This is a genomic window from Bacteroides sp. RTP21281st1_H5_RTP21281_210402 (assembly GCF_040918965.1).
Classification (GTDB): Bacteria; Bacteroidota; Bacteroidia; order Bacteroidales; family Bacteroidaceae; genus Bacteroides; species Bacteroides congonensis.
Map to the genome: position 1 here is coordinate 356948 of NZ_JBCOWR010000002.1, position 57671 is coordinate 414618.

Sequence of the window (57671 nt, forward strand, 5' to 3'; positions counted from 1 at the left end):
AGGCATTGGACTGCGGAACGAACCCACCGGCAGTAGCGGCTATTATCGAGATGATTAAGGATTATACATTAGGATACAAACTCCCCGGAGCAGGTGGTGGCGGTTATTTATACATGGTGGCCAAAGACCCGCAGGCGGCAGGACAAATCCGCCGGATACTGACGGAGCATGCTCCCAATCCTCGTGCCCGCTTTGTTGACATGACGCTTTCCGACAAAGGACTTCAAGTATCAAGAAGCTAAAAACTTCAAAGAAACAAGCTTGGGCATAGAATCCGATTACCGTCTATGTCCAAGCTTTCATTTTCAAGCCTCATAATGATTTCTTTTACATGTTAATACTTGAATTTAGTTGCATAATACGAAAAACTTCACCATTCATCTATTTTATTATCAAACTAAATATCAACAATAAAAACAGATTTATTTAGCTGATTACTGTTGACATATTATGTAAAAGTAGTACATTTGTGAGTCCGATAAATAAATCAGACTTAAATACAAAACTAAGAAAAAAATATAAAACCTATAAAATACAAATATGAAACTATTTAGATTATTACTCGTCGCTCTGCTATTCTCTTGCAGTGATGATTCAACAGAAACGCCGGAAACTGGAGATCCAAAACCGATTTTTGTAGAAATGGTAGCTAATGATGAGACGGATGTCACTGGTACTTATATTCTTGAAAAGAACAAAGAATACGGTGTTCGGGAAGATGGCAAGTATAAGATATTACTAACCAAAAGCAAATACAAAGATAAAGACAAAAAAGAAAAGGAAATTCTGACTTATAGCATTTTTGATGTTGCAAACAATAAATCTCTCTACTTTACAAAAGAAATAGATGTAGCTAAAAGACTTGAAAGGGATTGGGATTATTATAATACATATGATCCGGAAAGCACTGACAAGAAGTTAGTTTGCAAATCACGTATAAAAGCAACAGCAGCAGAAGAAAAATAAAAAGATTTTAAAACACAAGATATCATGACTAAAAAAGATGCTATAAAAATATTCGAGAACAAAAAGATTCGTGCCATATGGGACGATACGAAGGAAGAGTGGTATTTTTCCATCGTAGATGTTGTAGCTGTTTTAACTGAAAGTAACAACCCTCAAACATATTGGCGTGTACTAAAAAAGAGATTATTAGACGAGGGAAACCAAACCGTTACAAATTGTAACGCTTTGAAAATGCCTGCTACCGATGGTAAAATGCGCCTGACCGATGTAGCAACTACCGAACAACTCTTCCGTCTCATTCAGTCCATACCTTCCCCTAAAGCTGAACCTTTCAAACTTTGGATGGCACAAATTGCCAAAGAACGCCTGGACGAAATGCAAGACCCGGAATTGACTATCGACCGCGCAATGATGGAATATAAAGCACTTGGCTACTCTGAAAGCTGGATAAATCAGCGATTAAAAAGCATCGAGATTCGGAAAGAGCTCACCGATGAATGGAAAGCACGTGGTTTAGAGGAAGGTGTTCAATTTGCCACCCTCACGGATATTATCACAAAATCCTGGTCAGGAAATACGACAAAAGAGTATAAGCAATTAAAAGGTTTGAAAAAGGAGAACCTGCGGGATAATATGACGAATAAAGAGCTTGTATTAAACATGCTTGCCGAACTCTCTACTAAAGAAATATCCGAGGTAAGCCAACCCGAAACGTTTGACGATCACAAAGACATCGCACGACGTGGTGGTGGCGTTGCCCTTGAAGCCAGACTAAAACTGGAAGCTGAAACCGGACAAAAAGTAGTATCTTCGCTTAATGCCAAACGGATTTTGCAGATAGACAATAATCAGAAAGAAGAAGAAAATATAAATAGCGACAAGTAAGTCAAAAGCAAATAGGAAAGATTCTTCTTCAATTTGGAAGATTTATGGATGATATAAAAAAGCCGTACTCTCTCAAAGTACGACTTTAAAGTACACCCGAAGGGAATCGAACCCTTATCTGAGGTACCGGAAACCTCCATTCTATCCATTGAACTACAGGTGCTTATGCAATCCGCCCACATCAGAAAAGCGCTCTATTCATTCAATAACAAAGCCATTCTTTCCGAATGCGATGGCAAAAGTATAAAAAAAGTTCTCATCTTCCTAATGATTCTTCTTTTTTTATAGTTGTTAAGGTAACTGCCCTCACAAAGGCTCTATTATTTTGAAACGCTTTAGAGCATTTACTTTATCAATTTGACAATCTTTTAGAGAATATCCGTTACATATATCAATTTTATTCCTATCTTTGCCGACAATTAACATTCAACAAACCTATGAGTTACTTGATAAAACCTAAGAACTATAACCCGCTACTCGACCTCAAACAGACCGAGCTGGGAATCAAACAAATAAAAGAGTTCTTCCAGTTAAACTTATCATCCGAATTGCGTCTCCGACGTGTGACTGCCCCCCTGTTTGTGTTGAAAGGAATGGGTATCAATGATGACTTGAATGGAATAGAACGCCCTGTTTCTTTCCCTATCAAAGACTTGGGCGACGCACAAGCAGAAGTGGTTCATTCATTAGCCAAATGGAAAAGACTGACATTAGCTGATTATTGTATCGAACCCGGATATGGCATTTATACGGATATGAACGCCATCCGCTCGGACGAAGAACTGGGTAATCTCCACTCCCTCTACGTAGACCAATGGGACTGGGAACGTGTCATCACCAATGAAGACAGAAACGTAAACTTCCTGAAGGAAATCGTAAACCGCATCTATGCGGCCATGATCCGCACGGAATATATGGTATATGAAATGTACCCCCAAATCAAGCCATGCTTGCCACAAAAGCTACATTTCATTCATTCGGAAGAGCTACGCCAACTTTACCCCGATCTGGAGCCCAAATGCCGCGAACATGCTATCTGTGAGAAATACGGAGCAGTATTTATCATTGGTATAGGTTGCAAACTAAGCGACGGCAAGAAGCATGACGGACGTGCACCGGACTACGATGACTATACAACCAAAGGCCTGAACGACCTGCCCGGACTGAACGGTGACCTCTTACTATGGGACGATGTACTGCAACGCTCCATCGAACTGTCATCTATGGGTATCCGTGTAGACAAAGAAGCCCTGCAACGCCAGTTAAAAGAAGAGAATGAAGAGAAACGACTGGAACTTTATTTCCACAAGCGACTGATGAACGACACCCTTCCCTTATCCATCGGTGGTGGTATCGGACAATCCCGCTTGTGTATGTTCTACCTTCGTAAAGCCCATATCGGAGAAATACAAGCCAGCATCTGGCCCGAAGATATGCGCAAGGAATGTGAGGAACTTGAAATACATCTTATATAATTACTATGAACGTACAGATTGAAAAAAGCTGGAAAGCACATTTAGAACCCGAATTTGACAAAGACTACTTTCGCACACTGACCGATTTCGTCAAAAGCGAATATAGCCAGTATCAGATATTTCCTCCGGGAAAACTGATATTCAATGCTTTCAATCTTTGCCCTTTCGACAAAGTGAAAGTTGTAATCATCGGACAAGATCCTTACCACGGACCGGGACAAGCACACGGTCTCTGTTTTTCTGTGAACGACGGAGTCCCCTTCCCCCCTTCATTGGTGAACATCTTCAAAGAGATTAAAGCAGATATAGGCATTGATGCCCCCATAACAGGAAACCTGACACGCTGGGCAGAACAAGGAGTATTATTACTTAACGCCACCTTGACCGTACGTGCTCACCAGGCAGGCTCACACCAAAACCGTGGTTGGGAAACATTCACCGACGCAGCCATCCGCACATTGGCAGAAGAAAAAGAAAATCTGGTATTTATCCTGTGGGGATCATACGCTCAAAAGAAAGGAGCATTTATCGACCGCAACAAACATCTGGTACTTACTTCCGCCCATCCTTCTCCCCTTTCTGCCTACAACGGCTTCTTTGGAAACAAACATTTCAGCCGGGCAAATGATTATCTGAAAGCACACGGAGAAACGGAAATTGTTTGGTAATCTTGAAATAATATATATAAAAAAAGCGGCTGCATTATCATAAAAGGTAATGCAGCCACTTTTTTATATCCGACATTGATTTTAGTACCACTGAATATTACTTTGCGTCTGACTTCTCTGCTCATACTTCAAGTCTTGCAGGATACTTGCATTCGCACGGATAGTTACATTGTAATATTTCCAACGTCCAAAAGGCGAAAGACTGGCAGACAAGTTGAAACAGTGCAAATCACGGGTGATAGTACAAGAAGTCTGCGTAATCTCTTTTGCCTGGAAGTCATAACCGGAGTTGAAGGACAACGACCAGTTATTGGAAATCTTCACATTTCCGTTCGCATTGATATTATGAGTATACGTATAAGGGTATCTCATAGAATGACGGTTGATAGGTTTCGTCCTGTCCTCGCGAATATTGAACGAATAACTAAGACTCAATGACCAAGGCATTTTAAACACTTGATAACCATCCGGGTCTGCTTGCGCCTTTTCCACTTTCTTGGTTACAGTTCCATCTTCTCCGTCGGTTCCTTCCGCATCATCATCTTCACCATCCCCTTTCTTTTTATCCTTGCCTTGTTCATCCTCTTTCGGACCGAACCATTTCTTCCATGTGTCATTATTGAAGGTATAATTAAAAGAAGAGCCATAGCCCTGGAACCGTCCGAAACGTCCATACGACCATTCCGTACGATTACCGGTCACCACATTACCATTCTTATCGAACGTATAAGCATACGTAGCAAAAGACGCGTTCATGTTGAAAGTATAGTTTTTAGTCAGTTTCAGACGCAGGTTCATGCTCAAATCACTCCACGGCCGTTCCTTGGCAGCCATATTGTAAGACATACTTGCGCCCAATTCATCAATCAGGCTCACTTTCTTAAGCGTATCCTTCTTTGCATCATAATACTTCATCTCCAAATTATTGGAAATAGAGAAACTGACTGTTCCCGACCCCTCACGCGAAGGTACGCCATAAGGCTGACCGGTGAAAGGAGAATAATATTGTGTATTGCCGTTATAATCAGTATATTCTTCCCAGTACTTACTGAACCCGGGTGCACCGCTTAAACTAACCTGCGGGGTGAATACGTGACGAATCTGTATCTCCTTCTTCTTTGCAAAAAGAGGTTTGTACATACCATACAGCTTCGTACTCAAGCTCAAACTTGCCGAATAATTGGATACCCGGTAAAAGCCATTCAGCGTATCACCCGGCAATGCTTCCAATTTATGCTCTACCTCATTGTATTGCTGATTAATCTTACGAGTGTACCAGCGTTCTGTATAATTGACCGAAGGTGAAACCTGTAAATATTTGAACAGTGTGAAAGTAGCGCTGATAGGAATATTATGATTCATTGCATTCTCCCATTCGCTCAGTCCGGCTTTGAACAGGCGGTCATCTTTCGTACGGATACTATTCGTCAGACGTCCGGTATAGCTAAGAGAAATCTTCTCATACCAACGTTCGGCACCTGCCGCTTTCTTACGTTTGAACGGGAACAGACGGCTTAATGTAATATTAAGGTCGGGTAATGTCACCGCAATCGAAGAGTCACGCATTGTCTGGGCGATATTGGTCGTTCCGGACAGCGTCAGACCGATATCTGGGAAACTTCGCGAGTAACTAATACTTGATGTTTTGGTATTCTGAGTCAACAACTGGGAATTATAGAGGTTGTTGATATTAGAACGTTCGTAACTACTGGTTGAGAAGTTCACACTGGCAGAGAAAGTGCTGTTCGGGCTGGCCTTGGCATCCTGACGGTGATTCCAAACCACCTTGAAGTCCTTGGCAACCGTATAGTCCGGCATTCCTTTATCACCCGTCTTGGTGACCTGATAGTCCGCTTGCAGTGTACCGGAGTATTTATAGCGCTTATTATAGTTTGTCAGACCGGAGAGTCTCCACGAACCTTTCGTAAAAATATCCCCCGTCATCTTCAAGTCCATGATGTCACTGATGGCAAAGTAATATCCCCCTTCGGCCAAACCGAAACCACGACTGGAGTCGTCCATATAAGTCGGCATGATAAAACCGGAAGAATAACTACTGGAGAACGGGAAGAAGAAGAACGGAACGGCCAACGGCAAAGGAACATCTTCCACCACCAGATAGGCGGGTCCCGTTACCACATTCTTTTTGGGACGTACTTTCGCACGTGTCAATTGCATATAGAAGTGGGGATGATCATGATGGTCGCAAGTCGTATAACGTCCGTGCTCCATAAAGATTTCATCATTCGCACCTTTCTTTGCCTTACTACCGGTCACGTATCCTTCTCCCTGCTGGGTGACGATGTCCGTGATTCCCGCTTTCTTGGTTTTGAAGTTATAACGGATAGTTTCCGTATCATAAGAAGTATCCCCTTCCTTAAATACCGGTTTGCCTTTTTCCACTCCGGTGGAGTCCTTGATGCCATAGGCGTGAACAGTACTGCTGTCCAGATTCATCGAAATCACTTCGGCAGCGAGTTCGATATTCTGATAATTGACCTTTCCGCTACCGTAAAGCGTAGCAGACCCGCCCAAAGTAAATACGGTGGAGTCGTTAGATTCGTATACAACCGGTGCATCGAGCGGCTGCTTCTTCTGAACGGGTGCGACGGAATCAATGCGTACCGTAACCGTATCCGCCTTCAAAGAATCTTTCCCTTGCAGGGAGTCCTTTTGTGCAGTATTGGAGGCAATCATTCCTCTTCTTCGACGCTGAGACGTAGCCTCATCGGGAAGCATCAGCAAGACAATCAGCAGTATTAATGATATAAGTATTTTTGCTTTCAATGGCGCCATTAACTAATAGTTTACGCTTGAAGTGGCAAAAGTACACAAACTTCACCAATTATGAGCCGGAAACTTCGTTATTTAATTATTTTTTAGTGCTATAAAAACAAAGAACACCATCTGTCAAAGCGGCTTAAACCTTCTTCACCATATTTGGCAATACTTTGCCGTGCCTTTTCCACCGTCTTCTCTTCGTCCAGACGGGTTTTAGAAAAGAACTTGTCGGCAAAACAAATCAATTGTTCTTCCATAGTGACAGGCAACATCTCACGGTGAGGGATGGGAAGTTGCCGGTCGATAATCTCCTGTAGGGAAAGTCCTGCTCCCGTATGACGTTCGCAAACCAACGCGTGTTGCGGAAACCCTTCAGCCCGCAAGATTTCAGCCCCCAAATATCCGTGGGCAATATAAGGATTCTCTCCAAAGCACTGAATGCCCGGAGCATCTGTCTGAAAAATACCAATATCATGCAGGAGAGCAGCTTCTTTCACAAAGCTCCTGTTTAAACGCAATTCGTGATGCGCATCCAGTATTTTCATAGCTTTTCCCGCCACTGCAAGGCTGTGTATTACTAAAATCTGCCGCTGCTCTGTATTTTCCGGATAATACTTATCAATGATTTCGTAGGGATTCATGTGCTTGTTTTTTTGCTCTCTTGACGAGAAATTAATATTTTTGTGCAATATTACAAAAAATTACCGACATGAGAAATAGAACTTCCCTCATTCTTTTATTTCTGTCCGCCATGCTCTTTCCCGAGTGCGTCAGCGGCAAAGTTATCACAGGTGCCGGACGCTTTGAACAATACCTGCCGCTTATCCGAGGAAAACGTGTCGGAATGGTTGTAAACCACACTTCCGTCGTTGGGACGGAACAGACTCACCTACTCGATACTCTGCTGAAACAAGACATCCACATAGTCAAGGTATTTGCCCCCGAACATGGTTTCCGGGGAAATGCAGACGCGGGGGAGACTGTGAAGGATGGAAAAGATTCGCGTACCGGAGTCCCCATCGTGTCCCTGTATGGCAACAATAAAAAGCCGACTGCCGCCCAACTAAAAGATATCGACGTTATCTTATTTGATATTCAGGATGTGGGAGCACGCTTTTATACTTATATCAGCACCATGTACTATGTAATGGAAGCCTGCACAGAAAACAATAAAGAGATGATTGTACTGGACCGTCCCAATCCATGTGATTATGTAGAGGGACCGGTACTTAAACCGGCTTATCGAAGTTTTGTCGGTATGCTCCCTATTCCGGTACTTCACGGATGCACCATCGGCGAACTGGCTCAAATGATAAACGGGGAAGGATGGATTGCCAACAAGAAAAGCCCTTGTCCATTAAAGGTAATCCCAATGACCGGATGGAAACACGAAGAACCTTACTCACTCCCCATCAAGCCCTCCCCCAACCTGCCGAACGACCAGTCCATCCGTCTGTACGCTTCACTTTGCCCTTTCGAAGCAACCCGCGTCAGCGTGGGACGGGGAACTACATTTCCCTTCCAAGTGCTAGGAGCACCCAACAAGAAATATGGAGATTTTACTTTTACTCCCCGCTCTCTCCCCGGCTTTGACAAAAATCCGATGCACAAGAATGTAGCCTGCTACGGAGAAGACCTTCGGAACGTGGACGACGTAAACGGATTTACGCTCCGATACTTTCTGCATTTCTACCGATTGTCCGGCGAAGGCACAGCTTTCTTCTCCCGCCCCCGATGGTTCGATTTACTTATGGGCACGGATAGTGTACGCAAAGCTATCCTCAGAGGGGACTCGGAAGAAAAAATAAGAAATAGCTGGCAAAAGGAATTACAGGCTTACAAGGAGATGAGAACAAAATATCTTCTCTATGAGTAAAAAATAACTATCATGCTCTCATTCATTTTCATAAATCACTAATAACCAAAAGAATAAGTATGATAGATAATTTTTATTTCCGGTATCTATCATACTTAGACCATTAAAAATGGGGTATCTATCATGGTTGATTATTCCACTTCCTCTCCCGAGCTCTCATTTTTTTTCGATTCACCCTCAACTTGCAATGTACTTTTCGCATTAAGCGGAGATATAACAGGGCGTTTCAGCTGACTTTCCAATTGCTTGCGGGCAACTTTTGCCACATTCCCTCCATCTCTTGCCACTTCGGCATTTTCAGCAAAACCGGATGGGTTTCTCTCCTTGGACAAATCCGTAGTAGCCGTTTCGGCAAGCATATTAAGGATCAGTTCAGTGTTTGTCATATTGTCACGGAGATTTTCTTTCTTCAATCCTTTAAACTGCTTATATTCTTTTGCCGACTTTTCAGCCCACGTTTGATAAATTATATCCGTTAATGCAGCAAACTGGACGCCCTCTTGCATCCCGTTCCTTTTCCATTCGTCAGTAAGCTCCTTCCGTACTTCAATTGATTTCAATCGTTGATTAATCCAATTGTCCGAGTAACCTAAAGATTTATATTCCATCATCGCCCGGTTTATAGTCAGTTCGGGGTCTTGTATTTCATCCAAACGCTCTTTGGCAATTTGAGCCATCCACATCTTAAAGGGCTCCGCCTTGGGCGAAGGAATAGACTGAATGAGTCGGAAAAGTTGTTGGGTTGTAGCTACATCAGTCTTATACAGTTTGCCGTCGGAAGAGGGTAATTTCAGTTGTCCGATTTCTTCGGACAACTGACTTCCCTCTGTTTTCAACTTCTTTTTTAAATCCCCCCAATACTTGCGAGGGCGGTCACTATCCGTTAATACTTCAATCACATCAACGATGGAAAAATACCATTCCTCTTTTTGGTCATCCCAAACAGCACGAATCTTTTTATCTTCAAATACTTTTATAGCATCTTTTTTAGTCATAGCATTATATATATGAGTAAATCATTAATAGCAAATCCTATTCCACTTCCAAAGGAACAACATGATAATACGTCCCATACGTCTTCCGTTTGGATTTCACCCCAAGCCGCTGCAAGATACGCCCGAAATAAGAAGCCTGTCTGGCAGAGAATGTCATTTTACTCGCTTTCTGAATCCGTCGCAGGATGTCGATAGCCAGCATCCATTCGCCTTCCTCCTTATCTTCCGCCCCGCGATAATAAACCATAAACAGTTGTTCGACGGCAGGTGATTGTTCAAATTCACGATTATTTTCCGTCATGATAGCCTCTTCTTCGGAGTCAAACCAATAACGTTCGTTATGATAAAGCAACTCCAGCGCCTGTGCATACAGTTGTTCATAATTGATAGGACGCGACACATCTATAGCCCCCGTCAGATAAATACCGATGAAACGACGGCTACCGGAAGTATCCGTCAACAAATCCCGATGATTGCTCGTAGCGATAAATGATGCATACCGGCGAAGTTCTTCCACTGCCGAAGCGTTCGGACGACGCGTGTTCACTACCGGTTTCTGCAGAATATGTTTCAGAAAAGCCTGTTGGGTAGGACTAATCTGGTCGAATTCATCCATATTGATAAGCAGAAAGCGATTCAGATACAACTCCGCATCCCGCTTCCGGCTGAAATCAATGCTGTCCGTATAATACGCCTGTAAAGCGGGCGGAAGAAGCATTCTGCAAAAAGTAGATTTCCGGTATGCCTGCGGGCCGATCAGCAAAGGTGAAGTACTGTTCGCATGCTTACTATTCATCCCCCTCCAATGGGCAATCATGCTCAAAAACCATCGCCTGAACAACGGTGCCCAATGCGGATTATCACAAGGGACACGATTCGCCAGTTCCAAAATCCGGTCTTTACCGTCCCAACGGGGCAAGTGATACAAGAAATCCTCCACCGGCTGAAAAACAGGTACATGGTCTGAATCCAAATAGCGGATTACGTCCCTGTCCCACATTTTCAACCCTTCATACATGGCGTTCATCGTAATACTTGCCAATACCCGCTTGTCTACCGGACGAAAATAGAAATTGAAACTATTCCGTTCGCGATATTCCACTTCCGTAGTCAACGTATTGTATCGGAATTCATAGCGACGCTTCATAAATTCGTCCATCTGCATGGCGAAAAGCTGTTCGGCCGTCAGGCTGCTCTTCTTGCCGAACCCTTTGGCGGTACGGTACACGCTTTTCACAGTCTCGCGAATCAGCAAGTCGTCCGAAGGAAGCCTGTAATGCGCCTTCGTCCACCGCACGGTATCTTCTTCGGGGATACCCGCCCGGAAACAATGCCCTGCCAGACACACCAGCAACGGTTGCATATCCTCTTCTCCCCGATACCCATCCAATTCATCGAGTGCCCGATTGAATGCGGCGGAGAAAAGTACCGACAACGCTTCATAATTCTCATATCCGGGCGCCATCCGCTGCAAAGGAGAGTCGGTTTCCCGCGTCCGTTTGATAAAAGTCGTTTCGGACGGAAAACCGGCAGGCTGCTTCATGTAAACGGGCATCGCTTCCGGATTGAAATAAAGTTCGGGATCATACGTCAGCCGACAATATTGTTCGAGCGACGGTTCTTTCAGTTCAATATCAAAAGGCAGTTGCGGCTGATAATATTTCACAACCGTCTGATAGGCATGCGCATGAAAAAACTCCGCCTGTTCGCGTGAATCCGGCAGGCGGTCGTCAGGATAAGTGAACCGCACCCATATCTTTACTGATTTGCCGGAAGAACCGGTGAAGGCAAGGTATGTTTGCGGAAGTTCTTTTGCCCGCTCTTTCACCTCGTCGGCTTCCGCCCTTCCGGAAAGGTTGTTGACTTCCATCATCACTATGCCGTTATATTCGCACAAGGTCATCACCCCTTCTTTACGGGCAAAAGCTGCGGCAGGCATCATTTTGGGAACTTTACGCACCTCTTCAATCGAATTTCCCGGAAGGGTATACCTCAACGCTTCCCTCATCCTGGAGACGGGCTGTGCCTTGACTTCCGTTTTCATCTGCTCCAGAAGGAGCTCTATTTTCAACGTCCGTAAGGTATTTACCTTGCCATCGTCTCTGACTAATGTTATTTTCATCTTTTTTTATTATTCTTTCTACCGATAAGGAAAGCTTCACTACGGTCGGACAAAGGTACGACAAGTACGCCGCCCGAACAAATTTTCCCGTCTTTATTTGCTATGTCACATGCCTTTATTTTATAGAAATAATGCTTACTAAATTTGCGAATAAAGGCAGGATGATGTATCTTTGCAGGCAGTAAGACTTCAGCCCGCAGATGTGTGCCGTATAGCCCACATTTGCGGGCTGTACAGTTTACAGGTGCGGGCTCTACAGCCCACAATTGTGTGCCCAAGAAAAGATGCCGTTCCAAGCAGATTATCCAAGCTTCAAATGCAGGTTATCTTACTACCAAGTAATAATTAAAGTGCCTTATAAAAGGCATTTTAGCCCTATTAATCCATAAAAGAAAAGGCATGTACGCAAAGTATGATTTCCGCAAAAAACCGTCTTCAAAAGAGGACGAAAACGAACAGCCGCTGTATCCCCGCATCGTATCGAGCGGAACCATCGACTTCCAACAAATTGTCAAAGAGATCTCCCAAGCTTCCAGTTTCACACCGGCAGATATCAAAGGGGTCCAACTGGCTATTGAGAATAAAATATCCGAATATCTAGTCAGCGGTTATCACGTTCAGCTGGGCGACCTCGGCTATTTTTCAGCCAAGCTGAAAGCACGTCCGGTAATGGATGCCAAAGAGATACATGCACAGTCTATTTATTTCGACAATGTAAATTTTCGTCCATCATCTTCTTTCCGTAAGAAGGTTCGCGGATTTGTGGAAAAAGCAAAGTCGGGATTTGCACATTCCGCCGAAGTTCCGGTGGAAGAACGCCGCCGCAGGCTGGAGAAGTTTCTGGATGAAAGACCGATGATAAGGCGTAAAGAGTATACGCAACTGACGGGACTACTGAAGAACAAAGCACTGAATGAATTGAACGGATGGGTGAAAGAAGGAGTGCTAGACACCATTGGAAGCGGTAGTCACAAAATTTATGTGCGAGCCAATACGATGAAAGAGTAAGCAGCAAAAACAGTGAAATAAGAATGATAGATACTCATTTTTCATGAAGAAAGCATGATAGATACCGGATTCTGAAAGTATCTATCATACTTATTTATCTAAATATTAGCACATTAACAAAAAACATGAGAGTTATGATAGTTCTTTTCTACTCTAAAGAAGAAAATCCTGCGATTCTTATCAAACTGCAACTTTACAATTCTTGCCTGATAAACTTGCAACCTTTTTAGATAAAAGAGATTAATATATATCAAACTTTAGTGTAGCTTAGGAATGTATTTACCGAGATAGCTATTCGTTGTTTCAAATTAATCACTACTTTTGTAGCAATACAAATAAAAAAACTTATCATGTGATGAATCGGAGAACACACAATTGGATTATGTAAACAATCAATCATACTGAATTATGAAGAAAGTAAAACGTATATTGATTTATGTGTTGGCTATAGGTACAATCATTTATTTAGAATTCTACTTTGCGCCTATCAAGATTTACTTAATGCCGATAAATGCATGGGAACGTCAAATCTGGTCGGGGCCTACTTCCACACAAAAAGAAGAAAACTTTGTAGTCTATAATCATTTGTGCAAAAGCGAGCAGACACTTATCGACAGCATCATTGCTTTCCATGACCGGACAATCCGATTGGATTCGATTAAAAAATATCCTGATGGCTATCGCCGCAGCTTTTTCAGAAGGAGCACCGTTCTTAATAAAGACTACCGGGAAGAATCGAATGGTGCGGATATCATATTCGATCATATGGACAAACTGATTTTGGCAGTTGAATGGAGAATTACAGGAGATACGGTCTGCGCGAATTCCTTTAGTGAAAATTATGAAGTTCTTCTTACAGATACTGCAACAACATCAATATACAGCCTATCCAAATTAGTCAGAGAAAAACAAAAATAAAAAACATGACGATGAAAAAACTAAATTTCTTAAGCTTGTTGTTCATAGCAATCACTATTGTGAGTTGCCGTAATACAACAACAAAAAACACAACAACAAATGTTGTTCCTTCAAACGAAGAAATACAAAAAGCTGGAGAAACAAACAATGAAATGTTGAGACTTACTACAATGGAATTGACGGATAAAAAGTGGCTGGAGATAAAGTCCGGTTATGACAAATTAATGAAGGCTCAGAATGAAATCATGGATGGAGAATACTACGAAGGTAGTCTGTATATAAACTTATCCGGAATAGCAACGCCTGATGATGTTTCTTTGGGAGGAATGATCGTATATTATAAATTGAAAGAGCAAGACTATCGGTTTTTACCGGACAATGAATATGCGGAACGTATTAAATATGTTTTCGGGATTGACTTGAATGCTCCTGATGCTTTAGACAAGAATAAATTAAAAAATCATGAAGACTACATTGTAGCTCTAAATCCAAGTCCTGATATGGACAGTAAAGGCAACATACAAGACAAAGAGTTCTATCCATACAGGAATCATCTGTATTTTTTCAAAAAATTCAATATCTGTGTTGTGCAAATGCCTTCTGCCCTATTACTGAAAATAGATAAAAACACGGACAAGGATCATATTAATGTTTATAAAAACCCTTTTGATTATCATTGGAATAATTATGTACTAAATGACAATAAGGCTAGTCTAACCTGGTTATTAAGCAATGGAAAAGAAATGGAAGTGAAAGATTTGCTATTTTGCTTTGGCTATGATAAGGACGCCAAGTTGAATAAACTAATATTGGACAGCATCTCTAATAATGCAAATGACGGGTATTCCGTTGAAAGTCTGGAGCAGGCCTTTGCAGGGAGAGATTTAAACGGCAAATTACAGATTCATGAAAATCTACTAAAGTTTATACAAGAAAATCCAACTAATGATTATGTCAAAATGCTTGATATATATGGGAATTATTGTTTAGGAGAAAGAACGGATCGCAAATTTACAAAGGATGAAAGTTTTAAGATTGCCGCATATATTACTTATTATCTGAAACTGATAGATTTAGAAAACCACAAGCGTTCAGGTAGCGACAAGTATCTTATAATAAATGATATGTTGTTTCGAATAATCGGAGCACTAGAAGATGAAGAAGGGAACCAAAGAGATGATGAAGGTGGGGACTCCAAGTTTCTGAAAGAGATAATAAAGAATGATTACTATAATCTGCCGAATTTCAAAGAAATGGTACATGGTTTAGTAAACGATTACAGAAATATCGGCTATTCATCTGAAGAAGCCGACTAACCAAGTAAATGATATGTAAGCCTAATAAAAAAGAAATGAATATCGAAGAATTTAGAGAATACTGTCTTTCTTTTAAAGGAGTTCACGAGAAGATGCCTTTTCCTAATGTACCCGACCAATATAGCCGTGACGTTCTATGTTTTTATGTAGCGGACAAATGGTTCTGTTTCGTCAATATTGAAATTTTCGATTTTTGTTGCATCAAATGCAACCCCGATGAATCAGGGGAGTTACAAACCGAATATACCGGTATAAGACCGGGCTGGCATATGAACAAGAAATATTGGATCAGCGTTTATTTCAATGAAGATGTATCTGATGACAAGATTAAAGAACTTGTAAGCAAGTCCTACGATATAGTAGTCAAAAGTTTGACAAAGAAAGAGCGGGAAATGCTATAAATAAAGGAAATTTTAAACTATCACTGCACAATAATACAGCCGATACTATTATATAAGAATAAAATACCTGCAATTCTTAATATTGCACTTCTTCTGCCTGCGTTTTATGCAGTGCGTTATGTCGTATTTTATAGTCTAAATCTTTCAATACTCTATCCAGCCTCTTTCTATATACCAAAGTGGTATATCCATTCTTAAATGAATCACGCAACACGGTAGAACCGTTTAAACCTATATGTTCAACATTTGTGAAACAGTCGATATCCCCTATGATAATAATACTATTTTTTAATTTATCTTTATCCGAATATGGTTTGATTTCTGTTTCATGCCCGCATCTATAATACCAAATTCCCTTTATAGTATCTATCGGTAGCTTTTCCTGCTCAAAATGAGTTTTACTAATAATACCTTCATCCGAAAATATAACATTGGTAAATGCCGGTTTATAATATTTGCAGGTAAACCATATCACACTTATAACCGATACCAGCAAAATAAGCATAGGGATAACATCAAGTGCATCAGCGAAAAGAAACATAAGAAATAGAACAAGTAAGGCAATAGCCGAGATTACCATAATTACTTCAAGGATTTTACCGCCTACCATGTGGCTGAATTTTTGTGTATGCATATTGTTTAATTTTAAGTTTTTATTCTTCGTAATAAGTAAAGATACGCTCGACATAAGGTTTTAATATACGACCGAGCCCCGTGCCAAAATCAACATAATTTTTGAAATTCTTTGTTTCAATCCAATTACCATTCGCATCACAGCCGTAGTCCTGGAAGTCTTTGTAGAGTATTTCAAATCCCGGTCGCTCGTCAACCGGCCGCCCTTGTTCATCATATTTTTCTTGCACGATACTATTACGAACAACGGTTTTCAGTTTACCGTTCGGATAGTATTCACGTTTACACCAGGACTCTAACTCTTTATTGCCTTCACCGTCAATCCTATATTTTTCCACAACGCGGTTACTATCACTGTATTCATAGATGAAATGCATTTCCGGCATATCACGGCTCAGCAAATCATACACTTGAGTCTGAGCCAACAAGCCATTTGTATCATACTCATAAACTGTTTTTCCCGATAATTCCCCTATATTATAATATTCCCTCTTCTCTACCAACAAATCACGTTCGTTATAATCATATTCGGTCATAGCCGGTTTGTAAATCGTGCCGTCAATCTGTTTGGTTCGGATAAGATTTCCCCTGTCGTCATAAGTATTTATCTCCCCATGGGAATCACTATACACGATTTTCAGCAGTTTCCCGTCAGTATTATACTTACTGACAATCGTACTGTTAGTTTTCGGAAAGCTAAGTGTAGATGTATGTCCCCAAGTCTCATAGGTATAATCGGTCTTTCGGATAATATTTTCTTGTTTGTCGTACTCGTTGCATTGAACAAGATTGCCGTCGATATTGAAATGAAAATGGTAGTGATGTATTCCGTCCTCTTCCCATTTCTCGCCTTTTTTGAATTTCACCGAGAAGAAAGACGATGTGTTTTCCGGACGATAATAATAGATATCCAACGTGTTGACTTTTCCGTTCAGTCCCATCCTGCTTTTGTCACTGTTGATAGAATCTACTCTCGGGGGAATGTATTTCAAAGGAGATTGCCAGCAACCTGTAAACATCGCTATAATCAAACTTCCCAAAACAACAACGACTACAACAGCTTTATTTTTCATGTTTTGTTTTCTTGTGTGTTACAATATTTCGGTGCAAAGATAACAAAACAAAACCAATTCTAAAATATAACTGACACAAAAGATTACTTCCATGTTATTATAATATCATCAAAGCATAATAACTCTATAATATCTTTCATGATTTCCACTCAGCCAGTATTGAATTAAAATCTTCAAGCATCAAGTCAAAGTCATAATCCAGTTTTTTCTTTTTTAGCTTGTCGGTAACATGGTTCAGAGCAAGCAGAATATATTCGCTTAGTTTCGATTTCTGTTTGGCATGACTTAATTCACTGAATTCTTTCTCAAGGCATAGCCCGATTCTAATTTTCCCGGTATCTGTCCTGAATGGTCCAAATTCAAAACGATTGCGAAGATAATATCCATTCTTCTCTATTTCTTGCCTGGTAAACATAGTGAGCAATGTCCGATAGAAATCTTTTTGTTTCAAATTCAACTTTTCATCAGCAATGATATAGTTTGTTTTACAGTGATCGTGGTCATAATAGCTATACGAACAATTAATTATAATTCGATTAATAGCACGTCCGTACATCTCTGGGCGCATCCTTCTATCCAACTCCGGTTTCAGTTCTTTGTCAACGTTCTCGATTACTGCTTTAGAGTTTTCATAACAGTTACCAATTGTCCTCCTTATCCAAACCGGATTTTTAGGAATCCAGTTTCTCTGGCTTTCAAGCCTTATATCCTGTATATCTTCCTTTATCTCATATTCCCAAAATACGGATTGCTTTTGATTCGGGTCGTCAGGACTGAAACAATAACTTGTCCTTCCCTGCTCCATAGTAAAACCGTTGACTCTTTTCGACCAAATGGCATCAACAAAACGAGTTTCTCCAAATTTATTTTGAAAACAAGTCGCGGGATTTCCATTAAAGAATTGTCCTCTCAATGCTTCGACAGGTTCGTGATTTCCCCAGCCGATAATAGCCAGGCTCTCGCAAAGACGAACGGCCTTATTCCACTCTTCCACATTTTTATAATCCGCATATTTCAGAAACCCGGCAAACAAGCGTTCGCGCAACAGTTCTATCTCTGATTGGGACTGCAAAAATTCTTCCAATTCTTTTAAGTCTTCTATTTCAAATATTTCCTCCATTGCTTTTTCATAATACGTATTTATAGTAAACTGTTATCTATTGTTGTTTACCTCATCATCAAACCATTTGTAGTCTATAACCGGATATGTATTATAAACACTATCTATATAGAGACAATTCGATAAAATTCTTTCATCTCCATAATATATTGTCCACTTGGCAATATGTTTTTCCTTATCCGATCATTCAAATTTATAATGATTCCCGACTAGATTGCATAGAACAAGATATTATGCACACTGCAATTAATAATTGCTTTACCATATTTTTCATTTCTTTTTCTATTAAGATACTTTTATTAGTTCTACTCTACATCATCTAACCAATGATTAATTGTATCCACAGCAAATCCTGATTTATATAAATCCAAGCTATCCACCACGAGATATTTATACAGTTCCCCATTAATAAGCATCTGCCAACTGCATGAATGTCCATTTCTTTTCAATATCAATCTTTTTGTGGCATTTGGCGCTACATTTGTATATTGCATAATATTGCCCATTTCATATTGCAGCATATCAATTTCCTTATCAAAACTTATATCAATTATCGAATCTCCTTGCCGATTTATACTTGATATGTAATAACCATATGGTTCCATATCTAAGTAATTCAATGCAATTTGATTATCTACGATATAGAATTTCTGGTAAGTATAGATAGTACTATCAACTACTCCATAAAATATGATTCTTTCTTTTCTTGGTACCGTCTTGTAGCTACAATAGACTAAAAGCAGACTTACAGATATAACAAATAACAACATTCTCATAAAACATCTTCATTTTTTTTATTTGACTTCTGCAAAAAACATAATTATTTCTCTTAATCAACTCTTTCATATACTCTTTTAGGTATTTGCACTAAATCCTTATTGTATTTTTTCATCAAATTCAAATAAACATTATAGGATTTTCTTGCATCTTCTTCATCACCATTACCCCATTGGGCGTCTCCTAAAGCAAGCCATCCTTCTTCTTTTTCAGGGTACTTTTTAGTAATCTCTAATAATATAATTCTGGCTTCATTGTACATTTCATTTTTGCAGAAAAAGATAGCGGCATCATTATATATAGATATATTGTTTACATCTAATGGAGATTGTTTAAATATTTCAGGAATATCAAACCATTGTATCTGTTTCAAGGTTTCTTCATTTTTCAAGTTATCTAATAAATGATTATCCAATAAACTATTATTACTAACCCAGTTCTCATTATCAATCAAATCAGATGTGTGATCCGTCTCAAATAATACAGAATCCTCTTTCAAGCTATTTGAAAGTTTTTTTGCATATCCATTCTTACCTCCATTGCAAGAGAGTAAGACTACAGCAAATAAAAAAGTAATATTAAGTAATTTCATAATTCAATATTGAGAAAAGTATCAGCCTATTCTCCCTTTTATCATCTATTTTAAAAGAATGCTATGTTTATCCAACAACTTTAGATTTTGTTGTGCTTGAATTACATAATCATCATCGGCTCGTCCTTGTAAAATCACAGTCATAAAGTCTTTATATGCTTCTTTCTCTTTACCGGCTTTCCAATAGACATAAGCACGCCAAAAGTAACTAGATACTATTTCATACTCCTGATCAATGCAATAATTCAAATCACTATACGCTTTATTAATGCTATCCACATACCAATAAGCAATACCTCTTTGTAGGCAAATTTCTTCCAACGCAACATCTTTAGGATCTATTTTATCATAAAATATCACTTGGGCGCATCCATACACTTCCTGTTTTATTCTTTCTGCTGCATTAAAGTCGTCAATTGCACTTTGGTAATTGTTCAATTCTAAGTTGGCATTTCCTCTATTAAGCCAAGCCGTTATATATGTAGAATCTTGGCTTATAACATGACAATAGTCTTTTATAGCCTCAGAATATTGCTTTAACTCAAATTTATCGGCTCCTCTATTTATATAGGCAGGTAGATACGTCGGATTATTCTGGATTAATTTATTCCAGACTATAATAGCTTCATGATACTTCTTCTGATTATCAAGACCTACTGCTTCATCAAATAATTTGTTTGTTCTGGAGCAAGATAGAAATATCAATACTATTACAATAATTATGCACTTATATCTTTTCATAATCCGATGTCTTTGTTTTGTCTTGGATATGCGTCCATATAACCCGGTGAATGACATTTAACCGTAAATTCAGTTACAAAGATATGCATTATTTCCCTATTTCTCCGGTTGGTCTTATTGTTTTTCATATCGGAAACGGGGTAGTAACAAAACTCTATCGTTGTTTAGTGATTCTTTTTCCATTAATTACTTTTTTTCAAATCCTTACGGTTGATATTTTGAGCTATGTAATATATCCGTGTTTTGAAAATAGTCATGCAGTTATTTGTTCGTAGATTGATATATTCTTTCATATTCATTGTTCATAATAATTTGCTAACAGCGAAATTCCGCTGTTATTTTTATAGTATCTCCGACTAACGTATCTTTGCCTAACAGATTGAAAGAAAGTCAGACCAGTTAAATTCGGCAGCCAGTGGCTGGCGAATTTCTATGAGAAGCAATTTTTCATCCAACTCCAAATCATCAGCCATTGGCTGATGATTTAATATCGGAGCCCATTCCTCATAAGAATACGCATATTTCTTATGTTTGTTGCTGAAAATCCCCTTAGCCCCGGCAACTCTTTTTGCAACAGGGAAGATATCTGTTCTATTGCACCTTTTCCCCAAAAGCCCGTACGGGAATTTTCCGACACGTAACGTCCGATACCGTAATAAAGAGATAACTGTTCCTTGTTCACCGATGCAACTGCACGGTACTGACTGCGTAGGATAGCTTCTTTTATATTCTTTACCGCTTCTCTATAATTCTGATTTATATCCATTGCGATTCCTTACTTAACGCCTTACACTTGATTTTTCAATTCATTCCTTCTCTTCTTCCACAACTGCCACGAATTAATGATATTCTGCCACAACACATATGAGCCCGGCGCAACAGCAGACAACGGATTGAGATAGGTGTGAGCCATCCAAATAGCCAGAATCGTATTCTTTTGCCCCAACGCCTGACCGCCACTGATGCGGTCGTTATAGACGGAGCCGATAGTTTTTCCCAGGAAGAACTGCAAACAACAAGCTACCAAAGCTCCGACGGCAATCATGATTTCAGTAAAACCGTCAGCAGGGTCATTGAGCAATGAATATAATGTCTGAGCCGTAACGATGGCTAACGAAACAGCCCACAAATAGAAAGCAAGTTCGTGATAACCTAATAGTTTCTGATGAACTTTCGGCAGGCATTTACTCAACAGCCATGCAAGCAGGAACGGGCAAATCAGCAACGGGAATACTTTACTCAAAATAACGAAGAACGCTTGCCAGAATCCGACATCGGGATGTACCTCCACCAAAGGAAAAAGAATAGGTACGGCAATGGCCGCTCCGATATTGGCGAGCAACGTATAAGTAGTCAGACTCGCCGCACTGCCCCCCAACTTGGAAGTAATCACCGCGGCAGCCGTAGCCGTCGGGCAAATAATGCAAACCATCACACCTTCCGCTACAATCTTATCGAACCGGTAAAGCAGCAGGTAAGCCGCCAACGCACCGCCAATCTGAATCAGCAACAGCCATGCATGGAGAGGTTTCGGCTTCAAGTCACGTGGAGACACTTTACAGAAAGTCAGCAGCAACATCGTAAAAATAAGATAGGGAGTCAGGAAAGAAAGGCCGATGAACAGCGGATAACCCACGGCACCTACCAACATGGCAATAGGTAATGTCCAATTCTTCAAAAACTTAAGCATCGTCGTACATTTTAACTTCGAAGCGCAAAGTAACGGAGATTTCAGGAAAAAAGCTATCATTAAACCGAAAAAAACACAAAACTTAATGGCAAATAATGAGTTTTCTACAAATTTCTACTACATTTGCACCGTATTACAAATATGAAACTGAATAGACCATACATAGTATATATATGCATTTGCCTCTGGCTACTTTTTCTACCCTCATGTACCAGCCATTTATGGGGGAAGGACTTTGTAGTAGTTATTGACGCCGGACACGGCGGACATGACCCCGGTGCCATAGGCAAAACAGCCAAAGAGAAGAACATTAATCTGAACGTTGCCCTGAAAGTAGGGAATCTGATAAAAAGAAACTGCGATGACGTCAAAGTGATTTACACCCGCAGCAAAGATGTCTTCATCCCCTTAGACCGACGTGCCGAAATCGCGAATAACGCGAAGGCTGACCTCTTTATCTCCATCCATACCAACGCACTGGCAAACAACCGCACAGCCAAAGGGGCATCTACCTGGACACTAGGTCTTGCCAAATCGGACGCCAATCTGGAAGTCGCGAAACGGGAGAACTCCGTAATCCTCTACGAAAGCGATTATCAGACACGATATGCCGGCTTCAATCCGAACTCCGCAGAATCTTATATCATATTTGAATTTATGCAGGACAAGTATATGGAGCAGAGCGTGCGTCTTGCGTCACTGATGCAAAAACAATTCCGCCACACCTGCAAACGGGCAGACCGCGGAGTGCATCAAGCGGGATTCCTTGTCCTAAAAGCAAGTGCGATGCCGAGCATCCTGATAGAATTGGGATTCATCTCTACCCCTGAGGAAGAACGGTATCTAAGTTCCGAGGCAGGAGCCTCAACCATGGCAAAAGGTATTTATCATGCTTTCCTGAATTATAAAAGAGAGCATGAAATACGTCTTACGGGAGTCAGCAAAACGATTATTCCGACTGAGCAGGAAGAAAACAACGCTCCGGCACTTGCACAAAAAGACACGGAAAGCGTGACAGCCCCTCAACAGAAGGAATTACTGGCAGAAGCCAGGACAAAACCTGCTTCGGCAACAAAAACGACAACAAACCGCCCGATTGCATCGGAAAGCGCAACCAATGACAGTGAAATTACGTTTAAGATACAGATACTCACCTCTTCCAAACCTCTTGCCAAAAACGACAAGCGGTTGAAAGGGCTGAAAAATGTGGATTATTATAAGGAAAAGGGCATATACAAATATACGTATGGCGCTTCCGGTGATTATAACAAAGTGCTGCGTACGAAACGCACCATTACGCCACAATTCAAGGATGCTTTCATCATCGCCTTCCGAAACGGGGAGAAAATGAACGTCAACGAAGCGATTGCCGAATTTAAAAAGAGAAGAAATAAATAAAAAGATAAAATGAAGTACATTACAAAAGAAGTCAGAATAGGTATTGCAGGTATCATTGCACTATGCGTGCTTGTTTATGGGATTAACTGGCTGAAGGGAATACATATGTTTCAACCTTCCAGCTATTTCTATGCCAAATTTCAGAACGTGAACGGACTGACCAAGTCGAGCCCGGTGTTTGCGGACGGTGTACGCGTGGGTATTGTACGTGACATCTATTATGATTACACGAATCCCGGAAATGTAGTGGTGGAAGTGGAACTGGATACGGAACTGCGTATCCCGAAAGGAAGTACTGCCGAACTGGTAGCCGAACTGATGGGCGGTGTACGCATGAACATACTCCTGGCAAACAACCCGCGCGAAAAATATGCCGTAGGTGATACCATCCCCGGCACGATGAACAACGGAATGATGGAAAGCGCGGCGAAACTCATCCCCAAGGTAGAGGAAATGCTCCCGAAACTGGACTCCATCCTTATCTCACTGAACAATATCTTAGGAGACAAGAGCATCCCCGCCACGTTACATTCAATAGAAACAACCACAGCCAACCTGGCAGTAGTCAGCTCGCAAGTGAAAGGACTTATGAGCAACGATATCCCGCAGCTCACCAGCAAGCTGAATACAATCGGGGATAACTTCGTAGCTATCAGCGGCAACCTGAAGGAAGTGGACTATGCATCCACTTTCAAAAAAATAGACGAAACGCTGGCTAACGTAAAAATACTTACAGAGAAATTGAACAGCAAAGATAACACCCTCGGACTGCTCTTCAACGACCCGACTTTATACAATAATTTGAACGCTACAACCGAAAACGCAGCGAGCTTGTTGGAAGACCTGAAAGAGCATCCGAAACGCTATGTTCACTTCTCATTATTCGGTAAGAAAGATAAGTAGCATTTTATCGTTATATAGATTTTATCTAAATAACGAAGCGTTTCGAAAAGCGTGTCATTGCTTCTCAAATGTCTATCTACAAACCGAAATAATATTCCCGTACAAACGTACAAATGGAAGAAAAATGAACAGCATTTCATATATAACAAACTAGAATACAGATACTTATAATTTTGCAAGAGTGGATTAACATATAGTGTTCCGTCAGATGTATATAAGTCATTGAAAGTAAACACATTATTATTCTCACGAAAAAAACAAGAAAAAGCTGATTTGTTTTTTCGGAATAAGATTCCCAATTTTGCAAACGTAGAAGTTTTGCTTAATTAATAAATGTATTAAAAGTCACTATGATTGAATCAAATCATGTCGTACTTTGGAACCGCTGTCTCGACATTATAAAAGACAATGTTCCCGAGACGACATATAATACTTGGTTTGCCCCTATTGTCCCATTGAAATATGAGGACAAAACATTGATTTTACAAATCCCCAGCCAGTTTTTCTATGAAATACTGGAAGAGAGATTCGTAGATCTTATCCGCAAGACATTGTATAAGGTCATTGGCGAAGGCACCAAGTTGATGTACAACGTCATGGTAGACAAGACTTCGATTCCGAATCAAACCGTGAATCTCGAAGCAAGCAATCGCTCTACGGCTATTACTCCCAAAAGCATATTTGACGGTAACAAAGCGCCTAACTTCTTGAAGGCTCCTGCTGTTCAGGACTTAGACCCGCATTTGAACCCCAATTATAACTTCGAAAACTTCATTGAAGGATACAGCAACAAGTTGTCGAGAAGTGTAGCCGAAGCCGTAGCACAAAAACCCGGGGGTACTGCTTTCAACCCGTTGTTCCTTTATGGAGCATCCGGAGTGGGAAAAACGCATCTTGCAAACGCAATAGGCACGAAAATCAAAGAAATTTATCCGGAGAAAAGAGTATTATATGTTTCGGCACATTTGTTCCAGGTACAATATACGGACTCTGTACGTAATAATACGACGAACGATTTCATAAACTTCTATCAGACAATTGATGTATTGATTATCGATGATATCCAGGAATTTGCCGGTGTCACCAAGACGCAGAACAATTTCTTCCATATCTTCAATCATCTACACCAAAACGGCAGACAGCTCATATTGACTTCCGACCGCGCTCCCGTGTTGTTGCAAGGTATTGAAGAACGACTGCTCACCCGTTTCAAATGGGGCATGGTGGCAGAGCTCGAAAAGCCGACCGTAGAACTTCGTAAAAACATTCTGCGCAATAAGATACACCGCGACGGATTACAGTTCCCGGAAGAAGTTATCGACTATATTGCCGAGAACGTAAACGAAAGTGTACGCGACCTGGAAGGTATCGTTATCGCAATCATGGCACGCTCTACTATTTTCAACAAGGAAATAGATATGGATTTGGCGCAACACATCGTACATGGAGTGGTTCATAATGAGACAAAGGCTGTTACCATTGATGATATTCTCAAAGTGGTATGCAAGCATTTCGACTTGGAACCTGCTGCCATACACACAAAATCCAGAAAGAGGGAAGTAGTTCAAGCAAGGCAGATCGCCATGTATCTCGCCAAAAATCACACAGACTTTTCAACATCCAAGATAGGAAAGTTCATCGGTAACAAGGATCATGCAACCGTACTTCACGCCTGCAAAACCGTAAAAGGACAATTAGAGGTGGACAAGAGCTTTAGTGCAGAGGTACAGGAGATTGAGTCGTTGCTGAAGAAAAGAAACTAAGAATAGCGGTTAACGTTTAGTGATTAGTGATTAACAGGCTGCGCATTTACGCTTTAAGTCATTAACCACTAATCACTAAACGTTAGTCATTATTTCAAGAATCCCTGCTGACGAAGTACTTCCAACAGATTCTCAGACATAAATTCGTTATCTTTCTTTGTGTAACGTACATCTGTAAATACCTGGGCAAGAGTTTCTTTCTTATTTTCTTCGATAAACTGTTTGTTTTCCGGCAATGATTCTTTGTATGCGTAGAGCTTATCTATCTCTTCCGGTGTATAATCGTGGTACTTTTCATCATGCACGGCAGCTTCCAAAGGCAGACGGTCTACTTGCGCGGGAATACCATCGGGATAACCTACCGTTATCGTTGTGAGAGGGAATACCAGTTCGGGGAGTTGAAGGGTATCAATAATCATTTGGGGATTATAAGTAGTAGTGCCCAAATAGCAAATACCGAGTCCTACTTCTTCGGCCAGCGTGCAGAAAGTCTGCGCAACCAACAAAGTATCCATGGACGCATTCATAAAAGACATTAAATTATCATAGCCCGGTACCGCTTTCCGCTGTTCACACCACTTACTGAATCGACGGAAATCAGCACAAAAAGTAAGTACCACAGGTGCATTTTTTACCATCGGCTGGTTAAAATGGGCAGGGGAAAGTTTCTCTTTCATTTTCGCGTCGCGAGTGACAATTACACTATAAAGTTGCATCCCACCCATCGTAGAAGCACGAAAAGAGGTTTCAAGCAAATCATTTAACAAATCAGGAGCAATGTCCTTCGACTGGTATTTCCTGATTGTTCTTCTGTTCTTTACGGTTTCAAACATATCTTTTTTTTGCAAAGATATAAAAAGAAAAAACTATTCCACCATACTGATAGAAAAGAATAGTTTTCTTTTTGGAAAACTTTAACCTTTGAACAAAATTCAATTTCATCTGTTTATCAAATACTTAGCGCACACAAATGGAAAACTTGCAACCTGTTAATAAATTGTTTCATTTTTATTTTGATAGATGAAAAAACATTCTTAGCTTTGCGCCTGCATTTGTTAACGATAAGTAAACTTCTACACATTACTTATTAAAAATCAGATTTAACACAAATTGAATCGTGGAAAAACAAATTTATTCTTATGACGAAGCCTACGAAGAATCTTTACGATATTTTCAAGGCGACGAGCTTGCTGCAAGGGTTTGGGTAAACAAATACGCAGTAAAGGATTCTTTCGGAAATATCTATGAAAAGTCTCCGGAAGACATGCATTGGAGAATCGCAAATGAAGTGGCACGTATCGAATCCAAGTATCCGAACGCGCTGACAGCTAAAGAGCTGTACGATTTACTGGATCACTTCAGATACATCGTTCCCCAAGGTAGCCCGATGACAGGAATCGGTAACGACTACCAGGTCGCTTCACTATCCAATTGTTTCGTTATCGGAGTAGATGGCGCTGCCGACTCATACGGGGCGATCATCAAAATCGACGAAGAACAGGTACAACTAATGAAAAGACGTGGTGGCGTGGGGCATGACTTGTCACACATCCGTCCGAAAGGTTCTCCGGTTAAAAACTCCGCACTGACTTCTACCGGTCTTGTTCCGTTCATGGAACGTTATTCGAATTCAACTCGTGAGGTAGCTCAGGACGGACGCCGCGGCGCGTTGATGTTGAGCGTATCCATCAAGCATCCGGATTCCGAAGCCTTCATCGACGCCAAGATGACAGAAGGGAAGGTGACAGGCGCAAACGTTTCGGTCAAACTGGACGATGATTTCATGCAGGCTGCCGTAGACGGAAAGCCTTATGTACAGCAGTATCCTATCGACTCGGCGAATCCGTCATTTACGAAAGAAATCGACGCTTCTACCTTATGGAAGAAGATTGTTCATAACGCATGGAAATCAGCAGAACCGGGTGTCCTGTTCTGGGATACGATTATCCGCGAGTCTGTGCCCGATTGCTATGCAGACCTGGGTTACAAAACCGTATCTACCAATCCATGTGGTGAAATCCCTTTGTGTCCTTATGACTCTTGCCGCCTGTTGGCTATCAATCTATATTCTTATGTGGTGAATCCGTTCAAGCCGGATGCTTATTTTGATTTTGATCTATTCCATAAGCATGTAGCTTTGGCACAACGCATCATGGACGACATCATCGACCTCGAACTGGAAAAGATCGAGCGTATCATGAAGAAAATTGATGAAGACCCGGAAAACGAAGAAGTAAAACGTGCGGAACGTGTACTTTGGGACAAGATATACAAGAAGAGCGGACAAGGTCGCCGTACCGGTGTAGGTATCACTGCCGAAGGTGATATGCTCGCTGCTTTGGGACTGCGCTACGGTACGGAAGAAGCTACGGAATTCTCTGAAAAAGTACATAAGGCGGTAGCTCTCGGCGCATACCGTTCGTCAGTGGAGATGGCGAAAGAACGTGGCGCTTTCGAGGTATATGACAGCAAACGTGAACAGAACAATCCGTTCATCCAACGTTTGGCGGAAGCTGATCCGGCATTGTACGAAGACATGAAGAAGTACGGACGCCGTAACATCGCTTGTCTGACTATCGCTCCTACCGGAACAACCAGTCTGATGACACAGACGACTTCGGGTATCGAGCCTGTGTTCCTGCCGGTTTACAAGCGCAGAAGAAAAGTGAATCCGAACGATACGAACGTCCATGTAGACTTTGTTGACGAGACAGGGGATGCATTTGAAGAATACATCGTATTCCACCATAAGTTCGTTACTTGGATGGAAGCTAATGGATATGATCCGTCAAAACGCTATTCACAGGAAGAAATCGACGAGTTGGTAGCTAAGTCTCCTTATTACAAGGCTACTTCCAACGATGTAGATTGGTTGATGAAAGTGAAGATGCAGGGAAGAATCCAAAAATGGGTGGATCACTCCATCAGCGTGACTATCAATCTGCCGAACGATGTAGACGAGGATTTGGTAAACCGCTTGTATGTAGAGGCTTGGAAATCCGGCTGTAAAGGATGTACCGTATATCGTGACGGTTCACGGTCGGGTGTATTGATTTCTACGAAGTCGGAAAAGAAAGAAGATTTACCGCCTTGCAAACCGCCTACGGTTGTAGAGGTACGTCCGAGAGTTCTGGAAGCTGACGTAGTGCGTTTCCAGAATAACAAGGAGAAATGGGTGGCTTTCGTCGGCTTGCTGGACGGACATCCTTACGAAATCTTCACCGGTTTGCAGGATGATGACGAAGGTATCCTGCTGCCAAAGAGCGTAACTTGCGGACGTATCATCAAGAACGTCGATGAGGACGGCACAAAACGTTACGACTTCCAATTTGAGAACAAACGTGGATATAAGACGACCATTGAAGGATTGTCAGAGAAGTTTAACAAGGAATATTGGAACTATGCGAAATTGATTTCGGGAGTACTTCGCTACCGGATGCCGATTGAGCAGGTTATCAAGCTGGTAGGCTCCCTGCAATTGAACAGTGAAAGTATCAACACCTGGAAAAATGGTGTGGAACGTGCTTTGAAGAAGTATATTCAGGATGGAACCGAAGCCAAAGGAAAGAAATGTCCGAACTGCGGCAATGAAACATTGATTTACCAGGAAGGTTGCCTGATATGTACCAGCTGCGGCGCTTCCAGATGTGGATAAACATCTTACGTATGTTAATTAATATATAAACAAAAGGTTAAAAGGAGTTCGTGAGGACTCCTTTTATTTTTTATTCAAAAAAATGTCTTATACTTGCAGCGTCTTAAATATTCAATCAAAATCTAATATATATGATTTTATCATTTAATATCGAATATCGCACCAACTGGGGGGAAGAAGTCAGGCTTGCCGGCTTGTCCACGGAGTCTGTCCCCATGCACACAACAGATGGCATATACTGGACAGCAGAACTGGAAGTGGAAGTTCCCCAGGAAGGGTTGACTATCAATTATAACTATCAGATAGAACAAAACGGGAGCGTTATCCGCAAGGAATGGGACAATTTTCCACGATGTATTTTCCTGTCCGGCGTCCCCAGAAAGAAATACAGAATCAATGATTGCTGGAAAAATATTCCGGAGCAACTGTACCTTTACAGTTCGGCTTTTACGGAAGCATTATTGTCGCATCCCGAAAGGGAAAGTATTCCGCAAGGTCACAAGAAGGGACTGGTAATCAAAGCTTATGCTCCACGCATTAACAAGGATTACTGTTTGGGGATTTGTGGCAATCAGAAGGCATTAGGCAACTGGGATCCGGAAAAGGCCGTTCTGATGAGTGACGCCAACTTCCCGGAATGGCAGGTGGAACTGGATGCAGGCAAACTCAAATATCCGCTGGAATATAAATTCGTTCTTTACAACAAGCTGGAAAAGAAAGTGGACTGTTGGGAAAATAATCCCAACCGCTACCTGGCAGACCCGGAAATAAAGACGAACGAAACGCTCGTGGTTTCCGACCGATACGCTAATTTTGATATTCCGGCATGGAAGGGAGCGGGTATAGCTATTCCTGTGTTCTCGTTGAAATCGGAAAAGAGTTTCGGAGTCGGTGATTTCGGTGATTTGAAACGCATGATCGACTGGGCTGTACGTACGCACCAGAAGGTGATTCAGATTTTGCCCATCAACGATACGACCATGACGCATGCATGGACGGATTCTTATCCTTACAACAGCATTTCTATCTATGCTTTCCATCCGATGTATGCGGATATGAAGCAAATGGGAACACTGAAAGACAAAGAAGCTGCATCCGGATTCAGCAAAAAACAAAAGGAACTGAATAGTCTGACTGCTATTGATTACGAAGCGGTTAATCAGACGAAATGGGAATTCTTCCGCCTAATTTTCCAACAGGAAGGAGAAAAGGTGTTGGCTTCCAAAGGGTTTAAGGAGTTCTTTGAAGCGAATAAGGAATGGTTGCAGCCTTATGCTGTATTCAGCTATCTGCGCGATGCTTACCGGACACCTAATTTCCGTGAATGGCCGAAGTACTCTGTTTATAATGCAGAGGAAATAGAAAAGATGTGTCAGCCGGAGACGGTAGATTATCCGCATATCGCTTTATATTATTTCATTCAGTACCACCTGCACCTGCAATTACTAGCAGCTACGAAGTATGCCCGTGAGAAGGGGGTCGTACTGAAAGGAGATATTCCCATCGGTATCAGCCGCAACAGCGTAGAAGCCTGGACGGAACCGCATTATTTCAATCTGAACGGACAGGCAGGAGCTCCGCCCGATGATTTCTCTGTGAATGGACAGAATTGGGGATTCCCCACATACAACTGGGATGTGATGGAGAAAGACGGATACCGCTGGTGGATGAAGCGTTTCCAAAAGATGGCTGAATACTTTGACGCCTACCGGATCGACCATATTCTCGGATTCTTCCGTATCTGGGAAATACCGATGAATGCCGTTCACGGATTGTTAGGCCAGTTTGTCCCTTCCTTGCCTATGAGCCAGGAAGAGATAGAGAGTTACGGCTTCACATTCCGGGAAGAATATCTGAATCCATATATCCATGAGTCCTTCCTCGGACAGCTATTCGGGCCTTACACGAATACTGTGAAGCAAGATTTTCTCGAGTTGGCAGACGAGTCCGGGATTTATCACATGAAGCCGGGATTTGAAACGCAACAGGAAGTGAAGCAGTTCTTTGCCGGCAAGAATGACGAAGACAGCATTTGGATTCGGGACGGATTATATTCCTTAATCAGTAATGTATTGTTTGTACCGGACAGAAAAGAAGAAGGTAAATATCATCCCCGCATCGGTGTACAACGCGACTTTATCTTCCGCGCATTGAGTGAAGAGGATAAGAATGCCTTTAATAAACTATACGACCAGTATTATTATCATCGTCACAATGAGTTCTGGTATCAGCAGGCGATGAAGAAGTTACCTCAATTAACGCAGTCCACCCGTATGTTGGTATGCGGAGAGGATTTGGGTATGATACCTGCCTGTGTGCCGTCAGTTATGAATGATTTACGTATTCTTAGTCTGGAAATCCAACGGATGCCTAAAAATCCGATGCATGAGTTCGGACATCTGAAAGAATACCCGTATCGGTCGGTTTGCACAATTTCCACGCATGATATGTCTACGCTGCGCGGTTGGTGGGAAGAAGATTACCAACAGACGCAACGTTATTACAATACAATGCTGGGACATTATGGTATTGCGCCTACTGTTGCGACTCCTGAACTGTGCGAAGAGATTGTACGTAACCATCTTAACAGCAACTCGATTCTCTGCATCTTGTCATTCCAGGACTGGTTGTCCATAGACGGGAAACTACGGAATCCGAATGTACAGGAAGAACGGATCAACGTCCCGTCCAATCCCCGGAATTATTGGCGGTATCGGATGCATATCACACTGGAGCAATTGATGAAAGCACAGAAGCTTAATGACAAAATATGTGAGTTGATAAAATATACCGGAAGAAATCCCGAAAAATAAATATAGACAAGATACTATTAAACAACGTAGATAATACGCGGATAATACAGGCTTAAAGATATGAGAACCCTGAATTATCCGCGTTATTCATATCTCAAACATTCTTTTTTTGCAATAACCGAACCAGCGTTCCTTCTATTGTTTCTCTTTACGCAGCCGTCTTTTAATTTTCTTTGTCTTCTCCGTTTTTATTCCAATTTATCAAGTATCTTTGCGCCCGAATTGCGAAATAAAAGATATTAAAAGAGAGAATGGAAGGCAACCCGGGGAAACGTATTGATTTTGTGGACTTAACCAAAGGAGTCTGCATCATTCTTGTAGTCATGGCGCATATTGGCGGGGCTTTCGATAAACTCGACAAGGATTCTATGCTATCTTGTTTCCGCATGCCGCTCTATTTTTTTATATCGGGAGTCTTTTTTAAATCATACGAAGGATTATTAGGATTCATTGTCCGAAAAATAAATAAGCTGATTATCCCTTTCCTGTTTTTTTATCTAAGTGCTTTCCTGCTGAAATATATCATTTGGAAAATAGCACCGGGAGTTTTTCAATTACCTGTATCATGGAAAGAGCTGTTGGTCGTATTCCACGGACACGACCTTATCAAGTTCAATCCGCCCATTTGGTTTCTGCTCGCATTGTTCAACTGTAATATCCTGTTTTATCTGATACATTTCTTACGGGAGAAGCATTTACCCCTCATGTTCGCTCTTACGCTATTGATAGGCTGCACTGGATTTTATCTCGGAAAGTTGCAGATAGAATTACCTCTCTATATAGATGTTTCCATGACTGCCCTGCCTTTTTATGTAGCAGGGTTTTGGATTCGCAGATATAACTTTTTCCTGTTTCCAAGCCATCGGTTTGACAAGCTGATTCCTGTTTTTGTCCTATTGGCATTGGTGGTGATGTACTTTACTGCCACTACATTAGGGATGCGCACAAACAACTATTCAGGAAATATCTTCCAAGTTTATGTCGCAGCATTTGCAGGAATATTTATGATTATGTTACTTTGCAAAAAAGTGAAAAGGCTGAAGGTTGTTTCTTATCTGGGACGATATTCTATTATCACCCTGAGTATTCACGGGCCTATTCTTCATTTTTTAGGGCCATTGGTGGCACGATACATTCATAATGACTGGGCACAAGCAATTGCACTCCTGCTCATAACATTGAGTATCTGTATCCTGCTCACTCCCGTATTTCTAAAAGTAATCCCGCAAATGGTTGCGCAGAAAGACTTATTGAAAGTAAAACAGAATCATACCAACAATCCATCATATGAAGATAAACAATAGCTATATTCTTTTGAAAGAGATTCGCTGCTACGCCTATCACGGAGTCGCGCCACAAGAGAATCTTATCGGGAACGAATACATCATTGACTTGAAGCTGAAAGTAAATATCAGTAAAGCCGCACAAACGGACGAAGTTGCCGATACCGTTAATTACGCCGAAGTACATCATGTGATAATGACAGAGATGGCTGTTCCGTCAAAGTTACTGGAACACGCAGGGGGGCGAATTGTTGAAAAACTTTTTCAACAATTCCCGACTATTGAAGAAATCGAACTACGACTTTCTAAAAGGAATCCACCAATGGGGGCTGATATAGAGTCTGCGGGCATAGAACTGCATTGTAGCAGAAAGTAAAAACTTATAATTTTCTTTTCTTCTTTCTTCTATCTACAGCTTCCACCGCTTCCGTTACCACAGGCTTATCCTGGAAACGTTTCGTATAACTGGAATAATCAGGATGAGTACGTTCGTAATTGGGATCCATAAACAACGGACTGGAAATAATATGATCCGCCGTTGAACGGTTACAACAGAAAACGATATTTTCGACACCTGCCAGGCGGGTTAATGCTTTCACATCCGTATCATGCGGTTGCAAAGTCATTGGGTCAGTGAAAAAGAAAAGATAATCAATCTGTCCTTCCACAATACGCGCCCCCATTTGCTGGTCGCCACCCAAAGGCCCGGATTTCAAAATCGTAAAATCCCATTCCTGCCCGGGATGTTTCTCTTTCAATGCTTCCAATATCAATGTACCGGTAGTACCTGTACAGTAGAATTTATTTCCCATCAATAATTCGGAGTTCCACAATACCCATTCGATGAGGTCTTTTTTCATCGCATCGTGCGCTACCAGCCCGATGCCTCTTCTAACTTTTGATGCTTCCATCTTGTTATCCTTTTAAGTCCGACAATTGAGAGAACCGTTTGCATCCTCTCACATAAAACTGCCACAAGATACTACTTTTTGTCCGTTCGGGAATCGGATTCAAAGTTTTTTTTCTTTGATTTTCTTCACGGGATGAAGAAAATGACGGACAAATCTGCTTATACTCCTTGCGTGCACTTATCACCGCACGAGCATTACCTACATCACCTTTCAGCAGAAAAACAAGTGCTGCTACATAATCAAGACAAGCCCGGATACGCATCACTTTATTTAACTCTTCCTGTGGAAGATTCTTATAGAGCATGACAAGATTATTACGGAAATTAAGAAAAGTCTTACGGGGATTCTCTTTTTTGAGGGTAGCCCCGCCTACATGATAGACAACACTTTGAGGAATACAAACAATCTCACGTCCACGGGAACGGAGTCGCCAACAGAGATCAATCTCTTCCATATGCGCAAAGAAACGTCCATCCAGTCCGCCGACATTCAGATAATCGGCACGGCGGATAAACAAAGCCGCCCCCGTCGCCCAAAATACGGGAAGTATCGTATCGTACTGACCTTCGTCTTTCTCGACTACTCCCATGATACGACCACGACAGAAAGGATAACCATACTTATCTATAAATCCCCCCGATGCTCCGGCATATTCAAAATATTCTTTTTGCCGCTGGCTGCGTATCTTCGGCTGACAAGCGGCCACTTCCGGATGAGCATCCAAATAGGCAATCATCGGTTCCAGCCAATGCTCCGTCACTTCCACATCGGAGTTCAGAAGTACCACATATTCAGCGTCTACCTGTTGCAAAGCCAAGTTATATCCGTCCGCGAATCCATGATTCTGTTCGAGCAAGATTGTCCTGACAGAAGGAAATTCCCGACGAAGCATATCCACTGAATCATCCGTAGAACCATTGTCCGCCACACAGACCTCTATCCCCTCTCCTTCCGAATAACGAATTACAGACGGAAGAAAAGTGCGAAGCATATCGCATCCGTTCCAATTCAGAATGACAACCGACACTTTCATTTTCCTTCTTTTCTCTTGAGCTGTTCTTCCTGTTCATTCCGCGCACATTCTTCCGGAGTAAATTTCCATCGTTTATGCGACCACAACCAGTAGGCAGGTTCTCTGCGAAGAGTTTGCTCCAAACGTTGCGCAAACATTTCGGTTATCTCTCCCTCGGCTGTTTCCTTGGGAGTTTCCGTCATCAAATTAAATTCGGCTTCACAATATCCTCTGCGATTCTTCGTCAGTTCACAATAAAAAACGGGGAAGTTCATCATTTTGGCAATACGTTCCGCACCATTCAGGAAAGCGGTTTGCTGTCCCAGGAAGGTAGTCCAATATCTATCACCGCTAGGCCACTGGTCGGTAATCAGTCCGACCACCATCTTTTTGCCTTCACGTTTCAATTTGATAATCTCGCGGGCAGTAGAATGTTTCGGTATATTGTATCCGCCAAAACGGGAACGGATACGTTTGAACAGTTCGTCCAGATATTTATCTTTCAAAGGCTTATACACCTGTACGGGGACATCTCCCGGCTTCATGACCGCCCCCATCCCTATCAGCCATTCATAATTGGCATAATGGGGAATCATCACGATAATTCCGCCATACTTTTCCGTCAGTTCCAAATACTGTTCCGTATTCTTATAAGTCATCCTTTTGCAAAGGTCTTCGGCAGACATGTGCAGTAACTTCAAATCTTCCAGCATATAATCCGAAAGGTAACGATAAAATTTGCGCTCTATCTGCAATCTTTCTGCATCGGTCTTTTCCGGGAATGACCTTTTCAAGTTCTCCCGAACGACTTTCCGGCGATATTTTCCCACACGGTACATCAACAGATAATTGAAATCCGAAAGGATATACAATATTCTGAACGGAAGGGCTGAAAAGAGCCACATCCCCGTAGATACGAGCCAATAGATAAGTTTTGATTTCATACTTATATCAGAATTGTACCTTTTAAGGCTGTCTTATCTTCGTTAAATTCTCCCAAACGCACATTGATTACCTGATTGTCGAGCGAGTTGTCACTATCCACTTCCACACGGATATAGTTTTCCGTAAATCCATGCATCGGAGTGCCTGCTTTCGATTTCTCCATCAGTACCGGCATAGTCTGTCCGATATGGCGGGCATAAAACGCCTGCGTCTTTTCATCCGAAAGCGTCAACAGCCGTTGGCTGCGCTGATGCTTATCTTCAGGTGAAACGACATAGTCTATCTTGAGCGCCTGTGTTCCCGGACGTTCGGAGTAGCTGAACACGTGCAGTTGTGTCACGTCCAGTCCGGCAATGAACTGCCAGGCTTGCTCAAAATATTCTGCGGTCTCGCCACGGGTTCCCACAATCACATCCACGCCGATAAAGGCGTCCGGCATCACCTCTTTTATCTTCTTCACTTTCGAAGCAAAGAGAGCGGTATCATAGCGACGGCGCATTAATTTCAATACTTCGTCGCATCCCGATTGCAAAGGAACATGGAAATGAGGCATAAAGCGTTGGGAGCGAGATACGAATTCGATGATTTCATCCGTCAGCAAGTTGGGTTCAATAGAAGATATACGGTAACGTTCAATTCCTTCCACTTCATCCAGTGCTTTCACCAGGTCAAAGAAAGTTTCACCCGTTGTCTTGCCGAAATCTCCGATATTCACTCCGGTCAGGACGATTTCCTTTCCGCCTTCGGCAGCGGCACTCTTTGCCTGCTCCACCATAGAAGCAATAGTTCCGTTACGGCTTCGCCCGCGGGCAAAAGGAATGGTACAATACGAACAGAAGTAATCACACCCATCCTGCACTTTCAGGAAAAAGCGCGTACGGTCACCCCGTGAACACGAAGGAGAAAAGGAACGAATGTCTTTGGTTGCAGTAGTAACAGCTTCGCCTTTCTCATGTTTTTGCAAGTCGCCCAAATATTGGAGTAACTCGCCTTTCTGTTCGGCTCCCAGTACTACATCCACTCCGTCTATCTTTGCCACATCGCCGGGTTTCAACTGCGCATAACATCCGGTCACCACCACAAAAGCACCGGGATGCTGCTTCACCAACCGATGAATGGCCTGCCGGCATTTCTTATCCGCCATCTCAGTCACCGAGCAGGTATTCACCACACAGATATCCGCCTTCTCACCCTTACGGACAGTCCGCACACCTGCCTCACGCAGTATTTTACCAATAGTCGAAGTCTCTGAAAAATTTAATTTGCAGCCTAGTGTATAATAAACGGCTGTCTTATTTTGAAATACAGTGGTATCTATCATAAGCTGTTATAAACACATTAACTTTGCAAAGTTACACATTATTATTTAGTAAAACCCTTTTGGATACGAAAGTTTATTCCTATTTTTGCACAATTCACTAAAAAACGTGCAATGATTAAAGAGAATTTCATTAAACTATACGAAAATAGTTTTCGTGAGAATTGGGATTTACCTTGTTATACTGATTACGGAGAAAATACCCAATATACGTACGGACAAGTAGCTGAAGAAATCGCCCGTTTACACTTGTTATTCAAGCATTGTAGCCTTCGCAGAGGAGATAAGATATCAGTTATCGGCAAAAATAATGCGCATTGGTGCATCGCCTATATGGCAACTATCACCTATGGCGCAATCGTCGTACCTATTCTTCAGGACTTTACTCCCAATGATGTTCATCATATCGTCAATCATTCCGAATCTGTCTTCCTGTTCACAAGCGACAGTATTTGGGATAACCTGGAAGAAGAGAAATTGCAGGGACTAAGGGGCGTCTTCTCACTGACCGACTTCCGTTGCCTGTATCAGCGTGACGGAGAGACAATACAGAAGTTTCTGAAGAATACCGATAAAGAGATGCATTCCTGTTATCCGAAAGGATTTACCCGCGAAGATGTGCAGTACACTACCCTCTCCAACGATAAAGTAATGCTCCTGAACTATACTTCCGGTACTACCGGCTTCAGTAAAGGAGTCATGTTGACCGGCAACAACCTTGCCGGCAACGTCACTTTCGGCATTCGTACCGAATTGCTCAAAAAGGGAGATAAAGTACTTTCTTTCCTTCCGCTTGCCCATGCCTACGGTTGCGCATTCGACTTTCTGACGGCAACAGCCGTCGGCACGCATGTCACCCTGCTTGGAAAAACCCCTTCGCCCAAAATCATTATGAAGGCTTTTGAGGAAGTGAAACCAAACCTGATTATCACCGTACCGCTCGTGATCGAAAAGATATATAAGAATATCATCCAACCTCTTATCAATAAGAAAGGGATGAAATGGGCGCTTAATATTCCTTTGCTCGACACGCAGATTTATAACCAGATACGCAAACGGCTGATCGACGCACTGGGCGGTCGTTTCAAGGAAATTATCATCGGTGGTGCCGCCATGGATAAGGAAGTGGAAGAGTTTTTCTACAAAATCAAATTCCCTTTCACCATCGGTTACGGAATGACAGAATGCGGGCCGCTTATCAGTTATGCTCCGTGGAATGAATTTGTACTGGGTTCTTCGGGAAAGATACTGGATATTATGGAAGCCCGTATCTACAAGGAAAACCCGGAATCGGAAGTGGGAGAAATACAGGTACGCGGTGAGAACACAATGGTAGGGTATTACAAGAATCCGGAAGCCACACGGGAAGTATTCACCGAAGACGGCTGGCTGCGCACCGGCGACCTCGGAACAATGGATGCCAACGGCAATATTTTCATTCGCGGACGTCTCAAGACCATGATTTTGAGTTCAAGCGGACAAAATATCTTCCCGGAAGAATTGGAAACGAAGCTCAACAACCTGCCGTTCGTTCTTGAAAGCATCGTCATCGAACGCAACAAGAAGTTGGTAGCCCTTGTCTACGCGGATTACGAAGCACTGGATTCACTCGGACTGAACAACCCGGATAACCTGAAAACAATCATGGACGAGAATCTCAAGAATCTGAACGCGAATGTAGCTGCTTACGAAAAAATCAGCAAGATACAACTCTACCCCACGGAATTTGAAAAAACACCGAAAAGAAGCATCAAAAGATACCTATATAACAGTATAGCTATCGATTAATATGTTCTAAAACATAGGGAAAGAGCAAGAAAGGGGCCAGTTACCAAAAAATATATAAAAAAAGTTGGCTTTTCGAGAACAACATATTGAAAAAGTACATACCTTTGCAGCGTTTTAATAAAGCAATTGATTGTATTACGTTTTTAAAAAGCAAAGAAAATGAAAAAATTAGTTTTGATGGCAGTAGCTATCGTAGCAGTATCATTCGCATCATGTGGTAACAAAGCAGCTGACGCAGCAAAAGCAACTGCAGATTCTATCCGTATCGCTGACTCAATCGCAGCAGTAGAAGCAGCAGCTCTTGAAGCAGAACAAGCAGCAGCAGATACTACAACAACTGATAGCGTTGCAGTAGAAGTAACTGAAACTGTAGCTGAATAATTCAGTAACAGCCAGGAGAGAATTGAAAGTCTGACATGCATAAAGCATGCACAGACTTTTTTTTATGCTCTATTGTAAGCTGTTTATACTATATAGACTAGAAGTTATTTGGAATAGGAGCTTTTCACAAAAGGAGCGTCCAATAAGTAATCCAGGCTCACTTCCACACTCTCCTCTACCGGAATACTATATTTCTCGATTTCGGCTACAAGATAGTTTACACCTGCCGTCTTTGCATTATTAAAGATAGCATCGAAGCCTACCATTCCGCTCTGACCGATTTCCCTGTGGTCTTTGATATGGAATATCTTGAACCTGCCCGGATATTTATTAAAATAATCGACCGGACTGTTTTGTCCGCGAACCACCCAGTAAACATCCATCTGGAAGAAAACGTATTCGGGATTCGTATGTTCCAGCATATAGTCATACATCACGTTACCTTCCACTTTTTGAAATTCATGGGCATGATTATGGTAGCCGAACTGCAAGCCCTGTTGCTTACAACGTTTGCCTATTTCATTGTAATAAGTACAGTAAGTTTCCAGATCCTTCAGTGTTTTAGGAACATCCATCCAGGGAGCTACGATATATTTCATACCTGCTGCCTTATGGTCTGCAATACACTGATCCCACCATTCAAGTGACTTTGAATAATCACCGGAAGCCAGTTCTTCCTTCGACAATCCACGTGTACAATGCGAGGACAAGACTTTCATTCCAGTCGACTCGACATCTTTCTTGAATTGTTGAGGGGTTCTATTGTAGAATTTTCCATTATTATAATTGGCCGCTTCAACACCGGTATAACCCATTTTTGCCAATTTCTCGAGAATAGCAGTATAAGCCGGATCACATTTACCGTCCTTATTGTCCACCTTATTCAATATATCTCTAACAGAATAGAGCTGAATAGCTACTTCTTTCCTTGCCTTCTTAGCTTTTTTCTTCGTCTGTGCGGTCATCGTAACCGGAATCATAAGAAGAACAGCCAAGGCATATAAATAAATTCGGGTTCTCATATAATAGATATCAGGAGTTATAAAATATACAGCTTCCACAAGTAAACAAATCCTCATTTACCTGTGAAAGCTGTGGTTAGTTAGTGAAGTTAGTCTAAAATCTTCACGCGGATATTGCGGAACCAAACGTCATCACCGTGATCTTGCAATCCGATAAATCCTTCATGGTTTTCGCCACCGCAATTGTTCAGCAATTCAAATGCCAAAGGCCATTTGTCTTCGCTAAACTTGCTTGCCTGCAACATATCTGTCCACTGTTTTGTCCACAGGTGATATTCCAATACGTTTTCATCGTTTTGTCCGTGAACAACCGTGCCCTTATAAACCATAATCTTTGCCTTGTTCCATTCACCGAACGGTTTGGAGTTCTGAGGAACAGCCGGAATCATGTCATACAGAGAAGCCGACTGACGGTTGCCATCCTTACCCAATTTTGCATCCGGATGATTAGCATTATCCAACACCTGATATTCGGGCGCGGAAATATAAATAGGCTCAAGCACATCATTACCATCCTTATCTTTCGATGTAACTTCCTGAGCTAAATAGAAGATACCGGAGTTGCCACCTTTAGAAACTTTCCACTCCATCTCCAGTTCGAAGTTTTTAAACTTGTGAGCAAAAATCAGGTCGCCGCCGTCACCGTCCTGCGCTTCACCGCCACCGGTTCCGTTGAATTTGATGCAACCATCTTCGATTGTCCACTTGGTAGGAACACGATCCTTACCATAACCACGCCATCCGTTAAACGTTTCACCGTCAAAGATAGTGATGTAACCATCCTTATCGACAGGTAAATTCAAGCTGTCTGCTTCCACTGCTTTCAATGATTTAGAATAAGACAATGCAACCTTGTCTGATGTCTGCCCGTCTTGAGCATTTCCGGCTTTCTGACCGCCACAAGAAGTGAAAACTCCCGCAACCAGGCAACAAGCCAAAGGATAAAATACTTTTTTCATGATATTATTCTGTTATTTGATTAAGTTATTCTTCTTATCTCGGCATATCAGGCAGTCTCCAGCCTTCACGATAGTTGTGTTTCACCAGTTCGGCTGCGAATTGCTTCGCATTCACCGGCTCTGTCCAAGTCTTGTCGAAAGTAGGATGACCGTCATGAATCTTGAAGCCATCTTTTATACAAGTCCGGATAGTCTCATTATCACCGATGTTGGTAAAACACATATTAGCACCGTCCCATTCCAAAGTCTTGTTCAAAGCTTGCAGACGGATAGCCAGTACTCCCATCACTACCATTTCATTCATCGGTCCTGCTTCGGAGAAGTCAGATTTAGTCATGACACGACTTGACTTGTCTTCTTTACAAGCACGTACCCAGTCCATTTCGTGACCGCCATTCATTGCATTAGGCACACGACGGCAAACTTTCGGAGCATTAGGCGTACGACCGGAAAGCAGCCAAGGATTCTGTCCATAACATCCGCAAATCAAAGTATCTTTCGTTCCGTGGAAAATAGTCAGACCACCCCCACTCTGCATCAGTTGTTTACCTTGTGGGAATCCTTTCGGACGTTCGGGCATCATACCGCCATCATACCAATGGATTTCAACTTCCGGCAACGCCACTTTCGGCATATTGTCACGGGCAGGGAAAATCATTTTCACATGCTGCGCCTGCGGAGCACAAGCACTCAGCAACAAAGTAGAAGAACCTTCCACCTTAGTAGGATAACCCAGTTTCAAAGCTCTGAACGGTTGATGCAGGATATGACAAGCCATATCACCCAATGCGCCCGTTCCATAATCCCACCATCCACGCCAGTTCCAAGGATGATAAATTTCATTATACGGATTCAACTTAGCCGGGCCGGTAAACAAGTCCCAGTTCAATGTACTGGGGATACGGTCTGCCTTTTCAGGAGCATTCAGTCCTTGCGGCCAGATAGGACGGTCAGTAGCACATTCCACCTTAGTCACTTCACCGATTTCGCCATTCCATATCCATTCGCAAACCAAATCCGTACCTTCATCGGATGCCCCCTGATTACCCATCTGAGTGACAACACCGGTCGAAGCAGCCAACTTAGTCAACAAACGGGACTCATAAACAGAGTGAGTCAACGGTTTCTGACAGAATACGTGCTTGCCCATTGTCATCGCATCAGCAGTAATAATAGCATGAGTATGGTCGGCAGTAGCAATAATTACCCCATCGATAGATTTACCCATTTCATCGTACATCTTCCGATAGTCCCAATATTTCTTTGCTTTCGGAAATTCGTCGAACACACCTTTTGCATATCTCCAGTCCACATCGCAAAGAGCCACAATGTTTTCAGTGCCCTTCACCTTATTAATATTGGCATGTCCCATGCCGCCAATACCCACGGCTGCAAGATTCAATTTATCACTGGGAGCCACATGACCGTGACTCATTCCTAAAATAGAACTCGGAGCAATGGTAATGCCTGCCAAAGCCATAGCGCCCGTTTTGAGAAAGTCTCTCCTCGAAATGTCTGACATAATTAGTTATTTTAAGGGTTCGTTATTTGTGGAAGATTACTGTGTAGCAACCCATATCCATTTTTCATATTTCTTCTTCTTTCGCGAATTTGTTCCAGCGTACGGAGATTACCGATAGCCGGCAGATCATGCGTACGTGTATCTTTCAGGAATGTCCATGCATATTCGGACGCAATGGCCGAATCACGCAATAGCGGTAGGCGGGGACTACGTTGTCCGGTCACTACCGAATCAGCAAACAAGTCACATAATACGTCGATATTCTTGCCACCAAAAGGTTTCTCCACCCGAAGTGTCTGATTCACCCCATGCAGATCGACCACAGCAGTATTGAAGTCGTGCGTCATGCGCACCACCCCTTTCGTTCCGATTATATCTACGTATGAATTATGTGTCTGGTCTTTAGATAATTGTCCATAAACAAAGCCTTGGGTTATATCAAAGACTACGCCATTCTGAAAAGTACCGTGGCATTGCACCCACCAGGGATCTTTATAATTCCACATATTCACTCCCTGCGCATTCCATGTCCGGTAATCGCATCCGGCATACCAACGGGCAATGTCTACATAGTGCATTCCACAATCATGGAAAGCCGGCCCTTCATATTCATGACCTTCACCCGGCGCCAGTCCGGGAGTCATATGGCAGATACGGATGATTGCCAACTCCCCTATTTCTCCCTCTTGGATATATTCCTTCATCAGATTATGATACCAGGAATTGCGCAGATACAAGTTCACGGTAGAAATAAGATTTGAGTTTTCCGTCATTTCCACAACCTTCCACTCATTCTCCATTGTATCTGCAACAGGTTTTTCTGAAATGATATGTTTTCCGTAGCGAATAGCCTTTTCTATTTGTCCCATCCGTGAGTCCGCCAAAGTGAAAAGTCCGACAACTTGCACACTTTCATCCTCAAAAATACATTGATTGTCTTCTACTATAAGAGATTCCGGAGATACTTCCTTAGCCAACTGACGTGATTCCGGATTAGTATCGCAAATATAAGCAATATCCCATCGCCCACTTTTCCGCATCGCTTCCCAATAGAATCTTCCCATTCTACCGAAACCGATGATACCGACCTTAACTTTTGTGTCTACTGAAGATTGCGTGTCCATAAAACATAGTGAATTTAAGTACAAAAAATCAATAGGTTATCAATTCCCGCCATCCGGCAGATAAACCGAAAACCGATACTGCAAAACTAGCCAAATAAACAACGTTTTATTCGGCTTAGATAACTTTATGTAGATAAAAAATAAGGTTAAATATCTATTATATAGACATTTAACCTTTCAAGAAGGTCTAAAAAATGTAGATGATTTGGAATCTTTTTTCTTTATAACAACAATTATTTCTCTTGGGTTGAATTTATTTTCATAATTTCATTCTCAAATTCATCCCTGTCGACTGCCGCCTTATTTCTCATTCGTGTGCGATAGTTATAAACCGTACTTGTAGAGCACCGGAGAAAGTTAGCAATCTTACCACTGTCCGTAATTCCCAATCGCAACAAAGCATAAATACGAAGTTCTCTATTCAACAATGCATCCGGTTTCAGAACAATTTGCTCACCATCTTTCAATAAAGCATTAAAATCTGCAACAAAAGTTGGATATAACCCTAAAAAGACTTTATCAAAACGAGCATACAAAGCGGTTAGTTCCTCATCAATAAGTGCAGAAGACTTCAATTTCTTAATCAATTCATCATAGTATTTATTAATCGCGTACTTATACAGCACATTCTGATATTTCTCCATCTTACTGATATAGCTAAAACACACATCGAAAAATTCAGCAATATAATGTTCTTTCACATTACTAATCTCATACAACTGATTATTCGTATCATTCAGTTGATTATTAATATTGTTCAGCTTGTCATTCAGCCTTAGAAGTTCCTGATTACTTTGCGCCAATGCCCACTTTATCCTCAATATCTTCTTCATCTGAATATAGATACATATCACCAATAAGACTAAAAGAAACAGAATAATACTCGTAGAAATAAGAAAGATGGTCAGATTTGACCTGGATCTAGCCTGCTCTGTCTGATAAGCAGTATTAATGATAGAATTAAACTTATAAATTTCAATTGCCCTGAAATGAATCCCCGAAGAAATGACATCATCAATAGCAGACTGGGTAAATTTAAAAGCATCTGCCAACTTTTTCTCTTCATAGTGTATCAATGCGAGGTTCTGTAAAGAAGCATTCTCTCTCGTGGCATTACGCGTATCGGCAATAGCCGATAATATCAAATATTTCTTTTCCTCGTCATATTTCTTTTGATGTCTGCACAACCTGGAGTACGAATGAGTAATCATAGCATAATTAGGCGTTCCCACCTCTTCAATCTCCAACAGTTCCTTAAAAATTTCTTTCGATCTCAAAGTATCGCGCCATATATAATAAGACGCTCGGGACATTTTATAACTTAAAGAGGTATGATCGATGAGAGCAATCAGTGAATCCTGATAAGCAGCCTGCTGTTGTCCGTAAATATTGTTAGCAACTGAGATAGAATAATGTCCCCAAAAACTTGAATAAGTTTCATAATAAGCAATCAACAAATCTTTAGGTAATGTGGAAGAGTCTATACCTTTTAATATTATTTCCGCCTCCCTGAATCTGCCACACATTGAATATAGAAGGCTCAAATGCAAAGACGACTGAGTCGTCAAATAAGATTTATTCAGTTTACGGGAGATTTCAATATTATCTTCCACATAATGAATGGCGGAATCGATATGAAACTTCTTATATTCGTCGTATAAACGGAGGTTGATTCTATATTTTCCTTCAAGCGTCAAACCGGAACTTTTCAACATACACTTTATCCTGTTGATTCTGTCCTCTTTCTTCTGAACAAAAATGTGTTTTTCATCTATCACCCTACGCAAAGAGTCGGTCAGTAGTTTCAATTCATTGTTTGCATAAAGAGTACCGCCAATTCCTAAAGTAATCAGCAGAAGCCAAAATCTCTTCTTCAGAAAACAACCTTTGAGTTTCATAATATTAACAAAAAAAACAAAAAAGCGATTTATTCATTCAGAACAAATCGCTTTTCATATATTGAAGTAAATTTGCTCTTATTCAGCAACTACCTCGAAAGGAATTTCTACCGAAACTTCCTTGTGAAGTTTAACTATCGCCTTGTAGTTACCAACTTCTTTCACAGCGTCTTTTACAACGATGATCTTTCTGTCGATTTCGTGACCCAGCTTAGCCAATGCTTCAGCGATCTGAATGTTACCAACAGAACCGAAGATAGTACCAGTTGAGCTAACTTTAGTTGCAATAGTCAAAGTTACGCCTTCCAACTTAGCAGCAGCAGCTTCAGCATCTTTCTTGATTTTCTCAAGTTTGTGAGCGCGTTGTTTCAGTTCTTCAGCCAACATTTTCTTTGCAGAAGGAGAAGCGATGACAGCTTTTCCAGTCGGGATCAGATAATTACGACCGTATCCGGATTTCACGTTTACGATATCGTTCTTATATCCTAAGTTTACTACGTCTTCTTTTAAAATAATTTCCATACTTTTCCTCCTTCTTATTTCATCATGTCAGTTACATAAGGCAGTAATGCCAAGTGACGAGCTCTCTTCACAGCCTGCGCGATACGACGTTGGAACTTCAAAGAAGTACCTGTGATACGACGCGGAAGGATCTTTCCTTGTTCATTCAAGAATTTCTTCAAGAATTCAGGATCTTTGTAGTCGATGTAACGAATACCGCTCTTTTTGAAACGGCAATATTTTTTCTTCTTAACGTCTACTGACGGCGGAGTTAAATATCTGATTTCTGATTGAGTCTGTTGTGCCATGATTTAATCCTCCTTTTTGTTTGATTTAACACTTCTTCTTTTTGCAGCGTATTCAGCAGCATACTTATCCATCTTGAAAGTCAAGAAACGGATTACGCGTTCATCACGACGGAAGTTTATTTCCAGCTTGTCAATTACAGTAGGATCTGCATTGAACTCAATCAACTGATAAAAACCTGTAGACTTCTTCTGAATTGGATAAGCCAATTTCTTCAGTCCCCAGTTTTCCTCATTGATAATCTCAGCACCTTCAGCTTGAAGAATACCTTTGAATTTCTCTACCGCTTCCTTCATCTGAACATCAGATAAAACGGGAGTTAAAATGAAAACGGTTTCGTATTGATTCATACTTCGTTTAATTAAATAAATAAATCTTTGATTTTTAAATGCGGGTGCAAAGTTAGACAATTTATTTTGAACTACAAACATTTAATCTTTTTTTGTATCCGAATGTAGGAATTATCCGAGAAGTGGCTTACCTTTGCAAAGTTGTTTAAACAATAATTTCATGATAGAGCAATTCAACTTCGACATCCGGCTTATTTTTGCCATATTGAATGGTAAGGTTTCTGCGGCAATCAACCGTAAACTGTACCGTAACTTCCGTCAGAACGGTCTGGAAATCAGTCCGGAGCAGTGGACTGTACTTATTTTCCTGTGGGAAAAAGACGGCGTGACGCAACAAGAGTTGTGTAATGCAACTTTTAAGGACAAACCCAGCATGACCCGTTTGATTGACAATATGGAACGGCAACATCTCGTTGTACGCATCTCTGATAAAAAAGACCGCCGCACCAACCTTATCCACCTCACCAAAGACGGGAAAGAGCTGGAAGAAAAAGCACGTATCATCGCCGGGCAGACTTTGAAGGAAGCACTTCATGGCATTACGCTTGAAGAACTAAGCATCGGACAGGAAGTATTGAAAAAGGTTTTCTTCAACACGAAGGATTAAGCAGAGAAACAGCCCGTTAAATCATAAAATCCACTAAATACCATCTTTATAATGGATTTTTTATTTAAATAATTTCGCCCGTTAAAGAATTATGCTTTAATTTGTGACTGGAATATAATAATCTATTAAAATACACACACATGAAAAGTTTATTAAAGAACTTGGGATTGATTTTAATCTTGGTCGGAGTAGTTATCCTGCTGGGTTGTTCATTTACAGGTAATGTAAACAACAACGCCATCCTGGGTACCTCAGTAGTACTGGTAGTACTGGGACTCATCTCTTATATCATTATCAATAAGAAGATCGCTGATTAATTTCGTAGAAATCAATAAAAAATCCCGGAAACGAATGTTTCCGGGATTTTTTATTTGTAGTTATCGAATGTAATCTCATTAAGATTCAACTTCCGGTGTAATCAGCTTATAGCCTTTTCCGTGGATGTTAATAATTTCGATAGAGTCATCTTCTTTCAGGTGCTTACGCAGTTTCGTGATATACACGTCCATACTGCGGGCATTGAAATAGTTATCGTCAATCCAGATAGTCTTCAACGCAAAGTCACGTTGCAGGATCTCGTTAGCGTGAGCACAAAGCAATCCGAGCAATTCAGATTCTTTTGTAGTCAGCTTAGTCTGTTTGCCTTCCGAAGCCAGAATTTGTTTTTGGGTATCGAAAGTAAACTTACCAATCTTATAGATATTACTTTCTTTGTTCTTCTTTCCGCGAACACGTCTCAGGATCGCTTCAATTCTGAATGTCAACTCTTCCATGCTGAACGGTTTGGTGATATAATCATCCGCACCAATCTTAAATCCTTCCAGGATATCTTCTTTCAGCGTCTTAGCTGTCAGGAAGATAATAGGAATTTCAGCATTCGCTGCACGGACATCCTGTGCCAGTGTGAAGCCATCTTTCTTAGGCATCATTACGTCAAACACGCACAAGTCATATTTATTCTTCAAGAAAGCCTTATAACCGGCTTCGCCATCAGGAAATAACTCAGCAGAATAACCTTTTGCCTGTAAATATTCTCTTAAAAGCATGCCAAGATTTTCGTCATCCTCGCATAATAAAATACGCAGTTTCTCGTCCATATCAATTATTTTTTAATAAAGGTAATGCAATAATAAATTTAGTTCCTACGTTCAGGTCGCTTTCCGCCCGGATGGTTCCCTTATGCTCGACGATAATCTTCTTCACATAAGCCAATCCCAGTCCAAAGCCCTTCACATCGTGCAGATTACCCGTATGCACACGATAGAACTTTTCAAATATCTTTTTCAGGTTTTCCTTCTTGATGCCGATACCGTTATCCTGTATCGAAATCATCAGCTTACCCGATTCATTCCACGTTCTCACTTTCAGTTCCAGATCCTCTTCCGGTTTCTTATATTTCACCGCGTTGTCCATCAGATTAAAGATTACATTGGTGATATGCATCTCATCTGCAAATATAACAGGATCAGTGGCCTCAAGGTTCGATGTTATCTTACCATTATACCGTTCCACTTTCAGGGTAAATGTATTGATAACTCCCGTTATCAGTTCATTCGCATCAATCTCCTTCATCTTCAAAGTCGACTTCTGACGGTCGAACATCGACATTTGGAGTACTTTCTCTACCTGGAAGCGCAAGCGCTTGGTCTCATCATTTATCACTCCCGATATATGCTGGAACATCTGCGGAGATTTTCCCACCGCGGGGTCTTTCAGCATCTGTGCCGCCAACGAAATGGTGGATATCGGTGTTTTAAATTCGTGTGTCATATTGTTGATGAAGTCATTCTTCATTTCCGTCAACTTCTTCTGACGGAATACGATATAAATCGTAAAGATGAATGTCACTAACAGTACCATCGTAAATATCAACGACGGAATCATGAAGCTGATCGAATCAAAAAGATAGTCTCTTCTTCCCGGAAAATGCACTTTCAGTACACTCATCTTGGCAGGTGGATCGTTCTTGAACAATGCCTGCTGATAGAACTCATCACTTCCCTTTCCGTCATAATCCGCACAACGGTAGACTTCCCGTCCATCCTTATCAATCACCATAAAGTGAAAAGGTAAGTCTATACCATTATTATATAGGTTCGATTTCAGATAACCGTTCAAATCTCCAAACCTTACCCTGTCTCCAATAGACTTGTCACTTGCCCGATAAATCATCTGCCAAACCACTTCATTCAGCAATTCACGCTGATACATATATCGGTTTTTGATAGCCTCTATCAACGAACGCGAGGTTTCCGGAATCGTTTTGGTTCCCCTGTAAGGAGAAATCATCGCTTTCGGAAGTTCGGATGGTTTGGTAGTCATTACTTTTAATTCAAAATCCGTATATACCTTTCCATCTTTAGACTTCATCGTAAACCGCTGCGTCTGCTGAACTAAATCATTCTGCTGCAATGAAGCGTTGTTTTCAATCAAAGCTTTCCGTTCAGCATCAGAAACATCTTCTATTAACCAACGTTGCGTTTCTGCATATTCCACATCCTTAGAAACTTGATCCAGGCTATTGCGTACAGCCGAATCAAACTGTTCCTTCCGGGTTTTCATCATTTCCTCTATATAACTGACCTGTAAATACAGCAGACTGAGGAAAGAAAGCCCCATTACAATACCTAATATCCAAATTGTTGACTTCTTCATAGCAACAAAATTAACACTCCCTAATTAACACTCCTAATGCATTAACTTGATTTAACCGGAACTTCCCGGAAATTAACCGAAAGGAGTTATTAAGGTCGTATTCTGATTACTACAACAATATAAACCCTCCTTTGGTTTGCAAATTTAATAAAAAATTAAATCTTCTCCTTGCGTTTTTCCATCTTTATTAATCATAGTTAAACAAAAACCGCCTTCTTTTACTTAAAAAAGAAAGCGGTTTTAACACTATTAAGAGGATTATGAACTATTCTTCGGTTTGTTTAGCCTCGAAATCTTTAATTAACTTATCTTGGACATCTGCCGGAACAAGCTCATAGCTAGAGAATTTCATGATAAACGAAGCACGTCCGCCTGTGAGCGAGCTAAGTGCCGTCGAGTAAGAAGACATTTCTTTCAAAGGTACTTTAGCAACCAGTTTCTCGAAACCTTTTTCGCTACTCATACCCATAATCATGGCACGACGTCCTTGAAGGTCACCCATCACATCTCCCATTCTATCGGATGGCACAAACACTTCAACATCATAAATCGGCTCCAGAATCTTCGGGCCTGCATTCTTGAACGCTTCACTGAAAGCGTTACGTCCGGCAAGCATGAAGGAGATTTCATTAGAATCTACCGGGTGCATCTTACCATCGTAAACGATCACGCGTACATCACGGGCATACGAACCTGTCAATGGGCCCTGTTCCATACGAGCCATGATACCTTTCATAATAGCAGGTAAGAAACGGGCATCAATAGAACCACCCACGATACTGTTGACAAACACGAGTTTTCCACCCCATTCCAGTGGAATTTCTTCCGTACCTCTCACGGTAATCTTAAATTCCTGTCCGTTGAACTTGTAAGTTTCGGGCACAGGCATACCTTCTTTATAAGGCTCCACAATCAGATGAACCTCACCGAACTGACCGGCACCGCCGGATTGTTTTTTATGACGATAGTCTGCACGAGACGCCTTCGTGATTGTTTCACGATACGGAATCTTCGGTTCTTCGTATTTTATCTGGAGTTTTTCATTGTTTTCCAGACGCCATTTCAATGTACGAAGATGGAATTCTCCCTGGCCGTGCACCAAAGTCTGTTTCAGCTCCTTTGACTGCTCGATTACCCATGTCGGATCTTCTTCACGCATACGGTTCAAGATGGTCATCATCTTTTCCACGTCTGATTCGTTCACAGGCTTGATGGCACGCGTATATTTGGAATTCGGATATTTGATAAAGTTGAATTTATAATCGCAATCCTTGCCATTCAGTGTATTACCTGTTTTTACATCTTTCAGTTTCACGGCAGCGCCAATATCACCGGCCTGCAATTCTTCCACTTTCACACGATTGCCACCGGCTACCACATAAATCTGCGCAATACGTTCTTTCGAACCACGGTCGGCATTCAGCAAATCGTCGCCTTCATGAACTTTACCGCTCATTACTTTAAAATAAGATACTTCACCGATATGCGGTTCCACGCTTGTCTTGAAGAAATAAAGGGATTCCGGCCCGTTCACGTCCGGCGCTACTTCCTTACCATCTGTATTCTGCACCTTCGGCATTTCTGATACAAAAGGTACAACATTACCCAAGAATTCCATCAAGCGGCGAACACCCATGTCCTTACCGCCACAAACGCAGAATACCGGAAACATACCTCTGGCAATCAAACCTTTGCGGATGCCTTCACGCATTTCGTCTTCCGAAAGTGATTCCTGTTCGAAGAATTTCTCCATCAGGCCTTCATCATTTTCAGCAGCGGCTTCTATCAAGGCTTTGTGCATTTCCATCGCCTTATCCATTTCTTCAGCAGGAATATCCTCGATTACGGGAGCACCGCCTTCGGGTTTCCATGAATATTTCTTCATCAGCAACACGTCAATCAGAGCGTTGAAGCCTGGCCCGGTACTGATAGGATATTGGATGGGAACAACTTTAGAGCCATAAGCTTCTTTTAATTGCTCAAGGATATTATCATAGTCGCATTTTTCATTATCAAGCTGGTTGACTAGAAAAATAACTGGCTTATTCAATTTTTCTGTATATCGGAAATGATTTTGTGTACCGACTTCGACGCCGTATTGGCCATTGAGAAGGATAATTGCAGTGTCGGTCACGTTTAATGCAGTTACTGTACTGCCTACGAAGTCGTCCGAACCCGGACAGTCAATGATATTAAGCTTTTTATTGTTCCATTCTACATGGAGAACGGTGGAGAAAACGGAGTAACCATACTCTTGTTCAACAGGGAAATAATCACTAACAGTGTTTTTAGCGGCAACAGAACCGCGACGTTTTATAACACCACTCTCGAAAAGCATCGCTTCCACGAGAGTGGTTTTCCCAGAGCCAGAACTTCCCAACAAGGCAATGTTCTTGATTTCATTAGTCTGATATACTTTCATAATATATAAGATTTTAGTAATTACTCAGTATGTTTCTCACATACCATTAATTTTGTGATGCGCAAATTAGGGATTAATTGGGGGAAAAGCAACACTTACGGTAGTGTTACTAAACAATGTTATGTAACACATCTTTATCGTGAACCTTTTTACTTAAGTATAAATTGAATTCTAACGCTATTCAGTTATTTTCAATAGCCGTATTTATTTCGCTGCGGAAACGAATGAAGCGGTGCGCACTCAAATAATTTTCAGGCTGCATGAACAGGTTGCCTGACACCCGGGTCTCAATCATGCTGACACCCGGGTGTCAGGCATACCAACACCCGGGTGTCGGTACTACTGAGACCCGGGTGTCATACAACTTGTTTATATAGCACAAATATTTCTCGAATGCAGAGCGTTTAGTTCACAATAGTATGGAAGCAAAGTTATTTGGTAAACAGTCTTTTGATATATCAGATAATAATCTTACTTTTACAGCCACAAAATCCAAAACGACATAGCTATGGCAGGTATTTATCTCCACATCCCTTTCTGCAAGACCCGTTGCATCTATTGCGATTTTTACTCAACTACGCGCAGTGAACTGAAATCACGCTACGTACAAGCACTCTGTCGAGAGTTGGAGATGCGGAAAGAATATCTGAAAGGAGAAGATATAGAAACCGTTTATTTCGGCGGCGGAACTCCATCGCAACTGGAAAAGGACGATTTTGAACTGATATTTGAAACCATCCGGACGCATTATGGACTGAGCCATTGCCAGGAAATCACTTTGGAAGCCAATCCCGACGACCTGACATCCGAATATCTGGAAATGCTTTCTTCTCTCCCCTTCAACCGTCTTAGCATGGGGATACAGACTTTCGATGACAACACGCTCAAGTTGCTGAAACGCCGCCATAATGCCCGTACTGCCATTGAAGCCGTCAGCAGATGCCGGGAGGCAGGATTCCGCAATATCAGCATTGACCTTATATACGGACTGCCGGGCGAAACAAAAGAACGCTGGGAGAACGATCTCCGACAGGCTATCGCGCTGGATGTGGAACACATCTCTGCCTATCATTTGATTTACGAAGAAGATACACCTATATATAAGATGCTTAAACAGCATCAGATATCCGAAGTGGATGAAGATTCAAGCCTGGAGTTCTTTACGTTACTGATAGAGCATTTGCAGAAAGCAGGGTTCGAACATTATGAAATTTCTAATTTCTGCCGCCCCGGTAAATACTCCCGCCACAACACTTCGTATTGGCAGGGTATCTCTTACCTGGGCTGTGGCCCATCGGCACATTCTTTCAACGGAATGACACGGGAATGGAATGTTTCCTCCATCGACCTATATATAAAAGGTATAGAGGAAAACCAACGTGCTTTTGAAATCGAGCACTTGGATCTGGTTACCCGTTATAATGAATTTATCATCACTACGATACGTACCGTATGGGGCACTCCCATAGAAAAGTTGCAACAGACATTCGGCCATGAGCTATGGGAATACTGCCGGAAGATGGCTGCACCTTATCTGGAAAATGGAAAACTGGAAGTGCACGATGGCGCCTTGCGCCTGACCCGCGAAGGTATTTTCATTTCTGACAGTATAATGAGTGATTTGCTTTGGGTAGATTAATAAAACAAACGGCAAGCCATGGCCATTTATATCCAGTATCATAAACTTAAAAGATAGCCCTGCTCCACCAATCCCCGCTTATCGGTAAGTTCCATCAGTGCACCGTCCCGAATCAGAGTGAGCCGGGTTACTACTTCCAACACTTTTTCATAGTTATGGTCAGTAATCACAATACCTTTGTCTGCGGAATGTATTTTGATTTGTTCTATCAACTTATCCGCCAAATGGAAAGAGAGGTAATCGAACGGTTCGTCCAGTAATACAAACTTTGCATTACCAAATAGCAGTAACTTAGCTTCCAAATAGCGACGTTCTCCGCCGGAGAGTTGTGATACGCGCCGTTCCATACACGATTGTGCCACTTCATCGTCTTTGTAGAAGTCATCTGCTTCCTTTTCGTTCAGGTAGTAGCTTACCAATTGCCTAATCTTCTGATGCCTGGGAAGATAACCACACTGTGGCAGAAAAGCAATCACCCCGGGAGATTGATAGGGAACCGGAAGAATTTTACTTTCATCCAAGCGGATAAATTTACGGTCGGCTTTCATTGTTCCGAAAATTATTTGCATAAGCACAGACTTTCCTGTACCATTCCTGCCGAACAGTCCAACGATGTCACCCGTATTTATCTTCAGGTAAACATCTGTCAACAACTGCCTGGTGCCGAAGTTTTTGATAACACTATCTATCTCAAGCTGATGACGCATAATCTTATAATCCAAAGGATGAACCAATAAACAATAAATGTAAAGACGATCAAATTCCTTTTCGGAATGCCGGAATTATAATAAAAGTAATAGGCTTCTTTCTCCATGACTTCTTTATAAAGCAGGCTTGTTATAACTCCTACCCCGCCCAACATATACGGAAGGGCGTCAAAATAAATAATCCAGTCGCCTTTTGATATGAGCAGACAGGCCAACAAGGACAACGGAACGTTTATTTTTAACGTACTGAGGAAAAACAAATGGTATAGTTTTAATCTCCGCATCAAACAAAATATTAATTGCCGCAATAAATATATTAATAAATCCGGTTATTTCCAACCAAACGGTTCTTTAATACTTATTTTACTCCAAAGAAGGATGAGAACATACATTTTCAATTATCTTTGCAATCAAAAACAGATACGAACTATGTTTATTATCATCGGAATCATGCTGACGGGTATGCTCATTGGTTACCTTCTACGCAGCAAACGGTTGACATGGATACACAAAATCATTACTTTCCTGATATGGACGCTGCTATTCCTGCTCGGAATTGATGTAGGCGGAAACGAAACGATCATCAAAGGACTGCCTACACTCGGACTGGAAGCTGTCATCATTACTTTGGCCGCCGTCACAGGAAGTACCCTATGTGCATGGGGGCTATGGTACCTATTATATATAAGGAATAGAGGAAAGGAGACAGAAGCATGAAAGGTAGCCTGATTATTGTCTCTTTCTTCATTATCGGTACTCTCTGCGGAGTGTATCATCTCATTCCGTATGATTTCACCAATAGTAAACTCAGTTATTATGTCCTCTGCGGACTAATGTTCTGTGTAGGTATCAGTATCGGTAACGACCCGAACACGTTGAAAAGTTTCCGTTCACTAAATCCACGCCTTATGTTTCTTCCTATCATGACAATACTCGGTACATTAGCGGGATGCGCGGTAGCAGGAGTTTTTATGAGCCAGCGGGATGCTTTGGACTGTATGGCTGTAGGAGCTGGATTCGGTTATTATTCGCTCTCCAGTATTTTTATCACCGAATACAAAGGCCCGGAACTGGGAACTATCGCATTGCTTTCCAATATCATGCGTGAAATCATAGCTTTACTGTGCGCCCCGCTGCTAGTGAAATATTTCGGAAAACTCGCCCCCATCTCCGTTGGTGGAGCTACGACTATGGATACAACTCTTCCTATCATTACACGATACTCGGGAAAGGAGTTTATAATCATTTCCATCTTTCATGGTTTTGTTGTCGATTTCAGTGTTCCTTTCCTGGTCACGTTTCTTTGTTCAATATCATTTTAACAGCAACAAATCCTAAAATAGAGCAATATGTTATTATCGTTTCCGCACACGTATTACAAAAATGTTTCATAAAGAAGCGTTTTTGTATCAAAAAAGAATACCTACTCTTGATTTACATCAAGAAATCAACCTAAATAGAATCTTTTCCTTTTCTTTATTTTTGTGTTATAAAACATATTACTACATTTGCATAGGTAAAAAGAAAAAACTAAGCGCTTAGACAGTATTTTCAATAGGTATTAGATTTGTTTTTAGGAATAGTTTTTAGGTATAACAATTAAAAAAAGTAGGTATTATGAAACGTTTAGGATTAACATTAGTGGCAGCGCTCTGCCTTGCTGCTACAACATTCGCAGCTGGAAATCAGCCTACGACTGCAAAATGGGAAGGTAACATCAATGTAAGTAAACTAGGTAAATATTTAAATCTG

At 41.5% G+C, this 57671-nt stretch carries 53 protein-coding genes, 1 tRNA gene and 1 pseudogene (1 of these 55 cut by a window edge); 25 read left to right on the forward strand and 30 right to left on the reverse strand.

What is annotated here, in order from left to right:
- The 3 genes from AB5443_RS05025 to AB5443_RS05035 all read left to right on the forward strand — a co-directional run.
- Positions 1 to 242 (forward strand): hypothetical protein (locus tag AB5443_RS05025; RefSeq protein WP_368119594.1); only part of this gene is annotated, 242 nt, incomplete at its 5' end.
- A gap of 298 nt (positions 243 to 540) precedes the next feature.
- A complete protein-coding gene (locus AB5443_RS05030) occupies positions 541 to 966 on the forward strand; it encodes a hypothetical protein (RefSeq protein WP_277134592.1) in 426 nt (141 codons plus the stop codon).
- A 24-nt stretch (positions 967 to 990) separates the two neighbouring features.
- Complete coding sequence (locus tag AB5443_RS05035) at positions 991 to 1851, forward strand: Bro-N domain-containing protein (RefSeq protein ID WP_073344276.1); 861 nt, start codon at positions 991 to 993, stop codon at positions 1849 to 1851.
- Between the two features lie 91 nt (positions 1852 to 1942).
- Here the strand turns inward: AB5443_RS05035 and AB5443_RS05040 are convergent.
- A tRNA-Arg gene (locus AB5443_RS05040) sits at positions 1943 to 2014 on the reverse strand.
- Between the two features lie 274 nt (positions 2015 to 2288).
- Between AB5443_RS05040 and asnA the strand changes: the two genes are divergently transcribed.
- A complete protein-coding gene (gene asnA, locus AB5443_RS05045) occupies positions 2289 to 3326 on the forward strand; it encodes an aspartate--ammonia ligase (RefSeq protein WP_073344272.1) in 1038 nt (345 codons plus the stop codon).
- Positions 3327 to 3331: 5 nt separating this feature from the next.
- Positions 3332 to 3994 (forward strand): uracil-DNA glycosylase, encoded by a 663-nt coding sequence (gene ung, locus AB5443_RS05050; protein ID WP_277134595.1) that lies wholly within the window; start codon positions 3332 to 3334, stop codon positions 3992 to 3994.
- Between the two features lie 81 nt (positions 3995 to 4075).
- On the opposite strand, the gene AB5443_RS05055 is transcribed toward ung, so the two are convergent.
- Together AB5443_RS05055 and AB5443_RS05060 are read right to left on the reverse strand one after the other, a co-directional pair.
- Complete coding sequence (locus tag AB5443_RS05055; protein ID WP_277134597.1) at positions 4076 to 6790, reverse strand: putative LPS assembly protein LptD; 2715 nt, start codon at positions 6788 to 6790, stop codon at positions 4076 to 4078.
- Positions 6791 to 6879: 89 nt separating this feature from the next.
- Positions 6880 to 7416, reverse strand: a complete 537-nt coding sequence (locus AB5443_RS05060; RefSeq protein WP_044654406.1) for an HDIG domain-containing metalloprotein — start codon at positions 7414 to 7416, stop codon at positions 6880 to 6882.
- 68 nt (positions 7417 to 7484) lie between these two features.
- Between AB5443_RS05060 and AB5443_RS05065 the strand changes: the two genes are divergently transcribed.
- A complete protein-coding gene (locus tag AB5443_RS05065) occupies positions 7485 to 8651 on the forward strand; it encodes a DUF1343 domain-containing protein (protein WP_277134601.1) in 1167 nt (388 codons plus the stop codon).
- 131 nt (positions 8652 to 8782) lie between these two features.
- On the opposite strand, the gene AB5443_RS05070 is transcribed toward AB5443_RS05065, so the two are convergent.
- Positions 8783 to 9646 (reverse strand): Bro-N domain-containing protein, encoded by an 864-nt coding sequence (locus tag AB5443_RS05070; RefSeq protein ID WP_073344260.1) that lies wholly within the window; start codon positions 9644 to 9646, stop codon positions 8783 to 8785.
- A 37-nt stretch (positions 9647 to 9683) separates the two neighbouring features.
- Positions 9684 to 11768, reverse strand: coding sequence for a BT4734/BF3469 family protein (locus AB5443_RS05075; RefSeq protein ID WP_368113294.1), 2085 nt, complete (start codon positions 11766 to 11768; stop codon positions 9684 to 9686).
- Between the two features lie 399 nt (positions 11769 to 12167).
- Between AB5443_RS05075 and AB5443_RS05080 the strand changes: the two genes are divergently transcribed.
- The 4 genes from AB5443_RS05080 (at position 12168) to AB5443_RS05095 (ending at position 15411) form a co-directional block, all read left to right on the forward strand.
- The gene (locus AB5443_RS05080) at positions 12168 to 12776 is read left to right on the forward strand and encodes an HU family DNA-binding protein (RefSeq protein ID WP_277134607.1); all 609 of its coding nucleotides are present in this window, start codon (positions 12168 to 12170) and stop codon (positions 12774 to 12776) included.
- Between the two features lie 408 nt (positions 12777 to 13184).
- Positions 13185 to 13694 (forward strand): hypothetical protein, encoded by a 510-nt coding sequence (locus tag AB5443_RS05085; RefSeq protein WP_277134609.1) that lies wholly within the window; start codon positions 13185 to 13187, stop codon positions 13692 to 13694.
- 11 nt (positions 13695 to 13705) lie between these two features.
- Positions 13706 to 15010 carry a hypothetical protein gene (locus AB5443_RS05090; protein WP_277134611.1) on the forward strand — a complete coding sequence of 435 codons (1305 nt, stop codon included), beginning with the start codon at positions 13706 to 13708 and terminating at the stop codon, positions 15008 to 15010.
- A gap of 35 nt (positions 15011 to 15045) precedes the next feature.
- Positions 15046 to 15411, forward strand: coding sequence for an MmcQ/YjbR family DNA-binding protein (locus tag AB5443_RS05095; protein WP_277134613.1), 366 nt, complete (start codon positions 15046 to 15048; stop codon positions 15409 to 15411).
- 76 nt (positions 15412 to 15487) lie between these two features.
- Here AB5443_RS05095 and AB5443_RS05100 read toward each other — a convergent pair whose 3' ends face one another.
- The 8 genes and pseudogenes from AB5443_RS05100 to AB5443_RS05135 form a co-directional block, all read right to left on the reverse strand.
- Positions 15488 to 16021 (reverse strand): hypothetical protein, encoded by a 534-nt coding sequence (locus AB5443_RS05100; protein ID WP_277134616.1) that lies wholly within the window; start codon positions 16019 to 16021, stop codon positions 15488 to 15490.
- A gap of 43 nt (positions 16022 to 16064) precedes the next feature.
- Complete coding sequence (locus tag AB5443_RS05105) at positions 16065 to 17117, reverse strand: hypothetical protein (protein ID WP_277134617.1); 1053 nt, start codon at positions 17115 to 17117, stop codon at positions 16065 to 16067.
- A gap of 136 nt (positions 17118 to 17253) precedes the next feature.
- Complete coding sequence (locus tag AB5443_RS05110) at positions 17254 to 18237, reverse strand: hypothetical protein (protein ID WP_277134620.1); 984 nt, start codon at positions 18235 to 18237, stop codon at positions 17254 to 17256.
- A 305-nt stretch (positions 18238 to 18542) separates the two neighbouring features.
- Positions 18543 to 19013, reverse strand: a complete 471-nt coding sequence (locus AB5443_RS05115; RefSeq protein WP_277134622.1) for a hypothetical protein — start codon at positions 19011 to 19013, stop codon at positions 18543 to 18545.
- Between the two features lie 53 nt (positions 19014 to 19066).
- A complete protein-coding gene (locus AB5443_RS05120; protein ID WP_277134623.1) occupies positions 19067 to 19606 on the reverse strand; it encodes a type IV pilus biogenesis/stability protein PilW in 540 nt (179 codons plus the stop codon).
- A gap of 45 nt (positions 19607 to 19651) precedes the next feature.
- Positions 19652 to 20347, reverse strand: a complete 696-nt coding sequence (locus AB5443_RS05125) for a tetratricopeptide repeat protein (RefSeq protein WP_277134626.1) — start codon at positions 20345 to 20347, stop codon at positions 19652 to 19654.
- Positions 20348 to 20724: 377 nt separating this feature from the next.
- A pseudogene (locus tag AB5443_RS05130) lies at positions 20725 to 21113 on the reverse strand (DUF1016 N-terminal domain-containing protein); the annotation flags it as partial.
- Positions 21114 to 21134: 21 nt separating this feature from the next.
- A complete protein-coding gene (locus AB5443_RS05135) occupies positions 21135 to 22097 on the reverse strand; it encodes a bile acid:sodium symporter family protein (protein ID WP_052662241.1) in 963 nt (320 codons plus the stop codon).
- An 81-nt stretch (positions 22098 to 22178) separates the two neighbouring features.
- Here AB5443_RS05135 and AB5443_RS05140 point away from each other — a divergent pair, with 81 nt between their 5' ends.
- The 3 genes from AB5443_RS05140 to dnaA all read left to right on the forward strand — a co-directional run bounded on the left by AB5443_RS05140 (position 22179) and on the right by dnaA (position 26101).
- Positions 22179 to 23435: an N-acetylmuramoyl-L-alanine amidase gene (locus tag AB5443_RS05140; protein WP_277134630.1), complete on the forward strand. Its 1257-nt coding sequence runs from the start codon at positions 22179 to 22181 to the stop codon at positions 23433 to 23435.
- Positions 23436 to 23444: 9 nt separating this feature from the next.
- Positions 23445 to 24338: an MlaD family protein gene (locus AB5443_RS05145; RefSeq protein WP_022136950.1), complete on the forward strand. Its 894-nt coding sequence runs from the start codon at positions 23445 to 23447 to the stop codon at positions 24336 to 24338.
- Positions 24339 to 24688: 350 nt separating this feature from the next.
- Positions 24689 to 26101, forward strand: a complete 1413-nt coding sequence (gene dnaA, locus AB5443_RS05150) for a chromosomal replication initiator protein DnaA (protein ID WP_073344241.1) — start codon at positions 24689 to 24691, stop codon at positions 26099 to 26101.
- An 89-nt stretch (positions 26102 to 26190) separates the two neighbouring features.
- Here the strand turns inward: dnaA and AB5443_RS05155 are convergent, their stop codons facing one another.
- Positions 26191 to 26934, reverse strand: a complete 744-nt coding sequence (locus AB5443_RS05155; RefSeq protein ID WP_022136948.1) for an NADPH-dependent oxidoreductase — start codon at positions 26932 to 26934, stop codon at positions 26191 to 26193.
- Between the two features lie 284 nt (positions 26935 to 27218).
- Here AB5443_RS05155 and AB5443_RS05160 point away from each other — a divergent pair, with 284 nt between their 5' ends.
- The 4 genes from AB5443_RS05160 (at position 27219) to folB (ending at position 34228) form a co-directional block, all read left to right on the forward strand.
- Entirely contained in the window at positions 27219 to 29756 is a 2538-nt protein-coding gene (locus tag AB5443_RS05160) for an adenosylcobalamin-dependent ribonucleoside-diphosphate reductase (RefSeq protein WP_277134633.1), read from the forward strand.
- 131 nt (positions 29757 to 29887) lie between these two features.
- Positions 29888 to 32569 (forward strand): 4-alpha-glucanotransferase, encoded by a 2682-nt coding sequence (locus AB5443_RS05165; protein ID WP_368113295.1) that lies wholly within the window; start codon positions 29888 to 29890, stop codon positions 32567 to 32569.
- 251 nt (positions 32570 to 32820) lie between these two features.
- Positions 32821 to 33873 carry an acyltransferase family protein gene (locus AB5443_RS05170; protein ID WP_277134637.1) on the forward strand — a complete coding sequence of 351 codons (1053 nt, stop codon included), beginning with the start codon at positions 32821 to 32823 and terminating at the stop codon, positions 33871 to 33873.
- Positions 33857 to 34228 (forward strand): dihydroneopterin aldolase, encoded by a 372-nt coding sequence (gene folB / locus AB5443_RS05175; protein WP_022136944.1) that lies wholly within the window; start codon positions 33857 to 33859, stop codon positions 34226 to 34228. The genes AB5443_RS05170 and folB overlap by 17 nt, the downstream gene beginning before the upstream one ends.
- A 4-nt stretch (positions 34229 to 34232) precedes the next feature.
- Here the strand turns inward: folB and AB5443_RS05180 are convergent, their stop codons facing one another.
- The 4 genes from AB5443_RS05180 to mtaB are packed head-to-tail and all read right to left on the reverse strand — an operon-like array spanning position 34233 to position 38041.
- The gene (locus tag AB5443_RS05180) at positions 34233 to 34763 is read right to left on the reverse strand and encodes a methylglyoxal synthase (protein WP_022136943.1); all 531 of its coding nucleotides are present in this window, start codon (positions 34761 to 34763) and stop codon (positions 34233 to 34235) included.
- Positions 34764 to 34767: 4 nt separating this feature from the next.
- Positions 34768 to 35796 (reverse strand): glycosyltransferase family 2 protein, encoded by a 1029-nt coding sequence (locus AB5443_RS05185; RefSeq protein WP_368113296.1) that lies wholly within the window; start codon positions 35794 to 35796, stop codon positions 34768 to 34770.
- Entirely contained in the window at positions 35793 to 36719 is a 927-nt protein-coding gene (locus tag AB5443_RS05190; RefSeq protein ID WP_368113297.1) for a lysophospholipid acyltransferase family protein, read from the reverse strand. Before AB5443_RS05190 ends, AB5443_RS05185 begins: the two co-directional genes overlap by 4 nt.
- 2 nt (positions 36720 to 36721) lie before the next feature.
- Positions 36722 to 38041, reverse strand: coding sequence for a tRNA (N(6)-L-threonylcarbamoyladenosine(37)-C(2))-methylthiotransferase MtaB (gene mtaB / locus AB5443_RS05195; RefSeq protein ID WP_044656201.1), 1320 nt, complete (start codon positions 38039 to 38041; stop codon positions 36722 to 36724).
- Positions 38042 to 38152: 111 nt separating this feature from the next.
- On the opposite strand from mtaB, the gene AB5443_RS05200 reads away from it, so the two are divergent.
- On the forward strand, positions 38153 to 39826 hold the full coding sequence (locus AB5443_RS05200) for a long-chain fatty acid--CoA ligase (RefSeq protein ID WP_022136939.1): 1674 nt from the start codon (positions 38153 to 38155) through the stop codon (positions 39824 to 39826).
- Positions 39827 to 39985: 159 nt separating this feature from the next.
- Entirely contained in the window at positions 39986 to 40207 is a 222-nt protein-coding gene (locus AB5443_RS05205) for a hypothetical protein (RefSeq protein ID WP_022136938.1), read from the forward strand.
- 104 nt (positions 40208 to 40311) lie between these two features.
- Here the strand turns inward: AB5443_RS05205 and AB5443_RS05210 are convergent, their stop codons facing one another.
- The 8 genes from AB5443_RS05210 to rpsF all read right to left on the reverse strand — a co-directional run bounded on the left by AB5443_RS05210 (position 40312) and on the right by rpsF (position 47889).
- Complete coding sequence (locus AB5443_RS05210; protein ID WP_277134645.1) at positions 40312 to 41229, reverse strand: sugar phosphate isomerase/epimerase; 918 nt, start codon at positions 41227 to 41229, stop codon at positions 40312 to 40314.
- Between the two features lie 89 nt (positions 41230 to 41318).
- Positions 41319 to 42188, reverse strand: coding sequence for a DUF1080 domain-containing protein (locus AB5443_RS05215; protein ID WP_022136936.1), 870 nt, complete (start codon positions 42186 to 42188; stop codon positions 41319 to 41321).
- Positions 42189 to 42222: 34 nt separating this feature from the next.
- On the reverse strand, positions 42223 to 43710 hold the full coding sequence (locus tag AB5443_RS05220; protein WP_277134648.1) for a Gfo/Idh/MocA family oxidoreductase: 1488 nt from the start codon (positions 43708 to 43710) through the stop codon (positions 42223 to 42225).
- An 11-nt stretch (positions 43711 to 43721) separates the two neighbouring features.
- Complete coding sequence (locus tag AB5443_RS05225; protein WP_022136934.1) at positions 43722 to 44834, reverse strand: Gfo/Idh/MocA family protein; 1113 nt, start codon at positions 44832 to 44834, stop codon at positions 43722 to 43724.
- 233 nt (positions 44835 to 45067) lie between these two features.
- Positions 45068 to 46732 (reverse strand): DUF6377 domain-containing protein, encoded by a 1665-nt coding sequence (locus tag AB5443_RS05230; RefSeq protein WP_277134650.1) that lies wholly within the window; start codon positions 46730 to 46732, stop codon positions 45068 to 45070.
- Between the two features lie 78 nt (positions 46733 to 46810).
- Entirely contained in the window at positions 46811 to 47254 is a 444-nt protein-coding gene (gene rplI, locus AB5443_RS05235) for a 50S ribosomal protein L9 (protein ID WP_044656007.1), read from the reverse strand.
- A gap of 14 nt (positions 47255 to 47268) precedes the next feature.
- Positions 47269 to 47541: a 30S ribosomal protein S18 gene (gene rpsR, locus AB5443_RS05240; RefSeq protein WP_008759740.1), complete on the reverse strand. Its 273-nt coding sequence runs from the start codon at positions 47539 to 47541 to the stop codon at positions 47269 to 47271.
- 3 nt (positions 47542 to 47544) lie between these two features.
- Positions 47545 to 47889: a 30S ribosomal protein S6 gene (gene rpsF, locus AB5443_RS05245; RefSeq protein ID WP_044656008.1), complete on the reverse strand. Its 345-nt coding sequence runs from the start codon at positions 47887 to 47889 to the stop codon at positions 47545 to 47547.
- Between the two features lie 160 nt (positions 47890 to 48049).
- Here rpsF and AB5443_RS05250 point away from each other — a divergent pair, with 160 nt between their 5' ends.
- A complete protein-coding gene (locus tag AB5443_RS05250) occupies positions 48050 to 48496 on the forward strand; it encodes a MarR family winged helix-turn-helix transcriptional regulator (RefSeq protein ID WP_005678715.1) in 447 nt (148 codons plus the stop codon).
- A 140-nt stretch (positions 48497 to 48636) separates the two neighbouring features.
- Entirely contained in the window at positions 48637 to 48813 is a 177-nt protein-coding gene (locus AB5443_RS05255; protein ID WP_022140303.1) for a hypothetical protein, read from the forward strand.
- Between the two features lie 78 nt (positions 48814 to 48891).
- Here AB5443_RS05255 and AB5443_RS05260 read toward each other — a convergent pair whose 3' ends face one another.
- The 3 genes from AB5443_RS05260 to AB5443_RS05270 form a co-directional block, all read right to left on the reverse strand.
- Positions 48892 to 49593, reverse strand: coding sequence for a response regulator transcription factor (locus AB5443_RS05260; protein ID WP_024987200.1), 702 nt, complete (start codon positions 49591 to 49593; stop codon positions 48892 to 48894).
- 1 nt (position 49594) lies between these two features.
- Positions 49595 to 51151 carry a sensor histidine kinase KdpD gene (locus AB5443_RS05265; protein WP_044656166.1) on the reverse strand — a complete coding sequence of 519 codons (1557 nt, stop codon included), beginning with the start codon at positions 51149 to 51151 and terminating at the stop codon, positions 49595 to 49597.
- Positions 51152 to 51416: 265 nt separating this feature from the next.
- Positions 51417 to 53573, reverse strand: a complete 2157-nt coding sequence (locus AB5443_RS05270) for a translation factor GTPase family protein (protein ID WP_044654686.1) — start codon at positions 53571 to 53573, stop codon at positions 51417 to 51419.
- 508 nt (positions 53574 to 54081) lie between these two features.
- On the opposite strand from AB5443_RS05270, the gene hemW reads away from it, so the two are divergent.
- Positions 54082 to 55212 (forward strand): radical SAM family heme chaperone HemW, encoded by a 1131-nt coding sequence (gene hemW / locus AB5443_RS05275; RefSeq protein WP_368113298.1) that lies wholly within the window; start codon positions 54082 to 54084, stop codon positions 55210 to 55212.
- Positions 55213 to 55250: 38 nt separating this feature from the next.
- Here hemW and AB5443_RS05280 read toward each other — a convergent pair whose 3' ends face one another.
- Entirely contained in the window at positions 55251 to 55934 is a 684-nt protein-coding gene (locus AB5443_RS05280) for an ATP-binding cassette domain-containing protein (protein ID WP_347222524.1), read from the reverse strand.
- A 414-nt stretch (positions 55935 to 56348) separates the two neighbouring features.
- Between AB5443_RS05280 and AB5443_RS05285 the strand changes: the two genes are divergently transcribed.
- From AB5443_RS05285 to AB5443_RS05295, 3 genes are all read left to right on the forward strand, one after another.
- Positions 56349 to 56636, forward strand: a complete 288-nt coding sequence (locus tag AB5443_RS05285) for a LysO family transporter (protein WP_022140310.1) — start codon at positions 56349 to 56351, stop codon at positions 56634 to 56636.
- Entirely contained in the window at positions 56633 to 57241 is a 609-nt protein-coding gene (locus AB5443_RS05290) for a lysine exporter LysO family protein (RefSeq protein ID WP_368113299.1), read from the forward strand. Before AB5443_RS05285 ends, AB5443_RS05290 begins: the two co-directional genes overlap by 4 nt.
- A gap of 295 nt (positions 57242 to 57536) precedes the next feature.
- A protein-coding gene (locus tag AB5443_RS05295; RefSeq protein WP_044656705.1) for a hypothetical protein crosses the window boundary here: on the forward strand, positions 57537 to 57671 show its 5' portion. Its footprint extends 222 nt past the window's final position; 135 of the gene's 357 nt are visible here — the first part of the coding sequence; its start codon is at positions 57537 to 57539; its stop codon lies off the right edge, out of view.

Coding starts and splice junctions, on each gene's coding strand:
- AB5443_RS05155 (WP_022136948.1), bottom strand. CDS start 26,934: ATGTTTGAAACCGTAAAGAACAGAAGAACAATCAGGAAATACCAGTCG.
- AB5443_RS05115 (WP_277134622.1), bottom strand. CDS start 19,013: ATGAGAATGTTGTTATTTGTTATATCTGTAAGTCTGCTTTTAGTCTAT.
- AB5443_RS05220 (WP_277134648.1), bottom strand. CDS start 43,710: ATGTCAGACATTTCGAGGAGAGACTTTCTCAAAACGGGCGCTATGGCT.
- AB5443_RS05100 (WP_277134616.1), bottom strand. CDS start 16,021: ATGGTAGGCGGTAAAATCCTTGAAGTAATTATGGTAATCTCGGCTATT.
- AB5443_RS05290 (WP_368113299.1), top strand. CDS start 56,633: ATGAAAGGTAGCCTGATTATTGTCTCTTTCTTCATTATCGGTACTCTC.
- AB5443_RS05075 (WP_368113294.1), bottom strand. CDS start 11,768: ATGAAAATAACATTAGTCAGAGACGATGGCAAGGTAAATACCTTACGG.
- AB5443_RS05110 (WP_277134620.1), bottom strand. CDS start 18,237: ATGGAGGAAATATTTGAAATAGAAGACTTAAAAGAATTGGAAGAATTT.
- AB5443_RS05170 (WP_277134637.1), top strand. CDS start 32,821: ATGGAAGGCAACCCGGGGAAACGTATTGATTTTGTGGACTTAACCAAA.
- AB5443_RS05120 (WP_277134623.1), bottom strand. CDS start 19,606: ATGAAATTACTTAATATTACTTTTTTATTTGCTGTAGTCTTACTCTCT.
- AB5443_RS05125 (WP_277134626.1), bottom strand. CDS start 20,347: ATGAAAAGATATAAGTGCATAATTATTGTAATAGTATTGATATTTCTA.
- AB5443_RS05030 (WP_277134592.1), top strand. CDS start 541: ATGAAACTATTTAGATTATTACTCGTCGCTCTGCTATTCTCTTGCAGT.
- AB5443_RS05230 (WP_277134650.1), bottom strand. CDS start 46,732: ATGAAACTCAAAGGTTGTTTTCTGAAGAAGAGATTTTGGCTTCTGCTG.
- AB5443_RS05145 (WP_022136950.1), top strand. CDS start 23,445: ATGAAGTACATTACAAAAGAAGTCAGAATAGGTATTGCAGGTATCATT.
- AB5443_RS05180 (WP_022136943.1), bottom strand. CDS start 34,763: ATGGAAGCATCAAAAGTTAGAAGAGGCATCGGGCTGGTAGCGCACGAT.
- AB5443_RS05035 (WP_073344276.1), top strand. CDS start 991: ATGACTAAAAAAGATGCTATAAAAATATTCGAGAACAAAAAGATTCGT.
- AB5443_RS05260 (WP_024987200.1), bottom strand. CDS start 49,593: ATGGACGAGAAACTGCGTATTTTATTATGCGAGGATGACGAAAATCTT.
- AB5443_RS05215 (WP_022136936.1), bottom strand. CDS start 42,188: ATGAAAAAAGTATTTTATCCTTTGGCTTGTTGCCTGGTTGCGGGAGTT.
- AB5443_RS05070 (WP_073344260.1), bottom strand. CDS start 9,646: ATGACTAAAAAAGATGCTATAAAAGTATTTGAAGATAAAAAGATTCGT.
- ung (WP_277134595.1), top strand. CDS start 3,332: ATGAACGTACAGATTGAAAAAAGCTGGAAAGCACATTTAGAACCCGAA.
- mtaB (WP_044656201.1), bottom strand. CDS start 38,041: ATGATAGATACCACTGTATTTCAAAATAAGACAGCCGTTTATTATACA.
- folB (WP_022136944.1), top strand. CDS start 33,857: ATGAAGATAAACAATAGCTATATTCTTTTGAAAGAGATTCGCTGCTAC.
- AB5443_RS05095 (WP_277134613.1), top strand. CDS start 15,046: ATGAATATCGAAGAATTTAGAGAATACTGTCTTTCTTTTAAAGGAGTT.
- AB5443_RS05255 (WP_022140303.1), top strand. CDS start 48,637: ATGAAAAGTTTATTAAAGAACTTGGGATTGATTTTAATCTTGGTCGGA.
- dnaA (WP_073344241.1), top strand. CDS start 24,689: ATGATTGAATCAAATCATGTCGTACTTTGGAACCGCTGTCTCGACATT.
- AB5443_RS05165 (WP_368113295.1), top strand. CDS start 29,888: ATGATTTTATCATTTAATATCGAATATCGCACCAACTGGGGGGAAGAA.
- AB5443_RS05285 (WP_022140310.1), top strand. CDS start 56,349: ATGTTTATTATCATCGGAATCATGCTGACGGGTATGCTCATTGGTTAC.
- AB5443_RS05190 (WP_368113297.1), bottom strand. CDS start 36,719: ATGAAATCAAAACTTATCTATTGGCTCGTATCTACGGGGATGTGGCTC.
- rpsR (WP_008759740.1), bottom strand. CDS start 47,541: ATGGCACAACAGACTCAATCAGAAATCAGATATTTAACTCCGCCGTCA.
- AB5443_RS05105 (WP_277134617.1), bottom strand. CDS start 17,117: ATGAAAAATAAAGCTGTTGTAGTCGTTGTTGTTTTGGGAAGTTTGATT.
- AB5443_RS05085 (WP_277134609.1), top strand. CDS start 13,185: ATGAAGAAAGTAAAACGTATATTGATTTATGTGTTGGCTATAGGTACA.
- AB5443_RS05270 (WP_044654686.1), bottom strand. CDS start 53,573: ATGAAAGTATATCAGACTAATGAAATCAAGAACATTGCCTTGTTGGGA.
- AB5443_RS05250 (WP_005678715.1), top strand. CDS start 48,050: ATGATAGAGCAATTCAACTTCGACATCCGGCTTATTTTTGCCATATTG.
- AB5443_RS05080 (WP_277134607.1), top strand. CDS start 12,168: ATGTACGCAAAGTATGATTTCCGCAAAAAACCGTCTTCAAAAGAGGAC.
- AB5443_RS05200 (WP_022136939.1), top strand. CDS start 38,153: ATGATTAAAGAGAATTTCATTAAACTATACGAAAATAGTTTTCGTGAG.
- AB5443_RS05135 (WP_052662241.1), bottom strand. CDS start 22,097: ATGATAGCTTTTTTCCTGAAATCTCCGTTACTTTGCGCTTCGAAGTTA.
- rplI (WP_044656007.1), bottom strand. CDS start 47,254: ATGGAAATTATTTTAAAAGAAGACGTAGTAAACTTAGGATATAAGAAC.
- AB5443_RS05065 (WP_277134601.1), top strand. CDS start 7,485: ATGAGAAATAGAACTTCCCTCATTCTTTTATTTCTGTCCGCCATGCTC.
- AB5443_RS05185 (WP_368113296.1), bottom strand. CDS start 35,796: ATGAAAGTGTCGGTTGTCATTCTGAATTGGAACGGATGCGATATGCTT.
- AB5443_RS05140 (WP_277134630.1), top strand. CDS start 22,179: ATGAAACTGAATAGACCATACATAGTATATATATGCATTTGCCTCTGG.
- AB5443_RS05090 (WP_277134611.1), top strand. CDS start 13,706: ATGAAAAAACTAAATTTCTTAAGCTTGTTGTTCATAGCAATCACTATT.
- AB5443_RS05225 (WP_022136934.1), bottom strand. CDS start 44,834: ATGGACACGCAATCTTCAGTAGACACAAAAGTTAAGGTCGGTATCATC.
- AB5443_RS05210 (WP_277134645.1), bottom strand. CDS start 41,229: ATGAGAACCCGAATTTATTTATATGCCTTGGCTGTTCTTCTTATGATT.
- AB5443_RS05060 (WP_044654406.1), bottom strand. CDS start 7,416: ATGAATCCCTACGAAATCATTGATAAGTATTATCCGGAAAATACAGAG.
- AB5443_RS05265 (WP_044656166.1), bottom strand. CDS start 51,151: ATGAAGAAGTCAACAATTTGGATATTAGGTATTGTAATGGGGCTTTCT.
- AB5443_RS05205 (WP_022136938.1), top strand. CDS start 39,986: ATGAAAAAATTAGTTTTGATGGCAGTAGCTATCGTAGCAGTATCATTC.
- rpsF (WP_044656008.1), bottom strand. CDS start 47,889: ATGAATCAATACGAAACCGTTTTCATTTTAACTCCCGTTTTATCTGAT.
- AB5443_RS05055 (WP_277134597.1), bottom strand. CDS start 6,790: ATGGCGCCATTGAAAGCAAAAATACTTATATCATTAATACTGCTGATT.
- asnA (WP_073344272.1), top strand. CDS start 2,289: ATGAGTTACTTGATAAAACCTAAGAACTATAACCCGCTACTCGACCTC.
- hemW (WP_368113298.1), top strand. CDS start 54,082: ATGGCAGGTATTTATCTCCACATCCCTTTCTGCAAGACCCGTTGCATC.